This window comes from Rhizobium sp. P1_C7, from assembly GCF_056406295.1.
The window spans coordinates 1-57671 of sequence record NZ_JBFUAL010000020.1 but is presented as its reverse complement, the minus strand read 5'-3'; the positions used below and the strand labels follow the sequence as shown (position 1 = coordinate 57671).

The 57671-nt window shown below is 58.9% G+C and carries 49 protein-coding genes and 6 pseudogenes (1 of these 55 running past the window's edge); 24 read left to right on the top strand and 31 right to left on the bottom strand.

The window, feature by feature from the left end:
* The 4 genes from AC1D2R_RS24930 to AC1D2R_RS24915 all read left to right on the top strand — a co-directional run.
* Nucleotides 1-474, top strand: partial view of a Gfo/Idh/MocA family protein gene (locus tag AC1D2R_RS24930; RefSeq protein WP_477971511.1) — the final stretch only. Its footprint begins 612 nt before the window's first position; 474 of the gene's 1086 nt are visible here — the last part of the coding sequence; its start codon lies beyond the left edge, outside the window; the stop codon is at nucleotides 472-474.
* Nucleotides 475-534: 60 nt separating this feature from the next.
* Nucleotides 535-849, top strand: a complete 315-nt coding sequence (locus tag AC1D2R_RS24925) for a Dabb family protein (RefSeq protein WP_477971509.1) — start codon at nucleotides 535-537, stop codon at nucleotides 847-849.
* Nucleotides 850-870: 21 nt separating this feature from the next.
* A complete protein-coding gene (locus tag AC1D2R_RS24920; RefSeq protein WP_477971507.1) occupies nucleotides 871-1932 on the top strand; it encodes a maleylacetate reductase in 1062 nt (353 codons plus the stop codon).
* Nucleotides 1933-2039: 107 nt separating this feature from the next.
* Nucleotides 2040-2918, top strand: a complete 879-nt coding sequence (locus tag AC1D2R_RS24915; RefSeq protein WP_477971505.1) for an intradiol ring-cleavage dioxygenase — start codon at nucleotides 2040-2042, stop codon at nucleotides 2916-2918.
* A gap of 181 nt (nucleotides 2919-3099) precedes the next feature.
* Here AC1D2R_RS24915 and tet(30) read toward each other — a convergent pair whose 3' ends face one another.
* Nucleotides 3100-4284, bottom strand: a complete 1185-nt coding sequence (gene tet(30), locus AC1D2R_RS24910) for a tetracycline efflux MFS transporter Tet(30) (RefSeq protein ID WP_477971503.1) — start codon at nucleotides 4282-4284, stop codon at nucleotides 3100-3102.
* Between the two features lie 86 nt (nucleotides 4285-4370).
* Here tet(30) and AC1D2R_RS24905 point away from each other — a divergent pair, with 86 nt between their 5' ends.
* Complete coding sequence (locus AC1D2R_RS24905; RefSeq protein WP_477971501.1) at nucleotides 4371-5018, top strand: TetR/AcrR family transcriptional regulator C-terminal domain-containing protein; 648 nt, start codon at nucleotides 4371-4373, stop codon at nucleotides 5016-5018.
* Nucleotides 5019-5224: 206 nt separating this feature from the next.
* Here AC1D2R_RS24905 and AC1D2R_RS24900 read toward each other — a convergent pair whose 3' ends face one another.
* Entirely contained in the window at nucleotides 5225-5491 is a 267-nt protein-coding gene (locus AC1D2R_RS24900) for an aldo/keto reductase (protein WP_477971499.1), read from the bottom strand.
* 151 nt (nucleotides 5492-5642) lie between these two features.
* Between AC1D2R_RS24900 and AC1D2R_RS24895 the strand changes: the two genes are divergently transcribed.
* Complete coding sequence (locus AC1D2R_RS24895) at nucleotides 5643-8549, top strand: ATP-binding protein (RefSeq protein ID WP_477971498.1); 2907 nt, start codon at nucleotides 5643-5645, stop codon at nucleotides 8547-8549.
* Here the strand turns inward: AC1D2R_RS24895 and AC1D2R_RS24890 are convergent.
* Entirely contained in the window at nucleotides 8546-9745 is a 1200-nt protein-coding gene (locus AC1D2R_RS24890) for an MFS transporter (RefSeq protein ID WP_477971496.1), read from the bottom strand. The two genes, AC1D2R_RS24895 and AC1D2R_RS24890, sit on opposite strands and share 4 nt — an antisense overlap.
* A gap of 184 nt (nucleotides 9746-9929) precedes the next feature.
* Between AC1D2R_RS24890 and AC1D2R_RS24885 the strand changes: the two genes are divergently transcribed.
* The 4 genes and pseudogenes from AC1D2R_RS24885 to AC1D2R_RS24870 all read left to right on the top strand — a co-directional run.
* The gene (locus AC1D2R_RS24885) at nucleotides 9930-10784 is read left to right on the top strand and encodes a VOC family protein (RefSeq protein ID WP_477971494.1); all 855 of its coding nucleotides are present in this window, start codon (nucleotides 9930-9932) and stop codon (nucleotides 10782-10784) included.
* A gap of 92 nt (nucleotides 10785-10876) precedes the next feature.
* On the top strand, nucleotides 10877-11305 hold the full coding sequence (locus AC1D2R_RS24880) for a putative quinol monooxygenase (RefSeq protein ID WP_477971492.1): 429 nt from the start codon (nucleotides 10877-10879) through the stop codon (nucleotides 11303-11305).
* Between the two features lie 121 nt (nucleotides 11306-11426).
* On the top strand, nucleotides 11427-12146 hold the full coding sequence (locus AC1D2R_RS24875) for an SDR family NAD(P)-dependent oxidoreductase (protein ID WP_477971490.1): 720 nt from the start codon (nucleotides 11427-11429) through the stop codon (nucleotides 12144-12146).
* A gap of 32 nt (nucleotides 12147-12178) precedes the next feature.
* Nucleotides 12179-12340: pseudogene (locus AC1D2R_RS24870) on the top strand (aldo/keto reductase); the annotation flags it as partial.
* Nucleotides 12341-12366: 26 nt separating this feature from the next.
* Here the strand turns inward: AC1D2R_RS24870 and AC1D2R_RS24865 are convergent.
* Nucleotides 12367-12511 (bottom strand): annotated as a pseudogene (locus AC1D2R_RS24865) (IS256 family transposase); the annotation flags it as partial.
* Between the two features lie 93 nt (nucleotides 12512-12604).
* Here AC1D2R_RS24865 and AC1D2R_RS24860 point away from each other — a divergent pair.
* On the top strand, nucleotides 12605-12844 hold the full coding sequence (locus AC1D2R_RS24860) for a BBE domain-containing protein (RefSeq protein ID WP_477971488.1): 240 nt from the start codon (nucleotides 12605-12607) through the stop codon (nucleotides 12842-12844).
* 385 nt (nucleotides 12845-13229) lie between these two features.
* On the opposite strand, the gene AC1D2R_RS24855 is transcribed toward AC1D2R_RS24860, so the two are convergent.
* The 11 genes and pseudogenes from AC1D2R_RS24855 to AC1D2R_RS24805 form a co-directional block, all read right to left on the bottom strand.
* Complete coding sequence (locus tag AC1D2R_RS24855; protein ID WP_477971640.1) at nucleotides 13230-14882, bottom strand: glycoside hydrolase family 3 protein; 1653 nt, start codon at nucleotides 14880-14882, stop codon at nucleotides 13230-13232.
* 398 nt (nucleotides 14883-15280) lie between these two features.
* The gene (locus AC1D2R_RS24850; RefSeq protein ID WP_477971487.1) at nucleotides 15281-16174 is read right to left on the bottom strand and encodes an intradiol ring-cleavage dioxygenase; all 894 of its coding nucleotides are present in this window, start codon (nucleotides 16172-16174) and stop codon (nucleotides 15281-15283) included.
* Nucleotides 16175-16181: 7 nt separating this feature from the next.
* Complete coding sequence (locus tag AC1D2R_RS24845; protein WP_477971485.1) at nucleotides 16182-17936, bottom strand: FAD-dependent oxidoreductase; 1755 nt, start codon at nucleotides 17934-17936, stop codon at nucleotides 16182-16184.
* Nucleotides 17929-19014, bottom strand: a complete 1086-nt coding sequence (locus tag AC1D2R_RS24840) for a branched-chain amino acid ABC transporter permease (protein WP_477971483.1) — start codon at nucleotides 19012-19014, stop codon at nucleotides 17929-17931. The genes AC1D2R_RS24845 and AC1D2R_RS24840 overlap by 8 nt, the downstream gene beginning before the upstream one ends.
* 9 nt (nucleotides 19015-19023) lie before the next feature.
* Nucleotides 19024-19887: a branched-chain amino acid ABC transporter permease gene (locus AC1D2R_RS24835; RefSeq protein ID WP_477971481.1), complete on the bottom strand. Its 864-nt coding sequence runs from the start codon at nucleotides 19885-19887 to the stop codon at nucleotides 19024-19026.
* The gene (locus tag AC1D2R_RS24830; RefSeq protein WP_477971480.1) at nucleotides 19874-20593 is read right to left on the bottom strand and encodes an ABC transporter ATP-binding protein; all 720 of its coding nucleotides are present in this window, start codon (nucleotides 20591-20593) and stop codon (nucleotides 19874-19876) included. Before AC1D2R_RS24830 ends, AC1D2R_RS24835 begins: the two co-directional genes overlap by 14 nt.
* Nucleotides 20593-21311, bottom strand: a pseudogene (locus AC1D2R_RS24825) (ABC transporter ATP-binding protein). Before AC1D2R_RS24825 ends, AC1D2R_RS24830 begins: the two are co-directional and overlap by 1 nt.
* Before the next feature lie 49 nt (nucleotides 21312-21360).
* A complete protein-coding gene (locus AC1D2R_RS24820) occupies nucleotides 21361-21501 on the bottom strand; it encodes a hypothetical protein (RefSeq protein ID WP_477971648.1) in 141 nt (46 codons plus the stop codon).
* A 167-nt stretch (nucleotides 21502-21668) separates the two neighbouring features.
* Nucleotides 21669-22290, bottom strand: a pseudogene (locus AC1D2R_RS24815) (ATP-dependent Clp protease proteolytic subunit).
* 42 nt (nucleotides 22291-22332) lie between these two features.
* A complete protein-coding gene (locus tag AC1D2R_RS24810; protein ID WP_477971639.1) occupies nucleotides 22333-22695 on the bottom strand; it encodes an SRPBCC family protein in 363 nt (120 codons plus the stop codon).
* A complete protein-coding gene (locus tag AC1D2R_RS24805) occupies nucleotides 22688-23002 on the bottom strand; it encodes an ArsR/SmtB family transcription factor (RefSeq protein ID WP_477971478.1) in 315 nt (104 codons plus the stop codon). The genes AC1D2R_RS24810 and AC1D2R_RS24805 overlap by 8 nt, the downstream gene beginning before the upstream one ends.
* Nucleotides 23003-23756: 754 nt before the next feature.
* Between AC1D2R_RS24805 and AC1D2R_RS24800 the strand changes: the two genes are divergently transcribed.
* Nucleotides 23757-24569, top strand: coding sequence for a transporter (locus AC1D2R_RS24800; protein ID WP_477971476.1), 813 nt, complete (start codon nucleotides 23757-23759; stop codon nucleotides 24567-24569).
* A gap of 17 nt (nucleotides 24570-24586) precedes the next feature.
* On the opposite strand, the gene AC1D2R_RS24795 is transcribed toward AC1D2R_RS24800, so the two are convergent.
* A complete protein-coding gene (locus AC1D2R_RS24795) occupies nucleotides 24587-24796 on the bottom strand; it encodes a hypothetical protein (RefSeq protein ID WP_477971474.1) in 210 nt (69 codons plus the stop codon).
* 112 nt (nucleotides 24797-24908) lie between these two features.
* Entirely contained in the window at nucleotides 24909-25082 is a 174-nt protein-coding gene (locus AC1D2R_RS24790) for a YciI family protein (protein WP_477971472.1), read from the bottom strand.
* Between the two features lie 401 nt (nucleotides 25083-25483).
* On the opposite strand from AC1D2R_RS24790, the gene AC1D2R_RS24785 reads away from it, so the two are divergent.
* From AC1D2R_RS24785 to AC1D2R_RS24775, 3 genes are all read left to right on the top strand, one after another.
* Nucleotides 25484-27325: a peptide ABC transporter substrate-binding protein gene (locus AC1D2R_RS24785; protein WP_477971470.1), complete on the top strand. Its 1842-nt coding sequence runs from the start codon at nucleotides 25484-25486 to the stop codon at nucleotides 27323-27325.
* Between the two features lie 260 nt (nucleotides 27326-27585).
* Nucleotides 27586-29070, top strand: a complete 1485-nt coding sequence (locus AC1D2R_RS24780; protein WP_477971468.1) for a peptide ABC transporter substrate-binding protein — start codon at nucleotides 27586-27588, stop codon at nucleotides 29068-29070.
* A 36-nt stretch (nucleotides 29071-29106) separates the two neighbouring features.
* The gene (locus tag AC1D2R_RS24775; RefSeq protein ID WP_477971466.1) at nucleotides 29107-31785 is read left to right on the top strand and encodes an adenylate/guanylate cyclase domain-containing protein; all 2679 of its coding nucleotides are present in this window, start codon (nucleotides 29107-29109) and stop codon (nucleotides 31783-31785) included.
* Nucleotides 31786-32139: 354 nt separating this feature from the next.
* Here AC1D2R_RS24775 and AC1D2R_RS24770 read toward each other — a convergent pair whose 3' ends face one another.
* Nucleotides 32140-32925, bottom strand: coding sequence for a PhzF family phenazine biosynthesis protein (locus AC1D2R_RS24770; RefSeq protein WP_477971465.1), 786 nt, complete (start codon nucleotides 32923-32925; stop codon nucleotides 32140-32142).
* A 262-nt stretch (nucleotides 32926-33187) separates the two neighbouring features.
* Nucleotides 33188-33818 (bottom strand): annotated as a pseudogene (locus tag AC1D2R_RS24765) (tyrosine-type recombinase/integrase).
* A gap of 325 nt (nucleotides 33819-34143) precedes the next feature.
* Between AC1D2R_RS24765 and AC1D2R_RS24760 the strand changes: the two are divergent.
* Together AC1D2R_RS24760 and AC1D2R_RS24755 are read left to right on the top strand one after the other, a co-directional pair.
* A complete protein-coding gene (locus tag AC1D2R_RS24760; protein WP_477971463.1) occupies nucleotides 34144-35916 on the top strand; it encodes an adenylate/guanylate cyclase domain-containing protein in 1773 nt (590 codons plus the stop codon).
* Nucleotides 35917-36497: 581 nt separating this feature from the next.
* A complete protein-coding gene (locus AC1D2R_RS24755; RefSeq protein ID WP_477971461.1) occupies nucleotides 36498-38096 on the top strand; it encodes a Fic family protein in 1599 nt (532 codons plus the stop codon).
* Between the two features lie 543 nt (nucleotides 38097-38639).
* Here the strand turns inward: AC1D2R_RS24755 and AC1D2R_RS24750 are convergent.
* The 5 genes from AC1D2R_RS24750 to AC1D2R_RS24730 all read right to left on the bottom strand — a co-directional run bounded on the left by AC1D2R_RS24750 (nucleotide 38640) and on the right by AC1D2R_RS24730 (nucleotide 43409).
* A complete protein-coding gene (locus tag AC1D2R_RS24750; protein ID WP_477971459.1) occupies nucleotides 38640-39134 on the bottom strand; it encodes a GNAT family N-acetyltransferase in 495 nt (164 codons plus the stop codon).
* A gap of 19 nt (nucleotides 39135-39153) precedes the next feature.
* Nucleotides 39154-40032: a carbohydrate ABC transporter permease gene (locus AC1D2R_RS24745; RefSeq protein WP_477971457.1), complete on the bottom strand. Its 879-nt coding sequence runs from the start codon at nucleotides 40030-40032 to the stop codon at nucleotides 39154-39156.
* A 3-nt stretch (nucleotides 40033-40035) separates the two neighbouring features.
* Nucleotides 40036-40926, bottom strand: a complete 891-nt coding sequence (locus AC1D2R_RS24740) for a carbohydrate ABC transporter permease (protein WP_477971455.1) — start codon at nucleotides 40924-40926, stop codon at nucleotides 40036-40038.
* Nucleotides 40923-42038 (bottom strand): ABC transporter ATP-binding protein, encoded by a 1116-nt coding sequence (locus AC1D2R_RS24735; protein WP_477971453.1) that lies wholly within the window; start codon nucleotides 42036-42038, stop codon nucleotides 40923-40925. The genes AC1D2R_RS24740 and AC1D2R_RS24735 overlap by 4 nt, the downstream gene beginning before the upstream one ends.
* Before the next feature lie 114 nt (nucleotides 42039-42152).
* Nucleotides 42153-43409: an ABC transporter substrate-binding protein gene (locus tag AC1D2R_RS24730; RefSeq protein ID WP_477971451.1), complete on the bottom strand. Its 1257-nt coding sequence runs from the start codon at nucleotides 43407-43409 to the stop codon at nucleotides 42153-42155.
* A 158-nt stretch (nucleotides 43410-43567) separates the two neighbouring features.
* Between AC1D2R_RS24730 and AC1D2R_RS24725 the strand changes: the two genes are divergently transcribed.
* Nucleotides 43568-44365, top strand: a complete 798-nt coding sequence (locus AC1D2R_RS24725) for a GntR family transcriptional regulator (RefSeq protein WP_477971637.1) — start codon at nucleotides 43568-43570, stop codon at nucleotides 44363-44365.
* 160 nt (nucleotides 44366-44525) lie between these two features.
* Here the strand turns inward: AC1D2R_RS24725 and AC1D2R_RS24720 are convergent, their stop codons facing one another.
* From AC1D2R_RS24720 to AC1D2R_RS24695, 6 genes are all read right to left on the bottom strand, one after another.
* Entirely contained in the window at nucleotides 44526-44903 is a 378-nt protein-coding gene (locus tag AC1D2R_RS24720) for a hypothetical protein (RefSeq protein ID WP_477971449.1), read from the bottom strand.
* A 151-nt stretch (nucleotides 44904-45054) separates the two neighbouring features.
* Complete coding sequence (locus AC1D2R_RS24715; protein ID WP_477971447.1) at nucleotides 45055-46569, bottom strand: ABC transporter substrate-binding protein; 1515 nt, start codon at nucleotides 46567-46569, stop codon at nucleotides 45055-45057.
* 19 nt (nucleotides 46570-46588) lie between these two features.
* On the bottom strand, nucleotides 46589-48286 hold the full coding sequence (locus tag AC1D2R_RS24710; protein WP_477971445.1) for a dipeptide ABC transporter ATP-binding protein: 1698 nt from the start codon (nucleotides 48284-48286) through the stop codon (nucleotides 46589-46591).
* Entirely contained in the window at nucleotides 48283-49131 is an 849-nt protein-coding gene (locus AC1D2R_RS24705) for an ABC transporter permease (protein ID WP_477971444.1), read from the bottom strand. Before AC1D2R_RS24705 ends, AC1D2R_RS24710 begins: the two co-directional genes overlap by 4 nt.
* Nucleotides 49128-50066, bottom strand: a complete 939-nt coding sequence (locus AC1D2R_RS24700; RefSeq protein WP_477971442.1) for an ABC transporter permease — start codon at nucleotides 50064-50066, stop codon at nucleotides 49128-49130. The genes AC1D2R_RS24705 and AC1D2R_RS24700 overlap by 4 nt, the downstream gene beginning before the upstream one ends.
* Before the next feature lie 51 nt (nucleotides 50067-50117).
* Nucleotides 50118-51008, bottom strand: coding sequence for a proline iminopeptidase-family hydrolase (locus tag AC1D2R_RS24695; protein WP_477971440.1), 891 nt, complete (start codon nucleotides 51006-51008; stop codon nucleotides 50118-50120).
* A gap of 125 nt (nucleotides 51009-51133) precedes the next feature.
* Here AC1D2R_RS24695 and AC1D2R_RS24690 point away from each other — a divergent pair, with 125 nt between their 5' ends.
* The 4 genes from AC1D2R_RS24690 to AC1D2R_RS24675 all read left to right on the top strand — a co-directional run bounded on the left by AC1D2R_RS24690 (nucleotide 51134) and on the right by AC1D2R_RS24675 (nucleotide 54889).
* The gene (locus AC1D2R_RS24690; protein ID WP_477971438.1) at nucleotides 51134-51916 is read left to right on the top strand and encodes a LuxR family transcriptional regulator; all 783 of its coding nucleotides are present in this window, start codon (nucleotides 51134-51136) and stop codon (nucleotides 51914-51916) included.
* Between the two features lie 53 nt (nucleotides 51917-51969).
* Nucleotides 51970-52884: a proline iminopeptidase-family hydrolase gene (locus AC1D2R_RS24685; protein ID WP_477971436.1), complete on the top strand. Its 915-nt coding sequence runs from the start codon at nucleotides 51970-51972 to the stop codon at nucleotides 52882-52884.
* Nucleotides 52885-53141: 257 nt separating this feature from the next.
* Complete coding sequence (locus AC1D2R_RS24680; protein WP_477971434.1) at nucleotides 53142-54194, top strand: RNA polymerase subunit sigma-70; 1053 nt, start codon at nucleotides 53142-53144, stop codon at nucleotides 54192-54194.
* 110 nt (nucleotides 54195-54304) lie between these two features.
* Nucleotides 54305-54889 (top strand): dihydrofolate reductase family protein, encoded by a 585-nt coding sequence (locus AC1D2R_RS24675; RefSeq protein ID WP_477971432.1) that lies wholly within the window; start codon nucleotides 54305-54307, stop codon nucleotides 54887-54889.
* Nucleotides 54890-55237: 348 nt separating this feature from the next.
* Here the strand turns inward: AC1D2R_RS24675 and AC1D2R_RS24670 are convergent.
* Nucleotides 55238-55865: pseudogene (locus tag AC1D2R_RS24670) on the bottom strand (tyrosine-type recombinase/integrase).
* A gap of 147 nt (nucleotides 55866-56012) precedes the next feature.
* Here AC1D2R_RS24670 and AC1D2R_RS24665 point away from each other — a divergent pair.
* Both AC1D2R_RS24665 and AC1D2R_RS24660 read left to right on the top strand, forming a co-directional pair.
* Nucleotides 56013-56684 (top strand): DUF938 domain-containing protein, encoded by a 672-nt coding sequence (locus tag AC1D2R_RS24665; RefSeq protein ID WP_477971430.1) that lies wholly within the window; start codon nucleotides 56013-56015, stop codon nucleotides 56682-56684.
* Between the two features lie 208 nt (nucleotides 56685-56892).
* Nucleotides 56893-57671, top strand: a 779-nt coding sequence (locus tag AC1D2R_RS24660; RefSeq protein WP_477971428.1) for a molybdopterin-dependent oxidoreductase, incomplete at its 3' end; no start/stop codon positions are given.

Below are 57671 nucleotides of genomic sequence, written 5' to 3'. Positions count from 1 at the left end.
ATCACCAAGTTCGACGGTGTGATGACGCCGAATGCACGCGAAGATGCCGTTGGTGCCATTCTGAATTACGCCGACAAGCTGATCACAATCGACTTCATGTCGTGGGATCCGCTGCCCTGGACCGAGAGTTGGGACATCACCGCCTACGGGACAGAGGGCGTCATGCACTCGCGTCCTTTGCCCGCCTCCTACAAGCTCTACAGCACCGGAAAAGCGGGACTTCCCGAAGGTTGGACCGAATGGAACGAGACAAGCTTTCCCGAGATTTGGGCCGTTCGTAAGACCGTCTACTCGCCTGAAATCGCAGAGATCGGAAACCCGGTTTATTTCGATCGCGAGGCAGCAGCCTTCGCGAACTCCATGCGGTCTGGGGCTTCATCGAACGTGCCCGTGCACCAGGCCCATAACATCAACCGCATCTTGGAAGCGCTTTTTCAATCGTCGTCGCAGAACGGAACCGAGATCAAGCTCTAATCCTTCGAATGGCATACCGTCATGCCAGCCAAACCTCCTACGCGCTTCCGGAGTAGTACAATGATCAAGCATATCGTGATGTGGAATATGGCGGGCGATACGAAGGAGGATCGCTCCATGGCGGCGAAATTTCTTCAAAGCCGCTTCGAGGAGCTACGGGGTGAAGTTCCGGGCTTGCTTCATCTCGAGGTGGGTCTCGACCATAGCCGCGTCGATTACGCCTGTGATGTCGTCCTCTACACCGAATTCGAGAGCCAGGAGGCTCTCGATGCCTATGCAACACATCCAGCGCACCTGCGGGTCAAGGGTGAACTTGGGCAGATGCGGGTCGCACGTTTTCAGGTCGACTACGCAGTCGCTAGGAACGCTCTTTGAAATCGCTATGGGAGTACAGTCATGAGGGCTTTCATCTATAGTATGCTTCCTTCGAGGGTCGTCTTCGGCGCCGGAAAGGTTTCCACGATCCGTCAGGAGGTAGAGGCGATAGGGTCTACGCGCGCGCTGGTCCTGTGTACTCCGCCACAACGAGCGCAAGCTGAGATGGTGGGGGAGCTACTTGGCTCCCGACTTGCCGGTATTCACGATGGCGCCGAGATGCACGTACCAATCGAGAGTGCGCGAAAAGCACGAACTCTGGCGGCCGAACTCGGGGCTGACTGCGTCGTCGCCGTTGGCGGCGGTTCTACCATAGGTCTCGGCAAGGCGATCGCACTCGAAGCGCCGATCCCGGTCATTGCGATCCCGACCACCTATGCTGGATCGGAGATGACACCAATCTACGGCATCACCGAGGGCGGCTTAAAGCGGACGGGCAAGGATGTGCGTGTCCTCCCGCGCTCGGTGATCTACGACCCCGATCTGACGATGTCCTTACCACTCGGCATGTCGCTCGTAAGCGGCATGAACGCGATCGCCCATGCTGCCGAGGGACTGTACGCACAGGATGGCAACCCTGTGATGTCTCTGATGGGTCAAGACGGAATTCGTGCCCTCGGAGAGGGAATGCCGAGACTGGTCGAAGCGCCTGATGACAAGGAGGCCCGCGCACTGTGCCTCTACGGCGCCTGGCTCTGCGGTATGGTGCTGGGGAATGTCGGTATGTCGCTGCATCACAAGCTTTGCCATACGCTTGGCGGCAGTTTCAACCTGCCACACGCCGAGACGCATACTGTCGTTCTGCCGCATGCTTTGGCTTACAATAGCCTCGCCGCGCCAGAAGCAATGGCGCGGATCGCAACGGCAATTCACGCCCCCGAAGCACCTCTCGGCCTCCATCGAATGGCAGAGAAGCTTGGGATGCCCACGGCACTGCGTGATCTCGGGCTTAAAGAGGCCGACCTCGACCAGGCCTGCGAGATTGCGCTTTCCAATCCTTACTGGAATCCGCGCCCGATCGAGAAAGCATCATTGCGGGCACTCCTTCAGCGAGCCTGGGAAGGAGCCGAGCCACGACCGTGAGGAGAGGGTAAGCGTATTTCGCTGTTACTCCATCATTGGTGGTCGCCTGATGGAGAAGGATGATGGCCGGAGGACGATCAAGGCTGTGCCCCTAGGGAGGGAATGAGATGGACGCATATTTTACCGAAGAAGGCTCTGTCGAGGCGGTCAACGCCCGCGTGAGCCCGGAAGCAAACCCTCGCCTCGCCGCGGTCATGGCTTCAATGGTCAGGCACCTCCACGCCTTTGCTAAGGAGACACAACTCACGCAGGAAGAGTGGGAGATCGGCATCGATTTCCTCACCAAGGCTGGGAAGATGTGTTCGGGAGAAAGACAGGAGTTCATTCTCCTCAGTGACACGCTCGGATTCTCGATGCTGGTTGACGCCATCAACAACCGCCGTCCCGAAGGCGCAACGGAAAATACCGTTTTCGGGCCGTTTCACGTCGCCGGCGCGCCGGAGCGTCCGATGGGAGCGAACATCTCCCTCGACGGAAAGGGCGATAGCTGTCTCTTCGAGGGCCAGGTCATGGATTTTGAGGGCAACCCGATCGCGGGCGCCCGGATAGACGTCTGGTCTGACAACGCAGAGGGCTACTATGATGTGCAACAGCCAGATGTTCAGCCGAAGTGGAACAATCGCGGAATTTTCGTCACTGGCGCAGACGGACGCTACAGCTTCGTCGGCATCAAGCCGGTTTCATACCCCATTCCGGATGACGGACCAGTTGGCCAGATGCTAGGCCTCCTTGGTCGCCATCCTTTCCGGCCTGCCCATATGCACTATCTTGTCACAGCCGCCGGCTTTCAAACGGTCGTGACCCACACGTTCGTAGGAGACGACCCATATCTTGACTCCGACACGGTATTCGGCGTGAAGCGCTCGCTTTTAGCACCGTTTGAGCCTTGCAAAGACGGGACAACGATGTGGCGGTCACCTTTCAATTTCGTTCTCGTTTCGGTCTCCAATACAAGCGGCTCCCCTGCCCCACTCGAGGCAGGATAGCACCATTTGCTTTCGGTGACGAATACGCGAAAAAGCGACTTGCCGAAGTTCGAGCGGTCTAAGCGACGACCGCTCTGGCGTATTGATGCCGCCGAAGCTTAGCTTGATCGGCGTCTGCTCTCGGGAAGACGCCACCCTAGGCCCTACGACCGAAATGAGGTCGCTTTGCCGCCTGGGGCCACTACGCTGCCACGGCCTTCGGGGCCTTTACCGTTGCGAAAAGCGGCGAGGCGAGAAGATAAAGTGCTGCACCCACCAGCCATACGGTGCCGATCCAGATGCTTTTGGTCGAAAAGAACACTGCAGTGGTGAGCACCGGCCCCACTATGCCTGCCAGGCTCATCAGGCTGGCCAGCACACCCTGCAACTGGCCCTGCTGGTCATCGCTCACGCGGCTGGTCACCAGCGATTGCAGCGCCGGCATGGCAACGCCACCCAATGCAAACAGAGGCGCTACCGCGTAACCCATCCAGCTCTGGTTGGCGAAGGCCATCAGCACATACGCCAGCATGTCGAATGCAATGCCGATCATCAACGTGCCCAGGTCACCAAAGCGGCGCGAAAGCGGTCCGACGAGAAAGGCCTGAGCCAGGGCGCCGCTGATGCCGAAAGCGGACAGTGACAGGCCCATGTGCACCGAATCCCATCCGAACCGCTCGGCGCCATAGAGCACCCAGATTGTTCCCGGTATGGCTGCCACCAGACCGAAGACGACAGAGACGGTTACGAGTGGTAGGAGCGGCTTGAAATTCCAAAGCCACACCAATGGCGCCACGGGATTGAGTTCTTTGAACGCGAACTTGCCCGGACTAGCCTTTCGACTTTCCGGCAGGACAAACAGCGCGATGAGCAGATTGAGGCCATTGAACAGGGCTGCCACAAGAAACGGCGAGCGGAGCCACCAAGCGCCCATGACGCCGCCGATGACGGGACCGATGATAAAGCCCAGGCTCATCACGGCGCCAACGGTCCCAAACCGCTGCGCACGCCGCTCGGCTGGGGTGATGTCGGTGATGTAGGCGCTTGCCACCGCCATATTGGCGCTGGTTATCCCCGCCATGGCCCGCCCGACCACGAGCACCCAACCGAGGGGGGAAAGTGCCATGACGAGGTAATCGAGCAAGGTGCCAGCCAAAGAGAGCAGCAACACCGGGCGCCGGCCAAACCGATCACTGAGCGCACCAAGGACCGGCGAGAAGACAAATTGCATGATGGCATAGACCGCCAGCATCATCCCATAGAGCAATCCGATGTCGCCGCCACCCGTCACCTCGGCCAGCAGGTTCGGCAGGATGGGGAAGATCAGGCCCGCGCCAATGGCATCCAGGGCAACGGTTGAAAGAATAACGAAAAGGGCCTTGTTCATACTGGGGCGTCCCGATAAGCTTTATCAGTGATAAATTTATCGGTGATAAGCTCCCTTATCGATGATAAGTCAAGAGGTGTTCTTCCATGGCTATCGGACGTGATCGCATTGTCGATGAGGCCCTGCTGCTGCTGGACGAGGTGGGAATAGACAAGCTTTCCACCCGCAAGCTTGCAGAGCGGCTGGGCGTCCAGCAGCCGGCGCTCTACTGGCACTTCCGCAACAAGTCGGAATTGCTCGACGCCATCAATTCCGAGATGCTGCTGCGCTATCACAGTGATCGCCTGCCCAAACCCGGCCAGGATTGGGTGACGTTCACGCTGGCCAATGCCCGCAGCATTCGCAAGACCCTGCTCACCGTGCGCGATGGCGCGCGGCTGACCGCAGGTACACGGCCTTCCGTCGCCGAATTTGCCGATGCGGAAAAGGTCTTGCAGCTCTATGTCGATACTGGATTTTCCGCAGAGGAGGCGTTTGGAATCGCCATTTGCGTGACGCGCTATGTGGTCGGCTATGTTCTTGAAGAACAAGGGGAGCGCGAGCGGGAACAGATAGACCAAAACTCACCCAATCCCGACTTCGCGGCGGAAGTGGAGCCGTTCCCCCTGCTCGCAAAAGCTCTTGAGACCTTCCACAGGGTCGGAACGGTCAACACTGAAGCCGTGTTCGAGAGTGGGCTAAGTTACCTGCTGGCAGGCATGCAGGAGAAATTGCGGGCGAAACAGGCAGGATGACCTGGAAACGCTCAGACTAGTGTTCCACCGCGTCCACCGCATGACACTATAGTCCGCCGCTACGTTTCACGGGAATGGCCGCTTTCCTGCGTCACTGCGATCACCCCGAACGTCTGAAATGACGGCGCCAAGCGGAAATCATTTCCGTTGTCGGCCCAAACGAACTCATCGGCTAGACGCTTCACCGCCACCGTGGACGATCAAAGTCACAAGGAGCAATCGATAGAAAGCATGTGGTCCCTGCCCATGCGGTCGCCATAGACCGGGAATTTGGACAGCAACGTATCAATGGCCTGAACGTCTGCAGCATTCAGTTTGACGTTTTGGGCACCAAGATTTTCCAGCAGATGCGCTTCGTTGCCGGGGATCGGCACGATGATGGGGCTTTTTGCCATCAGCCATGCGAGGGCGATTTGGGGTGGGGTCGCCCCCTTCGTTGCTGCATAGTCCTCGAGCCAATCGATGATCGGCATGAATTCCGTTGAGAACCCAGGAATACCTGTCGATCGATCTGCGATGTATTTCACATGTGATAGTGGTTATTGTCCTGGGGCCGTGAGCGGTTTCATGAAGCAATCGCTCACCTATCAAGAGGTTTGTACGTTTGCGTCTGGAGCTTCGATCGTGCTTTCCTACTCATTTGGGCCGTACGTACTTGTACCAGAGCGGCAGTCGCTGACGCGCGAACAGACGGCCGTTCGTATTGGTAGCCGCGCACTGGAAATTTTGGCGGCGCTGATCGAGCGTCCCGGCGAACTGGTGGGCAAGGCTGAGCTTGTGTCGCGCGTCTGGCCGAATACCTTCGTCGAGGACAGCAATCTCAAGGTGAATGTTGCCGCTCTTCGTCGGGCGCTGGGCGATGCTCCAGACGGCACGCAATACATAGCGACGGTGAGCGGCAGGGGCTATCGCTTCGTCTTTCCCGTGCGTATTTCGGGTCAGAGTGACACCTCCGTCACGGCGAAGTCTCAGGATGAGCGCACGCACAATCTGCCTGTTTCAACGACCCGTTTGGTGGGAAGAAGCGATGCTGTTGATGCAATCCGGTGTGCACTTGAAGTATCGCGCCTCTTCACGATCGTTGGCCCGGGTGGCGTTGGCAAGACGAGGTTGGCTCTCGCAATCGCTGATCAACTGAGTGCAGCCTACGACCATGGCATCTGGTTCGTTGATCTGGCGACCGTCACCGATGCAGCTCTCGTACCGACGTCGATCGCCACGGCGATGGGGTTGAGGGTCCACTCGGCGAATATCAAGGCTGCGGTCGCCGCTTTCGCAGCCGACCGGGAATTCATGCTTGTGCTCGACAATTGTGAGCACCTCATCGAAGCGGTGGCCTCCTGCGCAGAAACGCTTCTAGCCGCCGCCGCAAGGGTACGGATTCTCGCCACGAGCCGAGAACCGATGCGAGTTCTCGGCGAGCAGGTCTATCGCCTGCCACCTCTCGAAACACCACCCGAGGTGTCCGGACTTTCCGCAGCCAAGGCTTTGGCGTTTCCGGCCGTCGAGCTCTTCGTCGAGCGCGCCGCCGGAAGTCGCGGCGAGTTCAAGCTCAGCAACGTGAACGCGCCGGTTGTGGCTGAGATCTGCCGCAGGCTCGACGGGCTGGCACTCGCGATCGAACTCGCCGCGCCGCGATTGGATGCGTTCAGTACACGGGAACTCCTCGACCTTCTCGCCGATCAATCTCATGTGTCGAGTGATAGGCGGAGCGGCGACCCTCGCCACCACACCTTGGCTGCAATGCTGGACTGGAGCTATGGGCTGCTCCCCGAGCCTGAGCGCATCCTGCTTCGACGCCTCTCGGTCTTTGCAGGCGCCTTCAGTCTCGAATCGGCATGCGCCGTTGCAGTCGACAAGGGTCGTGACCGCTCCGAATACATTCACGGTGTCGCGAACCTCGTTGCGAAGTCGCTTATATCGACGGAGAGAGGAGAGCTAGGGACGCACTACAGATTGCTCGACACAACCCGTAGACATGTGCTGCAGAAACTTGACGAAAGCGGCGAAAGTAACGGCCTGCGCCAGCGCCACGCCGAACATCTCCTCGAACTCGCAAAACGCGCCGAGGCCGAATGGAGAATCCGGCCGACGGCCCACTGGCTCGCCGAGTACGGGCGAAAAATGGACGATATCCGTAGTGCTTTGGGCTGGGCCTTTTCCGAGAACCGCAACATTGCAATCGGCGTAGCGCTCACGGTGGCCGCCCTCCCGTTTTGGGAACATCTATCTCTCGTGGAAGAGTGCCGCACAGGGTCAGAAGTCGCCCTCAGCAGTTGCTTTGCCAATTTCCGTAGCGCGAGCGACGACATGAAGCTGCAGTTTGCCTATGGAACGGCGCTGCTTCATACTCACGGCCCTCTTCAGGAGGTCAAGGAAGCCTGGACCACAGCGCTCGATTGTGCCGAGTTGCTCAACGACACCGACTACCGGCTCAGATGCTTTTGGGGATTGTGCGACTATTTCACATGGACGGGCGACCATCATGCAGCCCTCGTGATGGCGGAAGAGATCAGAAAGCTGGCAACCGATCGCGGCGATCGCGACGCACTCATTAATGTCGACAGGCAGTCGGGAACCGCTCTGCGCTACTTGGGAGAGCTTGCCGAGGCACGGCGTCACCTCGAACGTATGATCGCCCGATATATTCCTCCCGTGGCTCGCTCGGACATTGCGCGCTTCCAGTTGGACCCACGATCTGCGGCAAAGGGAACCCTTGCGAACGTCACCTGGCTGCAGGGGCATCCTGACAAGGCAGTTGCCATGGCGCAGCGTCAATTGGAAGGGGCACGGGCCGCCCGGCACGCCCTCGCAATCTGCAATGCTATAGTCCACACGACTTGCCCCATTGCGCTGTTGACGGGAGACCTTGCTGCCGCGGAGAACCTCCTTGTGGGCATCGAAGTTCATGTCGCGGAGCACGCGATGACGATTTGGAGTGCCATGAGCCGCTGCCTGCGCGCAGAGTGGCTGCTGCAGAGCGGCGATGCGTGTGGACTGGCGATGTTGAGAGGCGCGCTCGATGAGCTTCTTGCGGTAGGTTTCCGCATGCGTTGCCCTTTCTATATGGGCGTTTACGCTGCGGGCCTGGGGGATCACGGGGACGTTGAAGCGGGACAGATCGCGATCGGCGAGGCCATCGCGCTTTCGGCATCGACCGGTGAAATCTGGTGCATGCCGGAATTGTTGCGCATAAAGGCGGTTTTGTTAGGCAAGGAAAACGCCAACCGGACGGCGGAAGCCGCAGAAGTCCTTTATTTTCAGTCGCTCGACCTCGCACACCGCCAAGGTGCATTGTCATGGGAGCTGCGCACCGCAACGGCTCTCTCCGAGCATTGGGCTCAGTCGGGTCAAAGCGAAAGGGTTGGCGGACTTCTGGCACCGATTTATCGACGCTTCGGCGAAGGGTTCACCACCCGCGATCTGGCGAGGGCGCGCGCAGTCCTCGACGCTGTGGAGGATGCTGGCGAGAGGAGCACAAGCACTGCTCGTCAGGCTCGTCGCGAAGGGCATACACATCCGAATTCCTAGCGCACTAACGATCGCGTGCGGCGATCCAACATGAGCAGGATCGGAGCGACCGCGGCGATGCCCGCGAAGGTTGAGAAGGCCTCGACGTAGCGCGTACCCCCCGCGGCCATGATGTGCAGCGATGCCGGGCCAAGTCCTGCGCCCATGGTCAAAGCCATGTAGTTGATGCCGAAGAGCTTGCCGAAGCTTCGAACTCCGAATCGTTTCGACAGCAGGTAACCGATCGCGTCGCCCTCTGCTCCGGTGGCAAGGCCGAAGAAGACGGCGCTGACATAGACCGGGATCTGACCTTCGGAATTCAACAGAATGAAATGACCGACAACGGGCGACAGAAAGGCCAAGCTGGTTAATGGGACCGGGGGTAGTCTGTCAAGCAATGCCCCGAAGCCGAGGCGTATGACAATGAAGGACAATCCCACAAGGCTCATGACCAAGGCCGCCGTTGCTGTATCCGCTCCACGATCCGCCAGTACGACAGGGAGAGAAATAGAGCCGGCTGCAGCGGCGAAGTAGTTGAGAAAGAATGCGCCCAGCATCAGCCAGAAGCTCGCCGTCTCCACCGCCTGGTGGACAGTGTGGCCCTCGCCTGCGCGGTCGAGTCGCTGAAGCACGGGTGGATCACGAATAACAAAAAGGGCGACGGGAAGCGTGACCGTCATCGATATCAGACCGGCTGCCATGAATGCAAAGCGCCAGCCCGACTCGGAGATCAGGAATGCAAGGAAGGGAGGAACCGTTGCGATCCCAAGCCCCACAAAGGAAAGCATTACACCCAGTGCGAGACCGCGTCGCCCCGAGAACCATCCGACCACCACATGCGTGTAGGGCACGCCGGTCTGCGCGGCGCCCATGAGACTTGCCACGGCGACAGCCACGATGAATGTGGGCAAGCTCTGCGACGCAATCCCAACCCCGATCAGACCAATCGCCATCGACACGGACGAGACGGCAAGCACTCGGCGTGGGCCGAAGCGGTCCGTCAACGCGCCCACTACAGGCGACATAAGACCGTTTACGATGGCTATCGGTGCGACGACGGCGGCCACTACCGTCCGATCCCACCCGGTATCCTTGGTGATTGGCACGATAAAAACGCTAAAGCCATAGATCAGCACGATCCCGATGCTGAAATACATTCCCGCGCCTGCACCTAGCACGATTGCAATCAGTCTGGCCCGCCCCGCTGTCGTGTCCATATCTCAAGTGAGCCTTTGTTGGCGCCGGTCGAGGCCGCAGTCCGCTCGCAGGAAGACACCCGGTTGTCGGTTTCCTGCTTACCGGATCGCTGCTCGGTTCACCAAATTTCCCAGATCTTAACCAACCTCGCAAGCGTGGACTTGTTAGTATTTGCCCAGTCCCCGCGAACAACAGGAGGCAACAATGTCTCGCGAGCAAAGGCCAGCTACCCAACCAGACGACCCGGAGCGCCGCGCCATCCTTCGCGCCGCCGGAGGAGTTGCAATCGGCGGCATTGCCGGCGCCCTCTCGGTCAACGCAACTGCATCCGCGAAAGAAACGCCTGTCGCAACCCGCGATACAAATTCGCTCGGTGCCCGGCTCCAGGGCGTACAGCATTTCGGCCTGACCGTGCAGAACATGGAACGCGCGTACGAGTTCTATACCGCCGTGCTCGGTGGCACCGAAGTCTTCCGTCATGGTGACTTTCAAGGCGACGCCGTGCAGAACACACTGCTTGCCGACCAGGAGATCCTGGCCAATCAGCTCGGCGTCAATCCGCGGTCGATCGGCGTACCTGACCTCAGGGACGGCGCCCAACGCCTCGATGTGCGGTTCATCCAGTTCGACAACGTCGTCATTGAGCTCTTGCAATATCGCGATGCGGACCAACCTATGGGCGGTCCCAAGGCATTCGCCGAACCTTTGGAGCACATGAGCCCGGCTTTTCCGCGAATGATGCACATCTGCTTCTATGTACGGGATGATGTCGACTTCAATCAGTTCATCGCCGATCTCGAGGCGGAGTCCGCGCGTCGCGGTATGACACAGGTACGAGCAAATCGCATCATACGTGTTTCGACTGAAGACGAACGAAAGGCGGCCCCCAAGAGCGCCAACACCAACAAGGTGACCGTTGCGCCATCAGACGGCTGGGAACTGATTTATTGCAAGGGGCCTGAAGGAGAACAACTGGAGTTCGTGAAGGCGCTTGGACCGGTGAAGAAGCGGTTCACAGATGCATTGGACGCCCATTTGCGCATGGCAAGTGCGAATTGATCCCAACAGGCATCAGCAACAATTTTACAAGCCGGCTGCCAGAATTGGCGATCAGGCCATCTATCTACACGTGGCGAGATAAGGAGAAGGACATGAACATAATGCCGTCGCTGCAGACCTCCGCAATTCTGCTCGCGGGCCTGATCGGAGGGGAGGTTCTCCAAACTCACGCGCTCGCGCAAGAAGGGCCGGGCCAGGGCTACGCCAGAATTGCCAGCGGAGCCTATTCGGTGGTTGCCGAGGTCCGTGCCAAACCTGGCAAGCAGGCCGAACTACGGGCCATCACGCTTCCCCTTATAGACCTTGTCCGCAGCGATCCCGCGAACCTTGTCTATTTTCTACAGGAAAACCGAGAGACACCCGGGCACTTCATCTTTTACGAAATCTTTGCCAACGAAGCCGACTTCGAGGCTCATAACACCATGCCCTACGTGCAGGATTGGTTTGCCAAGCTGCCGGACCTCGCTGAGGGCGGAGTAAAAGTGACGCGAATGCAGATCCTCGCACCGGCCGGCAACTAGCAAGCCTCCCACGAAACCAGACGGCGAACAAAGACCATCGCCGATTGCCGGGCAGAACATGCTCGTGCGGCGGGCGAGCGGCTCTCGCATACGACACCGTCAGACCAGGAAGAGCTGCGATATGAGACTAAAAGGCAAAGTCGCATTGGTCACAGGAGCCGCAGGCGGTATCGGCCTTGCCGTCGCGGACCTGTTCGACAGCGAGGGCGCCGTCGTCGTTGCCGGAGATGTCAAGCCGCCCGAAAAACCCTATCCTGGGGCCATCGAAGCGATGACGCTTGATGTAACCAGCGAAGAGCAATGGGCAAGGGTCGTTGCTGCGATCGTCAGGAAGCATGGCCGTCTTGACGTTCTTGTAAACAATGCCGGCATTATCGCCTACGAGCCGCTCGACAAGCTGGAGATGAAGGCGTGGCTAAAGATCATCGCCGTAGACCAGACCGGCGTTTTCCTCGGCATGCGGGAGGCAGTTCACGTCATGCGCAAACAGCAGGCCGGCTCGATCGTCAACATCTCCTCGATCTGGGCAAGTGCGGCGGTTGCGGGTGCACACGCCTACCATGCCGCCAAAGGTGCTATTCGCAGCATGTCGAAAAACGCGGCGATGACCTACGTATCCGACGGAATCCGGGTCAATTCCCTACATCCGGGCTTCATACATACACCGTTGACTGATGCGCAGGCACCCGATCTGAATCAAACTATCATCGCCATGACGCCGATGAAACGCGGCGGCACTCCGATCGAGATCGCCTACGGCTGCCTGTATCTGGCTTCCGAGGAGGCAAGCTACGTGACCGGCGTCGAATTGAACATCGATGGCGGTTATCTCGCCCAGTAGCGCAAGAGACATGCGGGTCATCAGCTTAACGGTTGGCCGATAGGACACACGGCGCCACCGCCGCCCAGATCGCCATCGCCTGGCTTCAGGCTCAGGAAAGCGTCATCACGATTCCCAAAGCCGTTCGCCCCTCGAGCCGGCGAGCCAATCTCGATGCGCGCGACATTCGCCTCGACGACGAGGACCGCGCGGCCATCGCGGCTCTGTCGAACATGGGGTCCTTCTCGCCGAAGTCAGCACCGGTAGCTGAGCCGACCCTCCAGCTCCATCAGCCGCTCGGCGGCAAAGCCGATCATCTCACGCAATAAATCTGCATCGGCGCTCTTCTCAACAAGCGAACGCACGTTCATCATATCATTGGTCATCGGTGGTCTTTCCGTCAGGTTGGTCTTCAACAACCCGATCCTAGCGGAAAACACTGATGGGCGCCCGCAAACCCAATCACCCGCTACAGCGCTATGAAAAGCGCGCGGGTGCTCGGCTTTGCTACCTCCCGCCACCTACACCACGCGGCGGGGCACGATCTTTCATCGTTCTCAATGGCTGGGAACTACGTCAATGAGCAGGCTGATGCCGGCACGGTCGTAGCTTTAGATGCATATGGCCCGGAGAAGTACCAGCGTCTTGCGCGCCTGAAGACGCGGCTCGATCCGCACAATATGTTCCGTCTCAATCAGAACATCACGCCGCTGGCTTGAGTCCTATTCGCAAGATGCGAGGTCGGTCCCGGCTGCCGACGTTGAGGATTTTTCAACAGAACAAATTTGTGGCAGTTTGCCGAACAGCACATTTTCCCCGTCGGAAGGAGGGTGCTCCAATCCGCTATAAAGAGTCACGTTGAGCCTGGTCCTGATGAATTGGCAGACCATGCAAACTACCTTCGAAGCAGGAAGCTCTCATGTGAAATGTTGAGAAAATGAGGTTTTCGGCGCAAGGAGGACCTTGACGGAGTCAAGCCGTCGACCTTTGCGTTCGACGCACCATAACGATGATTTATGGAACCAGCACCCTAACAGGCGTCAGATTGTAGCCGAAGGGCACCGTTGCTGGAACGGATCCCCCAATCTTGGCTCCGCACGGCAATCAGTACTTCGCATCCGGCAGTCCACAGAACGGGTCCACTGGGTTGTTCCGGTTGAATGGCACTTTGCCGAGCAAGGCTCTTACGACGGCCAGCTGCATGCTGTCTGTCGTCGAATAGGCATTAACGTACGCCGGCATCCGGGGGGCGTCGTAAAGCATATAGGGATAGCCCAGGGAAATCATCACCGTCGGGATCTCATGCCACGACCGTCGCATCGCTTTCCCGAAATCTCCCATGAGCCCAAGCCAGTCGAGAAATATCCGCCCCCGCGTGAGCAGCGTTTCTTCCCCAAACAGGTAGATGACAAGGTCGAAACTATCCCTGCTGATAACGGTAGCTGATGTGTATTGCGTGACCTCAAACCCTTCGGCCGCTAGCAAATCAGGGATTATGAAGGGCTGAGGTTCCGGGACGAACGGAAAGATGATCCCCCTAGATACGACCAGCACCCGTCGGTGCTTTGCGGGTGAAACCGGCATCAGACCTTGGACGTCTTTGACAAGGGTCGGCACCCGATCGTTGAGCGCCCTTATGAAATCTTCATCCTCTGCCCTGTTGCGCTCGCTGGTGGGTCGTTGCTCGCCGTGGAGGCCGAGGGCGGCCTTCAAAGCCAACTGCCGTTTGACAGCATCGTCTATGCGCGCCCAAGTCAGCCGCCCATCGACAAGCGCTGCTCGCAGGTGACCTATGTCTTGGTCTACATCGTTAGAAAACAAAATGACGTCACAACCGGAAGCGATGATTTCAGGCAGATGCTCCGAACGGGGCGACCACGATCCGAGCCCTGCCATTGCTGTGGCATCCGACACGATCAGGCCGTTGAAACCCAGTTGCTCCCGCAAAAGCGTCTGGTTCAGGTAATGACTGATCGAGGCAGGCCGGTAGGCTTCAATCTCCGCGCTATCAGCCGCCACCCCTCTTACATAGGATGGCAAAGCGATGTGCCCGGACATCACCGACATGACGCCCGCATCGATAGCATTGCGATAGAGACGTCCGAAGTTCTCCTGCCATTCTTCCATGCTGAGTGGGTTGATGGTGGTCAACAGGTGTTGGTCCCTGTCGTCAAACCCCTCCCCCGGCCAGTGTTTGACCGTGGCTGCGACACCCTCAGCCTGAAACGAGGCGATTTGTGTCAATGCATGGCGTTCGATGGTATCGATGTTTGAGCCAAATCCACGCGTCGCGACAATGGCGCTTCTAAACGCCGCGTTGATGTCGACGACGGGGGTGAAGGACCAGTTGATCCCATAGGCGCGGGCTTCGGCTGCCATGATATCGCTGACACGCGCTGTTGCCGCGATGTCATCCACTGCGGCCAGCGCCAGCGGGTTGGGCACTTCGATCCCGCCGGGCAAACTCATGCGGCTGCCTTCAAGGTCGGCAGAGACCAGTAGAGGCACCGGGGCAGCAGCGTTGAAGGCAGAGATCAGAGCACGTTCGGTTTCGGGATCGGCAGCCGGAACGCGGGTGATCGATCCAGGCTGAAATGCCTGTTGGGCGGCAAGACGTTCGGGGTCCAATCCAGCACAGCGCAGATTGAACAGTTGCGCGAGTTTCTGATCCGGCGTCAATTTGGCAAAGGACGCGTCCACCCATGCGAGCGCAGTCGCGTCGAGATGAAATGGTGCGACTGAGTATGGGTGCGACATGGAGGACCCCGGTACCATTTTGAACAAACGGGTGAAATGGTTTGACCTAAATCGATCGGGCCTCACGGTAGCCACTATCGACAGTTCAGGCAAGCTGACGACACCGCGCCACCGGCATTCGACGCTGTTCGGAATGATTTTTTGGCAGGATAACCCGCTACGTCGTAAACACGCTGGATCTGGTGTACTCAAACGCGCTCTACGGCTCGAACCTAATCGAACTCATTTTCACAGCAGCCGAAAGCCTCGGCCGCGAAAGAACGGCCGGGGCGTGAAAAGTAGGCATTCGAAACATCGTCACTCCTAACGCGCGAACTTGTAATTTCTCAACAGTATGCCCAGAAGATCAAACAAATCACCCGAAATGCTGGCCGCGCGCAGGTCTTTTAAGTGCTGCCTTAGCTCCGCTTCTCGCCGTCGCGCGCAAGAACGAAATCGTGTTCGACCTCCCAGAACTCGCCGGCGAAATCGTAACTTTTGGCGCGTTCCGGGTCATGTGTGCGCTTGAACTGTGCGAGCAGGCTTTCCTTAACGCCAAAGACCGCGTCCGAATTTATGTAGGGATCGTCGGGATCGAAAATGTGAGTGATCAGGGTCTCGAAGCCATCGGCCTTGATGATGTAATGCAGATGGGCCGGACGGTTCGGGTGGCGACCCAGATGCTCGAGCATCTGTCCCACTGGACCGTCGTTCGGGATCGGGTAGTATTTTGGCTTTACCGCCCGAAACCAGTATCGACCGTCCGAGTCTGTGCGGAACACCCCGCGCAGATTGAAGTCCGGCTGGATGCCCTGCTGCTGTACGTCGTAGAAGCCCTCGTCATTGGCCTGCCAGACGTCCAACACCGCATCGTTGATCGGTTTTCCCGCCGTATCAAGAATCCGCCCACCGATCACCATGTCCTCGCCCTTCTGGTCCAGGCAAATATTGGCACCCATCGGCAGTTCCGGGGCGTCGGCGACATGAAACGGCCCCAGCACAGTACTTTCCGACGCCCCCGACGGCTTGCGGTTGTTGATTGCGTCCACCAGCATCGACACGCCGAGCGTGTCTGACAGCAGGATAAACTCCTGCCGCCATTCGTTACACATCTGACCGGTGCGGGTCAGGAACATAACCGCCTGCATCCATTCGTCCTGCGTCGGCTCGATCTCCTTGACCGCCTCGTGCAGTTTGCGGGTAACGATCTCCATGATCTGCTTCAGCCGTTCGTCCTTGGCGTTCTTGTTGCGGCCAGTGACGACCTCGACGGAATTTTCTTCGGTGAAGAAGCCCTTTTCGTGCGCGTCCATCACGACCTCACTTTCCAAGAATGGCGGGTAGAACGCGGCGCAGTTCCGCCGCGGGATCGTCTGCGATCGTTTCCCGCCGCCAGGCGACGTGATGGTCCGGACGCACCAGCAGGACGCCGCTATCGCGGATCTCCCGGATACTTGCCCAGTCGCCGTTGAAATCCTGCCAATGCTGCCGCGGCCCGATGACATGGGCGGCGAGTTCGATACCGAGTTCCTTGGCGAGATCCCGCGCTGCGTCGATCCAGCCCTGCCCGCCAATGCCGGTCAGCACCGTGAACTTTCCATGGCCGACGAGATCGAGTGTCGATACCTTTTTACCTGCCTCGGAGAACACCCAGGCATGCGGCAGACGCGCACCCGGCCAGCTCGTCTGCTGGCAATAAAGTTCGGAATCCTTGGCGAAGCCAGGCTCCTCCTGGCCGTCGGTGACCGCAGCACCGGACCGATACCGCTGGTTCATTTCGACGCCGTGGCAATCGAACTCGTAGACCTTGTCGGCGATCGCCTTGCGGATGGCGGCGCGCTGCTCTTCAGCGGCCTCTGTGTTGTTGCAGCGCGCGTCCATGTTCTGCTGCATCTTGACTGGATCGATGGAGTCGAGAAGGCCCAGCGCCTTGAAGATCGGGCCGAATTCCTCGATCGACTTGTTGGCCCGAGTGACGATCTGCTTGGCGATCGGCGCACGCTCGGCCTGATAGCTGTCGAGCAGCTTCGATCCTGCCGCGCCCTTCAGAACGTAAGCGAGCTTCCAAGCAAGATTGAATGCGTCCTGGATCGAGGTGTTGGAGCCAAGGCCGTTCGATGGCGGGTGGCGGTGGGTCGCGTCACCCATGCAGAAAACGCGGCCGTTCGACATGGTCGTCGCGTACATGTTGTTGACGGTCCAGGTCGACACCGACTTGATGGTCATTTCGAGATTGGGATCGCCTATGAGATCGCGCACCACCTTCTTGGCGTGAGCTTCGTCCACGGAAGGCGTCGGCTGATTGATGTCGTAACCCCATACGATCAACCACTCGTTCCAAGGACGCACCATGCGCACCAGCCCCATGCCAATGCCTCCGACGTCGGCGCCCGGCTGCAGCACCCAGTAAAGAACCGACGGGCGATGTGCGACGAGGCGCGACAGGTCGGCCTTGAACAGGATGTTCATGGAACCGGCGACGCCCATCTTGCCTTCGAACGCCAGACCAGCATGTTCCGCGACCTTCGAATTGCCGCCGTCGGCCCCGATGAGATATTTGGACCGAACCGTGAACTCCTTTTTCGTCAGACGGTCGAGACAGGTCGTCGTGACGCCGTCGTCGTCCTGCACATGGCGGAGATACTCGGTCGACATGCGGGACTGTGTGCCGCGAGAACATGCCGTCTTGAACAGCAGCGGCTCCATGAAGGTCTGCGGAAGATCGTTCATTTTCGTCGGAGACGATAGCTGATGCTCGGCACGGGACAGTGGATGCGTTCCCCAGCTCTTCATGCGCCCGATTTCCTCGCCGGTGAGGGACGTGCAAAACACATTCTCTCCCAACAGATCCTGTTCGGCTGCGAACATATAGGCCTCCTCCTCGACATCGCTGCCAAGATCGCGCAGCACCTCCATGGTGCGCTGGTTTGTGATGTGGGCTCTTGGCGTGCTGGCCAGCCAGCGGTAGCGGTTGATGACCAGGTTCTCCACGCCGTAGCTGGACAGAAGTGCAGCGGTGGCGGACCCGGCCGGTCCAGTCCCAATGATGAGTACGTCGGTGGTGATGTCAGCCATGAGGCCCTCCCATATGCGTGTCACTAAGCGGCCCGCCTTTAAGGACGCGGCGAACCGGGAAAAGTTGGATGCCCGTACGGTCTGAGAACAATCCCCACAGACCGCGTGGCGCAAAAAGCATTACGACAATGCTGAGAATGCCGAGCATCAGCAGATACCAGGAGCCGAAATCGGCAAGCAGGTTCTGCAAGAGGAAGAAGACGACGATCCCGAGAACGGGTCCTTCGATTGTGCCGATGCCGCCGATCACGACGATGAAGATGACGTAGGCCGTCCAGTCGGTGACCGAGAAGGCGGCGTCGGGCGAGATGCGGGCCTTCTGAACGTAGATCAGCGCTCCACAGGCCCCGGTGATGAAGGCCGTCGACAGGTAGACAAGGGCCTTGATCCTTTTTGCATCGACGCCGACGGCTCTTGCCGCCTGCTCGTTATCGCGCACTGCCGCCAGGCCGAGGCCCTGCTTGCTGCGCAGCAGACGATAGACGAAGCCGACCGTGGCGACGACGAGAACGAGTGCGAGCCAGTATGTCACCGCATCCCCGGCCTGCGAGGCCTTCATCCCGAAAGCGTCGCGCAGGAGGCCGACGCCGGCCATGTCGCGAGTAGTTTCCCGCGGAAGCGAGGTGCCGGTACCGCCCCCCAGCACTTTCCATTGAGCAAGCAGAAGCCGCATCACTTCGGCCACGACCCATGTTCCGATCGCGAAATATGGACCGTAGAGTCGGAAGGTAAAAAAGGCCGTGGGAATGGCGAGCGCCACCGAGAACACCCCAGCGATCAGGATCGCCAGCATCGGATCGATCCCGAACAGAATGACTGCGCCGAACATCGTGTAGGCACCAAATCCGACGAAGACCTGCTGGCCGACCGAGATCAGACCGGCGTAGCCGGCGAGCAGGTTCCAGCATTGGGCGAGAACCAGCATGGTGATGATGAAGAACAGATCCTGGATCACGCCGCGGGAGACGAACAGCGGAGCTGCGAACGCCACCAACAAAACTGCAACAACAGCCGCCGCTGTGAACGTGGACGCCTTCGTCCGCGTCTCGACCTGCCAGGTGGGAAGAACAATCGTCATCGTGGCGCCTTAATCGACCGCGCGCGGGAACAGTCCGCGCGGCTTGAACAGGAGAACGCAGAGGAAGGCGAGATGGCCTGCCAGGATCTGCCATTCCGGGTTGATGGCTGCGCCCACCGTCTGGGCGACACCGAGAATGACTCCGCCAGCCAGAGTGCCCCATAGCGATCCGATCCCGCCGATGATGACGGCCTCGAACGCGTAGATCAGTCTCGACGGTCCAGAGGTCGGATCGAAATTGGCACGCGTGCCGAGGTAAAGCGCGGCGATCGTGACGACCACCATCGCGAGGCCTGTGGCCATTGCAAAAATTCTGTCTGTCCGAATGCCCATCAGGCCAGCGGTCACGCCATCGTCGGAGGTCGCCCTGAACGCCCTTCCGAGCGACGTGCGATAGATCAGTTGGTTCAGCGCGACGATGACAACCATGGCCGACAGGAAGGTCATGAGCGGCATGACGCCCGCCGTCGCTACTCCGAGATCGACCGACGCGCTTTCGAGGCTCCCCGAAAAGATGCGACGGCTGTCGGCCGAAAAGCCCTCCAGAAGTCCATTCTGGATAACGATCGAAAGGCCGAAGGTCACGAGCAACGGAGGCAGGATATCCTTGCCGAGAAGACGATTGAAAAGACCGTATTGCAGCACCCAGCCGATCGCGAACATCAGCGGCGCCGCGACCAGCGTTGCCAAAAACGGATTGAGACCGAGGCTAGAGACAAGGAACAGGATCAGGAAAGCCGCCAGGACGATCAGATCGCCATGGGCCAGGTTCACCAGCCGCATGATGCCGAAGACAAGGCTCAGCCCGGCCGCGAAAAGCGCATATAGGCCGCCCAGAAGCACGCCCTGAAGGATGGTATCAAGCCAGTTCATGAGTGCCAGCTCCAAAATACGCTTTGTGAATGTCTTCTCGACTGAGTTCTCCGGATCGACCGGTCAGCGTGATCCGGCCTTCCATCATGCAGTAGACGCGGTCGGCCACCTTGAGAGCCTGCCCGATGTCCTGCTCGACGATCACGATCGAGGCGCCTGTTTCACGAATTTTTGGAAAGGCGGCGTAGATGTCCCGGACGACCACAGGTGCCAGGCCCAGGCTGATCTCGTCACAGAGCAGCACCTTGGGATTGGACATCAATGCACGACCGATCGCGACCATCTGCTGCTGACCGCCGGAAAGCGCGGTCGAAGCATTATCGCGACGCTCCTTCAGGATCGGGAATAACGCATAGACGCTCTCAAGATGCCAGGGACCGTCGATCTTCCGTCCGTACATTCCGATCAACAGGTTCTCCTCGGCGGTCAACGACGGGAAAAGCTTTCTGCCTTCCGGTACCATGGCTATGCCGCGGCGGACGATGTCCGGGGCGGGCTTGCTTCCGATGGCTTCTCCGGCAAACGATATCGATTCCGCCTGGTTGGACAGGACGCCGGCGATCGAGCGCATGAGCGTCGTTTTGCCCGCACCGTTCGCTCCGATTATGGCTATGGTCTCGCCGAGATCGACGGCGACGGTGACGCCGAAAAGCGCTTGGAAATCGCCGTAGAAGGCCTTGAGATCTTTCGTTTCCAGCAGCGCCATCAGATTTCGATCCCCAAGTAGATCTCGCGGACGTCGCGGGATGCCATGATTTCGTCGGGCTTGCCGACGCCGATCACCTTGCCGAAATGCAGGACGAGCAGTCGTTCGACGACGGAATTCAGCGCGTGCAGAACATGCTCGATCCAGATCACGGCGACGCCCCGGGCGTTGATCGCACGTATGGTCGCGACCAATGACTGGCATTCGCCCTCTGTCAGACCCCCCGCGATCTCGTCGAGCAGAAGCAGACTTGGCTGGGTGGCGAGCGCGCGCGCAAGCTCAAGGCGCTTTCGATCAAGAAGACTGAGGCTGCCCGCAAGCTTGTTCGCCTTGCCGATGAGACCTGTGTCGACCAGGATCTCGGCGCACTGATTGGACACTTCCGCTTCGCTTTGACGTGAGCCGAACGCGCCGGCGACGAGCAGGTTTTCAAAGACCGACATCTTTTCGAACGGCTGCGGGATTTGAAACGTCCGCCCCATTCCGGAGAGGCAGCGCGCCATTGGTGGCGTCTGCGTACAGTCGCTCCCGCGAAAATGGATGCTGCCGCTGTCGGCGACGAGATTGCCGGTGATCAGATTGAACAGCGAGGACTGCCGGCGCCGTTCGGCCCGATGATGCCGAGCGCTTCGCCCTCTCCGACCGTCAAGCTTATCTGATCGGCCACCTTTAACGCGCCGAACGACTTTGAAACCCCATTGAGCTCCAGAATTGCCAAGTCCATCCCTCCCGGATAGTCGGGGCCATTCGCGGCCCCGCTTTGGCGATCAAGCGATCGCTTCCATCTTCCCGCCGAAAGGAATGTTGGGTGCCGTCTTGTTGTCGGTGATGACGAGATCGTAACCGCCGCCGTCCTTCAGCAGGCAGTAGTCTGGGGATCTTGACGACGAATGTCGACCGACGTTCAATGCTCTCCCCAATCGTCGCAACTGCGCTCTTGCCACCAGCGATCACCATGACGTCTCCCGCCGCAGCGCAAGCGCCAATCGGGTCGAACGTCCAGCTGTTCCCTGGAGGCTTGTTTTCAAGCATTCTTCCAACCAATCGGTCCATGAACTGGCCATTTCAAACCGAGCTATGCCCCCGCCGTTGCATGCCGATCCTCTTCACGAACCTCTAGGATGCGATCAACCAAGCCCCATTCCAACGCTTCCTCTGCGGTCATGAAGCGGTCTCGATCCATCGCACTTTCGAATTCCTCATAGGTTCGTCCGCAATGCTCGGCATAAAGGCGCGTCATCCGGTGCTTGGTCCGCCTGATCTCCTCGGCATGGATGAGCATATCGGATGCCTGCCCCTGAAAGCCACCGGACAGCTGATGGACGAGGATGCTCGCATTGGGTAGCATCGCCCGCTGGCCCGGTTCTCCTGCCATCAACAGGAACGATCCCATCGAGCGGGCTGTCCCCATGCAGAGTGTATGCACCGGAGCGCGGATGTAACGCATGGTGTCATACATGGCGAGGCCGCTCGTCACCATGCCGCCGGGGGAATTGATATAGAGGCTGATTGGTTTCTTCGGATTTTCCGCTTCAAGGAACAATAATTGCGCAGACGAGCGCAGACACGGTGTCGTTCACTTCGCCATTGAGAAAGATGATCCTTTCACGAAGAAGTCGAGAGTATATATCAAAGGACCGCTCCCCTCTGCTTGATTGTTCGACGACCATAGGGACGAGTTGCATCGCTTCGCGCATTGGCGAACTCCAATCTTCCAGAATTTAAGGGGGGCTCGCGCGTCAGCCGGCGAGCATGAGGGGCAGGCTGTTGTTGTTCGCGGCTGCGCTACTCATCCGAACGAACCTCACGTCCGTAAGCTCGTGAATGATCCGCAGACTGGTTCCGCCGGTGGCATTGGGCACAATCCGAAAGGTGACTACGCTTTCGAGGAATGGAGGGTCGCTTTCGCGCATCCTGTAGCAGACCTCTTGTCCCGGCGTGAGAGAGGCAGAATCCGGATCGACCAATGCCGCTTTCGGCAGCCAGTTCTCTCGAAACTCCGGAATGCTTAACGCGCGCCAGACCTTATGCGGCGGCTCATCTATTTCATACTCAAGCTCAATGCTTTTGCCCTGATCGTCGGTCTTCTGTCGTTCATTGATCCATATCCTTCAGCAAGGCTTTGAGAGCGTCGATGCGCGCGGGCCAGTAGGCACGATACTTCGCCAGCCATCCGGCTATGAGCGCCAGGCCTTCTGGATCGACCTCGTAGTTCACAAAGCGTCCCTGTCGTTCCTCCCGCACCAGTCTCGCGCTCCGCAGAACCGAGAGGTGTTGGGACATGGCAGGCTGACTGATATTGATGCCATCGCGCAAAGCGCTGGCATTCATGCTGCCGGCCGCTAGCTTCTCGAAGATTGCGCAGCGGGTGGGGTCAGCCAAAGCCTTGAATATGTCGTTCTCTATCATGCCGACACATAAGCATGTACTTATCTTATTCGCAAGCTCGAAAGCGACCCGAATTGATAGAGGCGATGAGCGATCTGTCTAAAGCGATAGAATCGCGTACGCGGTGGACCGCGGTTCAAACGCAAATTCTCCAAGGTGCTGGCGGCTATCATCGTGCGGCGGTCGGCCAGGTTAACTGCTTATAGTAGGAAATGACTACTACCGCTTCGCAACCGCAGTCGGCCCTTTGGGGACTTGCGGCTGGGCAGCCTTATGATTGTCGATAAAGATTCACGCACTTCACCGAAACGGCGGTTTCGCGTAGCTTTCTTAGAAGTATCAAGCGTCATCGTGAACTGGTCCCCTGGCGACACCTAAAACTGGTCCGCCAAGGGTTGTTAGTTACTCTCCAATCCGAGCGTCGTTGTGGCCTTTTGCAAGAGTCCGCTGCGATCGAACTGCAGGTTGAACACTATACCTCCGTATACTTTCCTCCCTACCGCAGCCTAAGCGCGAAACAGAAATTCTAAAAGGTCGGTAGCATTAAAGCAGCGATGCCCCTAGTGGCGCTCTGCGCTGTTGTCGCCTTCCGGCCCCAAACCGGACGCTTAGTCCGACACAGTTGCGACCGTTTCTTTTGCATCGCGTGTTGCTCCCACGCACTTGTGGGAAACCCATCATTTCATCATCATCCTAATCGCTAGCATGCGAATCTGGGGGGATGCATGTGGCATGTGGCCCCCGTCAGTTTTGAAACTGCACACAAGGTCGGAGAATGACTGTGGTATCAGGCTCGCTTAAAATCTTAAGTTTCGCCGTTTCTCTGACGTCCATCGCAGCCTCGGCGTATGCGCAGTCCAGTAGCGAGGAACTGGCGAAGAAACTTTCAAACCCAATTGCCTCGCTGATCAGCGTTCCATTCCAATACAACTACGATCAGGGATACGGACCGCAGGACGGCAGTCATAATCTCCTCAACATCCAGCCGGTTATTCCATTCTCGCTCAATGAAGACTGGAACCTGATTTCCCGAACGATCTTGCCTGTAACATGGCAAGATGACATCGCTGGCCCCTCAGGGGAGCAGTTTGGGCTTGGTGACACAACACAGAGTTTCTTCCTGTCGCCAGCCAAGCCAACCGAAAATGGGATCATCTGGGGCGTCGGCCCTGCATTCCTGCTGCCCACAGGAACCGACGAGCTCCTCGGAACCGGGAAGTGGGGCGCGGGTCCAACTGGCGTTGCTCTCAAGCAAGATGGCCCCTGGACATTCGGGATACTCGCAAACCATATTTGGTCATTTGCCGGACAGAGCGACCGGGCGGATGTCAGCTCGACCTTTCTGCAGCCTTTCATCTCTTACACGACACACGAAGCCTGGACATTTTCATTGAATACCGAGAGTACATACGACTGGGAAGCCAAGGACTGGTCTGTCCCGATCAACTTTCAGATCTCAAAAGTTGTAAAGTTTGGCGAACAGCCCGTGAGCTTTGGCGTAGGCGCGCGTTACTGGGCCCAATCGCCGGAAAACGGACCTGACGGTTGGGGAGTTCGGGCCGTTGTAACGTTCTTGTTTCCGAAATAAAACGCCGCTGCTAGCCTTTATCGAAAGGTTTCCATCGCAAGCAACCACATGCCCACTAGTGATATCAGGAAGGGGCCAGCAACAGACCACGCGGGCAATCCAAGCGCGATCATCCAGACACCGACGCCAGTCCCGCGCACCGTAAACAGGCCAGCCAAAATATCGCGAGCGATAACACTTCCCTCCGCTGCCTGGTGCACTGTCAGGTAGAACTCGCTCGCAGTCAATGCAGGACCGAATGGTCGAAATGGCGCAGCATCCCCGCGCTCGAATCTCGCTGATGACTGCTGTTGGCGCATTCCTGCCTGGGCGGCAGTCGGCCCACGGCTTTGCCAATCATCAACCGCACGACGGCGTATCGTTTAATGGCCAAACCTCGACGACACCATAGGCCACAGCGCACGGCGTCTTCGAAACGATCTCTATCGCCTCCGTCAGGTCAGCCGCTTCGATGACGGCGAAACCTGCGACAGGCAACTCGGACTTCATGAATGCGCCCTGGGAAACAGTCACTTCTTTCGCCTCATGATTTCTAACCTGCACGGCTCGCCCGGCTATGCCCATCTCGACACCGGCTTGTTGAAGCTTTGCATAGTTTGGTGGCACCGGACGTGATGTCAAGGTCTGCTCTTGGCGCGCTCCGGACGAGAGCCATCTTCCGCTGTCAGCCCAGAGCGGACATCTATCAACTTCGAAGGCCCGCACCGTTCGCAATAGTCTTTGCGAATGCCCGGAAGAACGCCTTGAAGGCGGAGCATGCACCGTAACCGCAATCGCCAGTGGATTCCTTGCCGCGGCGAGGATGACGCGAGGTCCTCGCAATGTCGCGACACTAGCCCAGGCTTTCTCGCTCTGCGAGCCCGATATTGCCAACTGACGTTGATGAGATCAACATATGCACCTGCCGGGAATTCATGGAAGAACTCGATGATTTTCTAGTGACGCGCTACGGGGTCCGAGAAGCGCGGTCGGGCAACACCATCGTGGAGGATGCGATGAGGAGGGTAGTTTGCTGTTTGTTGCAACTCGGACGGTTTCCAGGGGCGGCGCGCTTCCTGATTGTTCTGATCCTGTCTATCGCGATTGCCCCGCAATACGCCATTTCGGCAGACAAGACCCTGAAATTGCTGCTGTGGCAGGCCCCGAGCACACTTAATCCGCATATGGCTCCTGGCATCAAGGACCAGACCGCCAGCCGGATCGTCTATGAACCTCTGGCCAGCTTCGACAGAGAGGGGCGTCTCGTTCCCTTCCTCGCCGCAGAAATTCCGACACTCGAGAATGGCGGTGTGAGCGCTGACGGCCGTTCGGTCGTGTGGAGGCTCAAGCACGGTGTCAAATGGTCCGACGGCCAGCCCTTCACGGCGACGGACGTGCTCTTCACCTACAATTATATCACCAATCCAGATGTAGGCTCGGCGAGCGTTGGTCCCTATAGGACGATCGACAAGGTCGTCGCTATCGACGACTATACCGTGCGGATCACGTTCAAGGACGTCAATCCGGCGTGGGCGCTGCCCTTCGTCGGCGTTCAGGGCATGATCCTGCCCGAACATGTGTTTGCCCCCTATAACAACAAGGACGCGGCGACGGCACCCGTGAACCTTGCCCCCGTCGGCACGGGTCCGTATCGCATGAAGGAATTTCAGACAGAGGATGTGCTTGTTATCGGCGAGGATGTCGTCAACACGGTGAAGGTCATCTTCGAGCGCAATCCGCATTATCGCGATGCTGGGAAGCTGAGCTTCGACGTCGTGACACTTCAGGGCGGCGGCGATGCCTCGGTCGCGGCCAAGGCTGTGCTGAAGGAAGGCGTCGTAGACTACGCCTGGAACCTTCAGGTCGACGATTCCGTGCTCAAGACGCTCGAATCAGACGGCGCTGGAAAGGCAAGGGTATCCTGGGGCTCCTATGTCGAGCGCATCATGCTCAACTTTACCGACCCCAGTCGCGAGACCGTCGAGGGGGAACGGTCGAGCGTACAATATCCACATCCCCTATTGTCGGACAGGAACGTGCGTGCCGCACTCGCACTTGCCATCGATCGGCAAAAGATCGCTGCGCTCTATGGCCGTACGGGCCGTGCTACCAGCAACATTCTGGTAGCCCCGGCAATCTTCAATTCGCCGAATAGTGAATGGGCCTTTGATCCCGACCAGGCCAAGTCGATCCTCGACAAGGCAGGGTGGAAGGACAGTGACGACGATGGCGTGCGCGACAAGAACGGCGTGCCGCTCAGTTTCCTGTTTCAAACGACCGTCAATTCCGTTCGCCAGCAAACTCAGGAGATCGTCAAGGCAAACCTGGAGGCGATTGGGGTCAAGGTCGAAAACAAGATGATCGACTCCAGTATCTTTCTCGGTTCCGGGCCGGACAGCACCAACTCCCGGCGGCATTTCTACGCCGATATGGAAGAATACGCCTACGGCAACAAGAGTCCCGATCCCGGCAGCTACATGATAGGCTGGACCTGCCCTGAAGCGGCGCAAAAGGCCAACAACTGGTCCGGATCAAACTGGGCGCGCTACTGCAACAAGGACTACGACGCCCTCTACCGCGCTTCGACCATAGAAGTCGATCCGGCCAGACGCCGCCAGATTTTAGTGAAGATGGACGATCTGCTCGTCGCGGATTCGGCGGCAATTCCACTGGTTCACTGGGCCGATGTCAGTGGAATAAGCAACGCCCTCGAAGGATTCGACCCGACCCCTTGGGATTCAGAGACATGGAACATCGCCGATTGGCATCGCAAGTGACGACGCCGCGCACGAATATGCGCGCAGTGCAACGCTTTGCCACCCTGGCAGCGTTCATGTTGCTTACGGTTGCTGCGGAGCCGGCCCATTCCTCTGATCGGACGCTCAGGCTGCTGTTCTGGCAGGCCCCCAGCATTCTCAATCCACATTTGGCCCCTGGCGTAAAGGATCAGACGGCCAGCCGCATCGCATATGAACCATTGGCGAGTTTTGACAGCGAAGGTCATCTGGTCCCGTTTTTGGCTCAGGAGATTCCATCCTTGAGCAACGGCCAAGTGGCAAGCGACGGGAAATCCGTCACCTGGAAGCTTAAACGAGATATCAAGTGGTCGGACGGCGTTCCCTTCACCGCAAACGACGTTGTCTTTACTTATTCTTATATTACCAATCCAGATGTGGGCTCGTCGAGCGTCGGGACCTATAAGTCCGTCGACAAGGTCGAAGCACTGGACGAGCTGACCGTCAAGGTGACGTTCAAAGACGTTGATCCCGCCTGGGCGCTTCCGTTCGTCGGTATACAGGGAATGATCCTGCCGGAGCATATATTCGCCCCGTACAACAACAGGACGGCGGTGGATGCGCCCCCCAACCTCAGTCCCATCGGCACCGGGCCGTATCGCCTCAAGGAGTTCCGCACGGAGGACGTTCTGCTTATCGGAGAAGATGTCGTCAACACGGTCAGGATCATCTACGAGCCCAATCCTGAATACCGCGATAGGGCCCGTCTGGGATTTGACGAGGTGACCTTGCAGGGCGGCGGCGATGCGAAGACGGCGGCCAAGGCGGTGCTCGGCACCGGCGTCGTCGACTACGCCTGGAACCTGCAGGTGGACGATGCCGAGTTGCAGGCACTGGAAGCGGAGCAAATAGGCAAGGTGGCACTTTACTGGAGTTCCTACGTCGAGCGTCTCATGCTGAATTTTACCGATCCCAACCGGGAGGCATCGGATGGCGAGCGGGCGAGCGTGCAGTTCCCCAACCCTTTCCTTGTCGACGGCAAGGTGAGGCTGGCCTTGGCGAAGGCTGTCGATCGCAAGAAGATCGCGGCGCTTTATGGCAGGACAGGCCGGCCAACCGCAAACCTGCTGGTAGCCCCCGTTCTCTACAATTCTCCGAACACGACATGGGAGTTCGATCTCGACAGGGCGCGCGCTCTTTTGGACGACGCGGGCTGGCGCGACACGAACGGCGACGGCATCCGAGACAAAGATGGCGTTCCCTTGACTTTCCTCTTTCAAACGACGGTCAACCCGGTCCGCCAGAAGACGCAGGCGATCATCGACGCCGACCTGGCCCAGATTGGCATCAGGGTCGAGGACAAGCAGATCGATTCAAGCGTCTTCTTCTCGCATTCACCTGACAACCTCAACACGAGTCAGCATTTCTATGCGGACATCGAGGAGTTCGCGACGGGCAACAAAAGCCCCGATCCGGGAAGCTATATGGTGAAGTGGACCTGTGCCGAGGCCGCTCAGAAAAACAACAATTGGTCAGGGCTGAACGAGTCCCGCTATTGCAATGCAAAATATGATGCGCTGTTCCGCGCTTCCGAGGCGGAAATCGACCCGGAGAAGCGGCTTAGCCTCTTCGTTGCGATGAACGACCTTCTCATTGCCGAAGCCGTTGTCATTCCCATTGTCGATTGGGCAAATGTCGCCGGGCTTCGCAATGACATTCTCGGCTTCGATCCCACACCATGGGACTCCGAGACGTGGAACATCGCTGATTGGCGGCGCAAGCAATGATGGGCCGGAGATAGAGGCAGGGAACACGAGGAGCCTGTGGTCGCAAGAAATCGCTTATTCTCTGTCGCTCCATTGCATGCGCTTGTCCGCGCAGCGTCGCCGGTTCTCAGAAATCTGAACATCGGCGGCAAGCTCACGGTCGGATTTAGCATTCTGGCGGCGCTGACGCTGCTTGTGGTCGGTTTGAACTATCTGGGTAGCCTCGACGCGGTCAGAAGCATCAACAGAACAACCAACCTGAGTGCCCCGAGCGCGGTAGCTTCGGCGCAGGCGCAGGCTGACTTGCTAAGGATGCTGAGCGCCGTTCGTGGCTACCTTGCGCTCGGCGAGGAGACATACCGCGACAACTACGCATCGGCGAAAGCCGCGTTTGTCGGGGACATGCAGTCGCTCGAACGTCTGCTCCAGGAGAGAAACGGTCCGCAGCCCGGTCCGGCAGTCGACGTAGCACAGCGGATGCAGGAGCTCCACGAAAAGCTCGCCTCCTGGCAGCCGCTGACCGATCAGCTTTTCGAATTACGCAACGATCAGCTTCGGCGCGAACCGGCCCTCAAACTGCTGGTGACGGATGCCAACCCAATGATCGCCACGATTGTCGGAACGGCGAAAGCGCTAATCCTGGCGCAGCAGAAGCGGGACGCGACGCCCGAGAACATGGCGTATCTGGCGGACCTCGCGTCTTTTCAGAGCTCGTTTTATGCCATCGTCGCAGGGCTGCGGGGCTATGTGACGACCAAACGCGACGGCTTCAAGTACGAATACGAGGCGAACCTTACGATCAACGACGCGGCCTGGAAGAACATAACGGATGCGAACGCCGCGCTGACGCCGAACCAGGAAAGGCTGATCGACAAGCTGTCGAAGACGCGGGCGGCTTTTCTGCAATTCCCCGCTCAGATGTTTACCGCGGTCGAAGGCGAGCATGCACGGGAGGATCTCTATGTCTTCCGCACACAGGCGGTCCCACTTGCCGAAGGTATGCTCGGAATTCTCGACGAGATCGCCAATGAGGAGCAACAACGCTTGCAGGCGGATCTCGGCAGCGGCCGCGACCAACTCGAGAGGGCGCAGCGCATTATCCTGCTCGGCGGTTTCGCCGCCGCTTTTCTCGGCCTGATCCTGGGGCTGATCTTCCGGGAAAGCATTGCAGGGCCGATCCAGCGTTTGACGGGCGTTGCCGACCGGGTTCGCCAAGGCGATCTCGCGGCACGCGCCCAGGTCGAATCTGGCGATGAGATCGGCACGCTGGCGACAACGTTCAACGATATGACCGCGCAGTTGGGCTCCAATCTCGGTGATCTCGAAAACCGCCGCATGGAACAGGAGCAGCTCGCGCTGCGATTTCGCCGTCAGAGCGAATATCTGGCTGCCCTGCACGATACCTCGCTTGGCCTGATCGCGAGATTGAATCTGACTGAACTGTTGTCGGATCTGACGACGCGCGCGGCGAGCTTGCTCGGCACGGAACACGGCTATGTCTATCTTATCGACGAAGCCGGAGAGGTCCTCCGGCGCATGGTCGGTGTCGGGGTCTACGCGGGACAGGCCGCCGGCCAGCAGCTCGAACGCAGGGAAGGCGTCGCGGGTATGGTCTGGCACACGGGTGAGGCGCTCGTCATCAACGAATACCCCACCTGGTCGGGGCGGGCGGCGGCCGCTGCCCAGCTCGACGTGACGATCAGAGCTATCATGGCCGTGCCGCTCAAATCCGATGACACGGTCATCGGGGTCCTCGGCATTGCCTACGGGGGCGCCTCGGCGCTCGAGTTTGGCAGCGAAGAGATCGAGCTTCTCAAGCGTTTCGGGCAGCTCGCCTCGATCGCTCTGGAAAACGCGCGGCTGCATACCGCCACGGAAACCGCCAAGAGCGAAGCGGAGGAAGCCAGCGGGCGGATCAGTGAGCAGAATCGGACGCTGGAGGCGGTCTCGAGCAAGCTGTCGAAATACCTCTCGCCACAGGTCTTCGCCTCGATCTTCTCCGGTCGGCAAAACGTCGAGATTTCGTCCAGCCGAAAAAAGCTGACGGTCTTCTTCTCTGACATCGCCGACTTCACGGCGACGACCGACAAGCTCGAGTCCGAAGAGCTTACGGACCTGCTCAATCACTATCTGACCGAGATGGCGAAGCTCGCGCTGGAATGTGGCGCGACGATCGACAAATTCATCGGCGATGCGATCTTGGTGTTCTTCGGCGATCCCGAGACCAAGGGCATTAGGGAAGACGCACTCGCCTGCGTCAGAATGGCGATCGCCATGCAAGCCAGGATGCAGGAGTTGCGTGCGGAATGGGCCGAAGCCGGCTTTGCCCTGCCGTTCCATCTTCGGATCGGCATCAATACGGGCTATTGCACAGTGGGAAACTTCGGCAGCGAGGATCGGATGGACTATACGATCATCGGCGGCGAGGTGAACCTCGCGTCGAGATTGCAGAACCATGCCGACCTCGGCGGCATACTGCTGGCTGACGAGACCTACGCACTGGTCAAGGACGAAATCGAAGCCGACGAGCTTCCTCCGCTGACCGTTAAAGGCTTTGCCTATCCCATCAAGACCTACCGGGTGATCGGCCCCCGCAGAGCCCAAGAAGCGATGAAGGATATGCCTTCGAGCAGTGAGAATGACCTACAGTTGGATATAGATTCTGCTCTGAAAGGGACTGATCGCGAGAAGGCGATAAAGGCGCTCGAGCACTATCTGGCGACGCTGCGAAAATAGGGGTGCGCGTGACCGGCTATGCCCGGCGCTTCCAAACTGCGTCTCTCCAGAATTCACGTATGCGCCTGGCTCTGCGCGTTTGCGAACGCTGTGGGAAACCTGCGTGACCGCTATCGGCGCATCCCGCCGATGTTGTCTCCTGTCGGTCCATAGCGGTCTGTTGCGAAGCAAGCCGTTTGCGTTCTCATTTATCGTAGAAAAAACTCTCCGCTCTCGCGTCGGATGCGTTTTTGATGAAATGGAATTGCGGCAGCCGGTGGGGATTACGTTTCTGTATGGTCTTGCCGACATCCCTCGGCGAGCATTCCTCGGAATGTTCAACAAAATCGGCGCATAGCAGACGACCTTCCAACTTCAAATCTCGGCTTGGCCGTCCAGATAAAAGACACAGCTCCCTTCCAGAGTCACCCGGTCCCCTAGAAGGTGGCAATCAATCTCGCCACCGCGTCGGGACGCTTGATATGCGTGGAACGTCGTTTTGTTGAGTTTGTCAGCCCAGTACGGCACCAGCATGCAGTGCGCTGCGCCCGTAACAGGGTCTTCCGGAATGCCTTTGGCGGGTGCAAAGTAGCGACTTACAAAATCATAGTGGCGGTCCCCTGTTGCTGTGACAATCACACCTGGGCGGTCAAGACGCGCTATCGCGGCAAAGTCGGGTGCAAGTTGGCGGACCTTTAAAGGACTATCCAGAACTGCAAGATAGTTGAATTGGTTGCTGAAGACTTCCACGGGAACAACACCCAATGCTTCGACCAAGCCAGAAGGAAGCGAAACCCTCTCCGACGGTCTGGAGGGAAAATTCATCACGTAGCCGTTCTGTGATCGGATCACAGGTAGCGGGCCGCTTGCTGTCTGGAAGACTACCTTGTCAAGGCTCGGTTCCAAGCGTTCCATAACCACCGCCGCACTCGCCAGTGTCGCATGGCCGCAAAGCGGAACTTCCACGGCCGGTGTAAACCAGCGCAAATGATGCCCGTCAGATTGCAGAACCAAGAATGCTGTCTCAGCCAAGTTGTTTTCAGCAGATATTGCCTGCATCGTCGCGTCGTGTGGGAACTCTGGCAGCACCATCACCGCGGCGGGGTTTCCCTTGAAGCGCTCACTGGTAAATGCATCGATCTGATAAATCGGGACGCGCACTCTAAGGCTTCTCCTAAATCTGATGTCTAAATTATTGTGCAGCGACCATAGCAGAACAGACGTCATGGCGACTGCGGTCTAAGCCGCCGCAAGTTACGATGCTCCGCAGAAACTGCAATGGAAGAAATTGGCGCACTGCCGACATGGACGGGCATCGAGCGGACTGACAGCTTTTGGGAATTCGCAGGAAATTTCGGAATGACTGGAATGTGCGCATAGCCGCTCGATCGCAATGTTCGGAAAGGAGACATTCGTGCCGCAGTCAAATGTCGGTATGCTCCGCTAATTCCAGCGCGTCCTCAATGTCCACACCCAGATACCTGACCGTGTTTTCGATCTTGGTGTGGCCCAACAGGATTTGGATCGCGCGAAGATTGCCTGTCGCCTTGTAAATCATGGCGGCATTAGTACGCCGAAGCGAGTGCGTGCCGTAGTCTTCGGGGCGTAGCCCAATTGCGGTAACCCATTCAATTACCAGCCGGCGTACTGACGGGTGCTCAGATGATCGGCATGATCAACTCGACTGGGAAAGGCATAGTCGTCGATTGTTCCACCACCGCGTTCAAGCCATGCAAGTAGACTTGCCCTTACATCTGCCGTGATTTCGAACTGAACCGGACGTCCGGTCTTTTGTCGGGACCATCGCCCGGTTTCGGATTTCCGTCCCTGTAACAAGACTTCCGATCTTTAATTTCACGAGATTCGCAGCCGCGAAGCTTGCTGTCGATCGCGAGATCAAACAACGCAAGACCTCTCATACGACCTTCCCTATCAAGGAAGAACCGCATCGCCCAAATCTGGCGTTGTTTCAACGGCTTCTTGACGCCGACCTTTCGGCCGGCGTTCCAAGCGGGTCGTCCCAGTGCGTTAAGATCATACTGTGCAGTACCCATTTTAGTTCTCCTTTGGCCAACATTGGCCGCGAGAAGAACCGATGAGAACAGTGATGGGGGCTGGAAGCGGACTGGCAACTTCAGGCTGCGGATCTTCAAAGAGCGGGCATTCGGGTGGGCGCGGACATAGTCGTGACCTGACCCTGAGTGGGCTTTCGGAACGACCGCGTTGGACGGCCGGGAGCATGACAGAGCAGTCATTGCGTGGGGCTACAACGTCGGCTGCCTCCACATGAGCCATGGCCAACTCGATCTCAACCAAGCGGCTAAAAGTTCTTTCTTGCCCTCTGTCCCCCTGCTATCGTGGAAGTTAGGAGACAGCGCCATGAGCGAGAACCGAAAGCTGGCTGCAATCCTGGCCGCGGACGTGGTTGGGTACAGCCGGCTTGCCGGCGCCGATGAGGACCTCACCCTGGCGAGGTTGCGGACACTGCGCAGCGATCTCATCGATCCGACGATCGCCGTCCACCATGGCCGGGTGGTGAAGCGCACCGGCGATGGTGCGCTGGTCGAATTCCGCAGCGTGGTGGACGCCGTGCGCTGCGCCATCGAGGTGCAGAACGGTATGGTGGAGCGCAATCACGGCGTCCCGCAGGACCGTCGCATTGAGTTCCGGATCGGTATCCATTTGGGCGACGTCGTCGAGGAAAGCGACGGCGATCTGATGGGCGACGGCGTCAACATCGCCTCGCGATTGGAGGGCGTCGCCGCGGCGGGCGCGATCTGCCTGTCCGAGGATGCCTATCGCCAAGTCAAGGCGAGGCTCGACCTCTCGGTCAGCGATCTCGGCAGCACGCAGCTTAAGAACATCGCCGAGCCGATCCGGGTCTATTCGCTGCAAGTCGGCAGCGCAGGGACCAAGTTAGCCGCGACCTCGGAAACCGCGACGAGCCAACCGGCGGCGGCAGCGTCGCCGAAGCTGTCGATCGCCGTCCTGCCCTTCACCAACATGAGCGGTGACGCCGAACAGGACTACTTCGCCGACGGCATCTCGGAAGACATCATCACCGCGCTATCGAAGCTGTCGCAGCTCTTCGTCATCGCTCGCAATTCGTCGTTCACTTTCAAGGGCAAGAACGTCCATGTACAGGAGGTGGGCACGAAGCTCGGCGTGCGGCATGTACTTGAGGGCAGCGTCCGCAAATCGGGAAACAGGGTACGCATCACCGCGCAGCTCATTGACGCGACCACAGGCGGGCATCTATGGGCGGAGCGGTTCGATCGCGACCTCACCGACATATTCGCGGTTCAGGACGATGTCACGCAGCAGATCGTCGGCGCGCTGGCGGTCAACCTGACAGAGGGCGATCGGCAAAGACTTGCGCCGGGGCAGACCCGGCACCCCGAGGCGTATGACTGCTTCTTGCGTGGCCGGGAGCTGTGGCACCGGCTGACGAAGCAAACGAACAGCGACGCCCGCGACCTTTTGCAACGTGCCGTCGAACTGGACCCGAACTTCGCTTCGGCGCACGCCTTCCTCGCCCTTACCCACGGGCTCGACTACCTGAACCGGTGGAGCGCGTTGCCGCAGCGCTCGATCGAGCAAGCCGAAGAGGCTGCGACGCTGGCGGTAGCGCGGGATGATAGCGATCCCGTGGCGCACTGGTCGCTGAGTCTGGTCAACCTTTACTCGCGACAGCACGATGGAGCCATCAGCGAGGCCGAGCGTGCGATAGTCCTCAATCCGAACTTCGCCGAAGGGCAGGTCAGCCTCGGCGAGGCACTTGTCTATTCAGGCAGATCCGAGGAGGCACTCGCCTATTTCGATCGGGCGAGGGTCCTGAACCCGTACTTTCCGGATATCGTTCTTCACTTTCAGGCCTGGGCCTTGTTTCAACTGGGAAGGTACGAAGAGGCCGTCGAACTGTTGCTGCAGCGCGTGAGCCGCAACCCCGTCACCGATGTCTCGCGCGCGCTTCTGGCCGCCTGTTACGGGCACCTCGGCCGTTTCGAAGAGGCTCGCGCGACATGGCAAGAGGTGCTGCGCGTCAATCCCGACTACTCCTTGGAATACCGTCGCAAAGTCTTGCCCTTCAAGAACCCCGCCGATTTCGAGCTCGTCATGGAGGGGCTACGCAAGGCCGGTGTCGTACAATGACGGTGATTAATGTCCGATCTTGAACCTGTTGCCGCCATTTGCACAGAGGATGAGCAATAGCCAGTGCCGGCGCAGCGACGACCTCCAGCGTGATCGCTAGCAAGATCTGCTTTCAGGAAGCTGCGAAGCCGCCCTCTATGGCCGACATGGGGGCGCTTTCCGGTCGCCGTCGCGGCCAGAGCGTCCCGACGATAAATCGGGAGGAACCATCTCCGCGCCTAGAAACCTTTACGGATGCATCCAGAGCTTCATCGCTGTGTTCCGATTGTGAAGATTGCCATCGCCGCGCCCCCTGTAATCCAGGCCCGTTCGGTTTCCAGATACGTTGCCGCCAATGAAAGTTCGTCGGGATCCAATTGCTCGTGCTCAATAATCGCTGGGGACAAGAGTCATAAATTATAAGCCAATCGGGACGAGAATAATCCTTTCACGACATCACACATTGATTTTTCGAATAATTATGTCGCTGCAATGACAGACGATTTTAAGCAAATTGGGACGTAATTAATTGTATGGCGACCTTGACCACCGCATATAAGTGACGCGATACCATAATAATCGATCCGCGACAGAGATGACCCATGGCAAGCAATCCGGCAAATCCGAAGGTGTTTCAAAATCGTATCGTTCCTGCCAACACGGTTCTAGCGGGCTACGCAGCTTTGATCGCGAAATACGATCTTGACGCACCTATCCGTACCCCGTGCGCCGTCGCGAATGCCTCAATCAGAGGAGGAAGGAGACATCAAGATGGTTGGACGGTTTTTGACAAAAGGTTTGCCCTCAATGACACGTTGGGGGGGCAGCTCACTTTTGCCCTAAGGCAGGAGCGGATCGATCTATTAGTAATGAAGAAGCTGTTCCAGGCAGTTCCGGCGACAGAAATTGCGGCTATCGTCGAAGCGGAGCCGACAGGTGGAACTGCGCGCAGGATCTGGTTTTTCTACGAGTGGCTCACGAACGAGCGGGTCCCAATACCAGACTTGGATCGAGGCAACTACATCGAAGCACTCGATCCAGCGGACTACTTCACGTCGACGCCTATGAACTCTCCACGTCATAGGGTACGCGACAATCTCCTAGGCACGCCGTTATTCTGCCCGACGCTGCGACGAACCGATTTTCTGGCGGAAACCGTTGAGCATCGCTGGAGTGCGGCTGCCAAGGAGTTGGTTGGAAAGATAGACAGGCGGGTTATCGCGCGGGCGGCAAACTTCCTGCTGCTGGCGGATAGTCAAGCCTCCTACCAAATTGAAGGGGAGAGGCCGCCGCGCAACCGTCTCGAGTTGTGGATGCGCGCCGTCGCGCAGGCTGGCCGGCATCCAATATCTATCGATGAGTTCGTGCGACTCCAGCACGTTGTCATCGAGGAAGATCGATTCATCAAGCGTGGCTTACGGGACGCCGGCGGTTTTATCGGTGGGCGGGATTGGAACAATGATCCCAGTCCTGAGCACGTCAGTGCCCGTCATGAAGATATTGCGAATCTTCTGGAAGGAGTGATTGCCTGCGGCGAGCGCATGGCGAGAAGCGATGTCGATGCAGTCTTACAGGCATCGGTAATGGCATTCGCCTTTGTGTTTATCCATCCTTTTGAAGATGGTAACGGCCGACTGCACCGTTACCTGGTTCACCACGTGCTAGCCGAGCGAGGCTACACTCCGACTGGAATAATATTCCCGGTATCGTCGGTTCTTCTCCAGCGACAGGACCAGTATGGAGAGGAGCTGCGGGCCTTCACAGCTCCAATGCTTCAGTTCATCGAGTGGGTTCCGACCGACAAACAGAACGTTCGCGTGATAAACGAGACGGCGGATCTATACAGATTCGGAGACTATACCCAGATCACCGAATTTCTTTACGATTGCGTCGTGACGACAATCCAGCATGATCTGCCCAACGAGATCGAGTACCTCGCCCGCTTCGATGAAGCTAAAGGAAGGATACAGGACTTTATCGAAATGCCCGACGGCATGATCTCGTCGCTTGTGAACTTCATTCGGCAGAACAATGGTACACTAGCAAAAAAGCGACGCGAAAAGGAATTCGGGAAGATGACCGATTTGGAGGTCGAGGCGGCGGAGGCCGTGGTACGCGACGTGTTCGACATTGATGTTCTAACCGACATCGAAACTTCGACTGAAGAAGACGACCCGACCTCCGGCCTATCGCCGCGTTGAAGCGTCAATCGTTAAAGCCCCTCGCAGATCAGCATCGGAAACTTCGAGACGGGACGCGGCACCCGTGCACTCAACATGCAGATCAGAGAATATCCAGGGGCACCCGACCTTTGACTGTCGACGACGCTTTCGTCATCGCCGATATTCAATTCATGGCGGCGAACAACCACACAGGAGTGTTGGACGGGGTGGGACTGCGATGGAAGCCGCAGCACCCACATCAAGGCATCAAGATTATCTGAACTCGTGGCTCCTAATCTCGATATGCTATCACCGGCGCGTCAGGTACCGAGTATCTGATCCGCAGCATTCGAACAAATCAATACAGATATTTTTCGTGAAGACACCGTGACGACTCGCCACAAAAATTGGGATGAGCGTCTAAGGGGGCGGCGAACATCGCTCGGGCTTCAAAATTCTGTTTTTGCTTCGTAAATTAATTGGTTGCGGGGGCACGATTGCACGGAGACTTGCCATTGGTGCTCTTGAAGGGATCTGAACGGCCTGCCTCGCATTCGTCTGGCTGCTGATTGCTCTGGCACCTCAGTCTGACACCTCACTCGGCTGCGCCAGCGGCAGCATGCCGCGATAGATACCGGGAACAGACCCTTCGATCGGGATGGCGCCAACGCTTCGGCGATAGAACTCCACCGGCCCTGCCCCGCCGATCACGCCATAGGCGTAGCCTTGAGCCTGCATGTCCAGCAGCGCTTCCAATAGCAGAGCATGGCCGACACCCTTGCCGCGCGCAGCCTGATCGACGCCCGTCGGGCCAAAGAAACCCTTCGCGGTTGCCTCATGGCAGGCAAAGCCGATCAGTTGCTCCTCCTTTATCGCGATAAAGCAGGTGGTCGGCTGGCGCATCGTCGCGACGGTCGCTTCCGCCGCCCAGCCCGCCCCGAAACGCGGCTCGATCCACGATGTCAGCGCCGGCAGTTCCGGCGCCAGCACGCGCCGGATGACGACGCCCTGGCTTACCATGCGGCCGTCCAGTGCCGGGTCGCGCTTCAACTCGTAGAGTTTCACAAGCATGTCCATGCTCTTGTCCTTTTATCTTTCAGCCCTTGACCGCGCCCGCCGTGAGGCCGGCCACGATCCGCCTCTGGAAGAGAAGCACCACGGCGATAAGGGGTAAGGTTACGGTGACGGAGGCCGCCATGATCTGCCCGAAGGGGTATTCGTAGCGACTGGTGCCGGCAATCAGGCCGATCGCCACCGGCACGGTGCGGTTTTCGTCGGTGAGGGTGAAGGTCAGTGCGAACAGGAACTCGTTCCAGGCCAGAATGAAGGCGAGAATGCCGGTGCTCGCAAGCGATGGCCCCATCAGCGGCAGGAGGATCTTCATGAGAATACGGAAATGCGAGCAGCCGTCGATGATCGCAGCCTCTTCCAGTTCGCGCGGAAACTCGCGGATGAAGGTGGTCAGGATCCAGGTCGTGAACGGCACGGTCGACAGGAGATAGGTGAGGATCAGGGCGCTCGGGCGGTTGAACAGCCCCAGCCAGTTGATCAGCTCGAACATGCCCGACAGAACCACGACCTGCGGGAAGATCGAGATCATCAGGACGATCATCAGCACGGCCCGGCGCTGCGGAAACTCGATCCGGCCGAGTGCATAAGCGGCTGACAGACCGATAATCAGCGACAGCAAGGTGGTCGAGACCGCGACATAGGCGGAATTCAGAAGCGAGATCATGAAAACGGGATTGTCGATCAGCTGCCGGTAGTAGGTGAAATCCAGCGCCGGAAGCAGTGCCGAGCGATAGAGCGCCGCCCCTTGTTTTGTGGAGGAGACGAACGCCCAGTAGTACGGAAACAGCGTGTAGACGAGCACCAGAAGCAGCGCGAAAATCTGCAGTCCGCGAATAACGCGTCGCTTCATCCTGTAGAAGGACGCAGGCTTGCGTATCGAACTTTGAGCGATTGCATTTGCCATTGGTCAGGTCCCCGCAGCCTTGTCGAGGCGAAGGACCCCGATGATGATGATCGCAACGAGTGCGACGAGCAGGAAGACCCAGGTCGATGCCGCAGAGCCGATCCCGAGTTCCTGGAAGCTGATTAGTCTGTCGCGTGCGTAGATCGACACTGTCATGACGTTTTCGTTGCTGGCTGCCAGCACGTAGGCTAGGTCGAACATCCTGAGCGCGTCGAGCACACGGAAGAGAACGGCGACGCCGATGGCCGGCCGCAGCATCGGCAGGGTGATCGACCAGAAGCGCTTCCACGCCGGAATGCCGTCCACCTCGGCTGCTTCGAAGATCTCCGGCGAGATCAGCTGCAGGCCGGCGAGGATCAGAAGCACCATGAAGGGTGTCGTCATCCACACATCGATGAAGATCACTACGCCCATGATCAGCGAACTGCTGGCGGTCCAGGCGATCCCGTGTTCGACCAGACCGAGCCCTGAAAGGATCTTGTTGATGACGCCGAACTGGTCGTTGAGCATCCATTCCCAGATCTTGGTGGCAACAACGACAGGAATTGCCCACGGCACCAGAATGGCTGCGCGCGCCAGACCGCGACCCGGAATCGCTTCGTTGAGGAGCAGCGCGATCGCCAGGCCGAGCGCCGTCTCGATGGCGACCGAGATCCCCGTGAAAACCAGCGTGTTTTTAACCGCGACCCACCAGCTGTGATCGTTAATGACTTCCATGAAATTATCGAAGCCGACCATGGAATAGACTGAGGGATCATCGAGATAGGCGTCGGTGAACGAAAAGAAGAAGGTCCGGCTCAGCGGCCAGACCGCGACCAGAAGGATGACCGCTATGACAGGCAGAAGAAAGTGCCACGCGGCCCGGTGATCGCGGCGGGCGAGTTTGGCGCTCATGGTTCACGGACCTCCGCAGGCCCTCTCGACGATCTGCTGAGCAGCACACGCTTGCCATCGGCTGCAAAGGCGAAGATGGCCGAATCTGCGAAGTCCAGCCCGACGGGCCCGCCGATCTGGTCCGGCGAAGGGGCGCTCGGCAGCCGGATGACCCAGACGGTGTCGTCGGTGATCCGGCAATAGCCGAAATGTTCGTGTCCCAGGTCCTCGACACGCTCCAGCGTACAGGCGATGCGACCATCGGCTTCCGCCACCAGGCGCAGACCCTCCGGGCGGACGCCGATCTCGGCGATCGGTCCCGCGGGGTTGCTGGCGACCATCGCGAGGGACAGATTTCCGGGCCCGGCAATCCTCCCGGCATTTGCTCCCGTTTGTGGTGACACGGCCAGGAAATTCATCCGCGGGCTGCCTATGAAGCCTGCTACAAATCGATTGTCCGGTGTGTGGTAGAGTTGCTGCGGTGTCCCGACCTGCTCGATGCGACCATGGTTGAGAACGACAATCCGGTCCGCGAGCGTCATCGCCTCCGACTGATCATGCGTCACATAGATCATCGTCGTCTTCAAGTCGTCATGGAGCTTGGCGATCTCCATGCGCATTTCCATCCTCAAGTCGGAATCAAGGTTGGACAGCGGCTCGTCGAACAGGAATATCTCCGGCTGGCGAACCAGCGCCCGGCCGATCGCCACACGCTGCCGCTGGCCACCGGACAGTTCGCGTGGCCGGCGATCCATGAGGTGATCGACCTTGAGCATGCGCGCGACAGTCGAAACCTTCTGGCTGATCGCATCCTTGGCCATGCCAAGGGTTTCCAGGGCAAAGCCGATGTTTCGAGCCACGCTCATGTGCGGATAGAGCGCATAGGACTGAAAGACGAACGCAACGCCTCTCTTTGACGCCGGAACGTCGGTCACGTCTTCTCCGCCGATCGTCACGGCCCCCTTCGAGGCCGCCACCAGGCCGGCGACGATGCGCAGAAGTGTCGACTTGCCGCAGCCGGACGGGCCGACGAAGACGACGAATTCGCCGTCGTTGATCTGCAGGTCGACGCCTTGAATGACGGTGTGAGTACCAAAATTCTTCGAGACGGATTCAAGAGAAACCGATGCCATTTATCACCCGGACTTATCACAATGAAAGGCTCGCCCCATGCCGGCGGCGATTGGCGGCGTGCGCAAAAAGGGCAGGACCACGACGGGACCTGCCCATGTGCATTCAGGCCAGGATCAACGACTTTCCTTGAGTTTTTCCAGCCGTCCCGCCAATGACGTCAGGCCCGACTTGATATCGCCGCCACCGGACAGCATGTCGTGAACCGAGCGGTAGAAGGCCTGCGACACGCGGTTGTAACTGGTGCCAGTGTAGCCGGAAGGACGCACGGCGCTATCGGCAAAGGCCTGCTGGTTGTCCTTGAGGAAGGGGATCTTCGCTAGCACGTCAGGATCACTGTAGAGATCCGGGATCGACGGGTTGACTGCGTCCTGAAGCGCCCGCTTCTTCTGCATGTCGGGACCGGTGATGAAGTTCACGAAGTCGGCCGCCACATCAGGCTTGGCACTGTACTTCGAGACGCCATAGTACATCGGGCCGAGGCAACCGCTCGACTTCTGGCCTTCCATGCCGACGGGCAGCGGCATCACGCCCACCTTGTCGACGATCGCGCTGCCTTCCTTGTGCGACGTGCCCCAGACATAAGGCCAGTTGCGGTGGAAGACGGCATTGCCGGATTCAAAGACGGCGCGCGATGCTTCCTCGTCGTAGTTCAGCGTTCCCTCGGGGCTGATCGAGCCGATCCAGCCCTTGGCCTTCTCGATTGCCTCGGCGGCCTTGGGATTATCGATCGTCACCTTGCCGTCGTCGGAAATGATAGTGCCGCCACCGTTCGAGGCAACCAGCTCGATCGCATCGCATGTGAGGCCTTCATAGCTCTTTGCCTGCCAGGCATAGCCCCACATCTCGCCATTGCCGGCGGTGCGTTCCTTGTCCTGGATTTCCTTTGCGGTCGCGGCCAGTTCATCCCAGGTCTTCGGCGGCTGTTTGCCGTACTTCTCCAGAAGATCCTTGCGGTAGAACATCAGCCCGACGTCCATATAGGCTGGCATCGCGATCAGGTGTTCGTCGAGCTTGGCGGCGTTGAGCGTGGAGGCGAAATGCTTGTCCTGGTCCGCCTGCGGGATCACCGTTTTCAGGTCGAGCAGGCCATTCTTGAACATGCCGAGCCAGATGACGTCGAGGAACAGGACATCGATATCGGTCGACTTGGCCGCAAGCAGCTGCTGATAGATCGGGATGGCGTCATCCAGCAGCGCGGGCATCTTGTTGATCTTCGCTTCGTTACCTGTCTTCTCCTTCCAGGCATTGGCGACGTTGGTGCAGAGTTCGAACTCCGTCGGTGCGCAGAAGACGGAAATCGTCTCTGCGTGGGCCGTTCCGCTCCAGAGGGCGGCGGAGAACGCTAGGGCGGCAAGGCTCTTGTTAAACATGAATAGTTCCCTTGATTGTTATAGAGCTTGGCATCGTCGGAACTCTTCGGCTCCTTGCGACAATAGGACTGGTTATGACCAGTTATGTCAACATGGACTTTTCAGAGAATTGCGCGGAAGATGGCAGCGCCGAGGTGCCGGCCAAAGGAAAATGGAATTTGAAGACGCTTGAGACCGAAGACGCATTGATTGCGACACAAGGCGTGGTCGATCGTGGCGACCCGCGTCCGCTGCACAAGCAGGTATATGAGGCGTTGCTGGCGGCGATCGGAGATGGCAGACTGCCACCGCGGGGCAAGCTCCCCTCCGAGCGCGAACTCGTTGAGCTCTACGCGGTCAGCCGTATCACCATACGCCACGCGATCCGGGAACTGATCCAGCAGGGCGTTGTGCATAGCCAGCCGGGCAAAGGGCTCTACGTCACGGAGCGCGGCGGCGGCTTTGAACTTCAGGTGCTCAAGAGCTTTACCAGCATTGCGCTGGCCAATGGTCGCAATCCCGGCCACCAGCTGATCGAAGCCGGTCTGGTGCGCGCACCGCTCGAGATCAGTCGTCCACTGTTTCTGGCGCCCGGCGCCGAGGTCGTGGTGCTGTCGAGGCTGCGCTTGCTCGATAACATACCGGCGGTCATACAGACCGACTGGATCCCTGCTGCACGCGTGCCGGGCCTGCTCGACCTCGATTGGGGTGTTGCAAACCGCTCTCTTTATGAGGAGTTGCGCGAACGCTACCGGATTTTTCCCAAGCGCGGACAGACGACACTGAGTGCGCGGCTCGCAGGCGACGATGAAGCCCGGCTACTGCAACTGCCGCCGCCGGCAGCCGTGCTGACCGTCGACCAGATCGCCTTCGACGACAGAACCCGGCCGGTCAACATGACGGCTCTCGTGCATCACCCGACGCGCTACCCACTCACTCTGCTGCAGTCGGAGACTGGTGATTTCACACAGTACTGATGCCGCTTCACGCCGCAACGAATGAAGACTCGGCGCTTGGTGACACCGAGACAAGTAACGATGAGCGAACGCGACCTGCAGCGCCTTGCCGGCTCGCCCCTCAACCGTTCACCACCCCTGTTTTCCTCGGGATTTTCGTTCAGGAAAATTGGAGCCAAGATCACGCAAACTGGAAATCCGCCGACTGAAGGCTTGATAGGAGCATGTTCTGCAGCGTGATCGTGTTGTTCGCATCGGCTGTAATGAGCGTATCACCGCCAGACTGGTTGGATGCGGCAAGAAGCGCCGCCCAATCGGCAAAGACGGTCTGATCGATCCTGATCGTGTCGTGCGCCGAGCCGGTTGCCACGAAGTTTGTGATTGTATCGTGCGCCCAATTTGGCGAATAAACGAAGAAGTCCGCCGCCGCTCCACCAGTGAGAGTGTCGTTGCCCGCACCGCCCGTTAGCGTGTTTTGGCCTCTGCCGCCGACGATCACATAGGGGCCGGTCGTGGAGTAAAGGATACCGATTTTCAGGGCGTCGTTATCATAGCCCAAAATACGAAACCCCCATGACGCTAAATCCCGCTCATCCGCGGGGCGTCATGGGGCGAAGCTGCCCAGCGACATTTGTGGAGGCCGAAACGGTCTGCCTAGCCGCCCACCCCGGTGATCCAGCCAGGCGCCAAGGCGCCTGGCTGCTGCTGCATCAGTTCTTCACCGTGTCTTCGAGGAAGAAGCGGCCGAGCGGGTTCTGGTAGAAGTTCTCGACGTTCTTGCGCGAGACGTTGATGTACGGGCTGTAATAGAGATCGATCCAGTGGACATCGTCTTTGGCCGTCTTCTGGATTTCGACATACATGGCCTCGCGCTTCTTCGGATCGAGTTCCAGGCGGGCTGCGGCCACCAGGTCCTTCACCTTGTCGCTCTTGTAACGGGTCATGTAGTTCATGTTGGTGTCGTGACCGAGCACGAAGGTCGTCTTCTGGTCGGGGTCCAGGATGTCGTTAGTCCAGTACATGACCGAAATGTCGTAATCCCCAGAAACGAGCATGTCCCAGCTCTGGCTCGGGTCTACCTTCTGCAGGTTGACGGTAACGCCAGCCTTGGAAAGCTGCTGCTGCAGAAGAACGGCAATCTGCTCGTCGACTTCGTTGCCGGCATTCACCACATAGTTCAGCGCTAGGTCGGACGCGCCCGCCTCGGCCAGCATCGCCTTGGCCTTTTCCGGATCATAGGGATACTGGTAGTTGTCGTCATAGTGATAGAGCGACCCCTTCGGGATATAGGAGTTGGCCACGGTTCCGATGCCGAAGGTAACGGTATCGACGATCGCCTTCTTGTCGATCGCCATGTCGAGTGCTTGACGCACCTCCTTCTTGGCGAGCGCACCGTGTTCGTGGTTGATCAACAAGTGGTCCTCACGTGTCGACGTGTCGATCAGTACGTTGAGACTTGCATCCTTCTTCAGCTCCTCAACGCGCGAGAAGGGCACGAAAATCGCAGTGTCGAGCTGTCCGGCCTGCACGTTCAGCATACGGGTATTGTCATCAGGCACCGAGATCCACTCGACGCCGTCGAGCTTCACGCGGTCCGCCTGCCAAAAGTTCGGGTTCCTTTCGAGAATGACTCGGTCGCCACGTCGCCATTCCTTGACGGTAAACGCACCCGACGATGCGGTCGGCAGTTCGGCAAAGGCGTCCTCACCAGCCTCGACAGCCTTCTTCGACAGCACCGAAACGTTTGGAAGTGCCAGCGTTGAAAGGAACGGCGCGGAGGGCGTCTTCAGCTTGACAGTGAGCGTCTTCGCATCGGTCGCCTCAGCGGTCTCGACGATCTTGTAGCTGTCGCTCCACAGCGAGGCTTTGTTGTCGCGGATACGCAGGAGGCTGAAAGCTGCGTCCTCGGCCGTGATCGGCGAACCGTCGGAGAATTTCGCATCGCGGATCTTGAATGTGTAAGTCAGTCCGTCGTCCGAGACGGTCCAGCTCTCGGCCAAACCCGGCTCTAGCTTGGTGCCGGTCTTGTCGACGCGGATGAGTACGTCGAAAACGTTCGAGAACACCCAGTTGTCGACGTTCTGAGCCGACTTGATCGGATCGAACGTGGTCGAGTCCTCGCGGCGGCCGATGCTCAACACGCCGGCAGCTTCGGCGAAGCTGGCGCTGAGACTGAGAGCGGCGGCGAAGGCCGCCAGTCCGATGGATTTCCACTTCCTGTTCATGATGTCGTTCCCTTCGTTATTATGGCATGCGCTTGATGGATAGAATGTTGTCAGAGCCAGTTGGAGCATCGCCAAACAGCGGCCTATCCGGGTTGATGTCCGGGATCGCGGCCACCAGCTGAGCGGTGTAAGCGTGCTTCGGACGCGTGAAGACCTCCTCGGACGGACCGTCCTCGACGACCTCGCCGCGAAACATGACGACGGTGCGCGCGCAGAGGTTACGGACGATGGCGAGGTCGTGGGCGATGAACAGCAATGTCAGGTTCATCTTCGCTGCCAGTTCGCGGAAAAGGTCGATAATCTGCGCTTGAATTGTCACATCCAGCGCGGCGACGCATTCGTCGGCGATGATCAGCTTTGGATCTACGGCGAGTGCGCGGGCAATCCCGGCACGCTGGCACTGGCCGCCGCTCATAGAGCGCGGCCTTCGCTTTGCGAACTCGCGCTCAAGCCCAACGAGATCGAGCAATTCATCGACCCGCGCGGGGATGTCCGCCTTGGATAGCTTGCCCTGCACCGCAAGCACCTCGCTAATGGTCTGGCCGATGGTCATCCGTGGGTTCAAGGCGTTGAACGGATCCTGGAAGACCATGGCCGCCTCGCGCCTGAGCGTCGCCAGACTCGCGCCTTTGCGCACGGCGAGATCGGCACCCTCGAAACTGATGTGACCGGAGGAGATCGGCGTCAGACCCAGTATCGCGCGGGCGAGCGTGCTCTTGCCGCTGCCCGATTCCCCGACAATACCGACCGTCTCACCCGGCATGATCTGCAGGCTAATGCCGGAAACGGCACTGACGGTCTTTGCCGCACTGCCCTTGAACAGACTGCCGCCGATCGGGAAGCGCACATACAGGTCGTCAATCTGCAGGATCGGCTTCACCGCCGCCGTCGTCGGCAGTGCGCCGCTTGCTACAGGCGAGCCATCCGGCATCGATGGATGGCTGTGAATGAGCTGGATCGTGTAGGGGTTCTGCGGATGCGCCAGGATCTGCCGTTTCGGACCGTGTTCCAGAAGCCTGCCGTTGCGCATGACCGCTATCCGGTCGCAGGTTTGCGCTACGATGCCGAGATCGTGGGTGATAAGAATGATCGACAGGCCGCGCTTGTCGCGAAGTTCGATCAGCAACTGCAGGATCTGCGCCTGGATGGTCACGTCCAGCGCGGTCGTCGGCTCGTCGGCGATCAGGATTTTCGGATTGCAGGATAGCGCCACACCGATCATGGCGCGCTGGCGCATGCCACCGGAAAACTCGTGCGGATAGCTGTCATATTGGCGAAGCGGGTCGGGAAAGCCGACTTGCGACAGGATCTCGATCGCTGCGGAACGCGCGGCCCTCCCGTCAAGGCCCTGATGGTAGCGGATGCCCTCGGCAATCTGATCGCCTATCCGCATCACCGGATCGAGATGGCTCGTCGGGTTTTGGAAGATCATGCCGATTTCGCTACCGCGGATGCCGAGCATCTCCGCATCGCTGATGGCGGTCAGGTCTCGCCCTTCGAGGAGGATTGAGCCGTCTTCGATCCTCAACCGCGAGGATGGAAGCAAACGGATCAGCGAGCAGCAGAACAGGCTCTTGCCGGAACCGCTTTCGCCGACCAGCCCGAGTATCTCACCCTTTGCGAGATCGAGCGATACGGCATCGAGCAGCGTGCGCGTTTCATCATCAAGATGCGCCTTGACCGTGAGACCGCGGACAGAAAGGACGGAGACGCTCATTCGTGCACTCCAAGCAACTCGCCGAGCGCATCACCGAAAATGCTGAAACCAAATGCGAGGAAGACGATGGAAAGGCCGGGAAACAACGTGATCCACCAGGCTGTGGTGATGAAGCTCTGGCCCTCCGCGACCATGACGCCCCATTCGGCAACCGGCGGCTGGACGCCGAGCCCAAGATAGCTGACAGCGGCGCCGCTGAGCAGGACGAGCACGGCATCGGACATCGAAAACACGATCGATCCGGCGATGGCGTTCGGCAGCAGATGGCGAAACATGATCCGCATACGCCCGAAGCCGAGGCTGACCGCTGCCACGGCGTAGTCGCTATTTTTCAGAACAAGGATCTGCGCTCGGATCAACCGTGCATAAGAGACCCAACCGACCAGAGCCATGGCAATGTAGAAGCTGCCAAGACCGGGTCCGAGGATGGTGATGATCGATAGCATGAGCACGAGAAAGGGAAAGGCAAGGATGATATCGACGATCCGCATGAAGATCGCATCGACGATGCCGCCGAAGAAGCCCGCGACGGTACCGACGACCGTGCCGATCAGGAACGGAAAAGCGACGCCGATCACCGCGATCTGCAGGTCGATCCGCGCACCCCAGATGATACGGGAGAGAATATCGCGACCGAAATTGTCGGTACCGAGGGGATGCAGGAGAGACGGCAATTGAAGACGCGCATTGCCGTCCTGAAGGACCGGATCGTAGGGCGCAATCAGCGGTGCTGCGATCGCCACGAGAATGAAGAACAGCAAAATCGAGGCGCCGACGGCCAGCATGGTGCGCCTGCCCAGGAACGTTCTCCAGCCCGTAGGGAATGAGACGGCCGTCGTACTCATAGCCTCACCCGCGGATCGGCAGCGACGGTGGCGATGTCGGCGAGGAAGTTGACGAGCACTGTTGCACAGGCAAAGACCATGGCGACGCCCTGCACCACCATGTAGTCGCGCGAGAATATGGCGCGCACCAGCAACTGTCCCATGCCGGGCAGCGCAAAGACACTCTCGATGACGACGGTTCCGCCGATCAGCCAGCCGGTGTTGACGGCGAGCAGGTTGATGGTCGGAACCAGCGAGTTCGGCACCACATGACGCCAGAACACGATGCGTTCGGGCATGCCGCGAGCGCGGGCTGCCCGAGCCACATCCGATTTCAGAGCCTCGATCATTGCGGTCCTGAGGCTGCGCGTCAGCACGGTCGATAGCGACAATGCGATGGTGAGGCTTGGAAGAATGAGATGGGAGAGCTTGTCGCCGATCGTCGATCCGTAGCCGGAGACCGGCAGCAGGTCGAGCTTGACGCTGAACAGGATGATCAGCATCAGGCCGAGCCAAAAGGGCGGAAATCCGATGCCGAAAGTGGAGATGATGCGCACGGCATGATCCGGCGCCCTCCCCGCATTGCGCGCAGCAATCGCCGCCATCGGCACGGCGATCGCGACCGACAGCACGATGCTCGAAATGACGAGTGCGATCGTCGGCTCGATGCGCGTCGCGATCAGCTTGAGAACATCGATCTTGTAGAGGATCGACTTTCCCATCTCGCCGTTGGCGAGGTTTCTGAGGAAATAGAGGTACTGCAGCCAGATCGGTTCGTCGAGACCATATTGGGCGCGGATATTGGCGATCGCCGTCGGCGTGGCGCGTGTACCGAGCAGCACGCGCGCCGGATCGCCGGGGATTAGCCTCACCAGCACGAAGGTGATGATGCTGATACCGGCAATGACCGGCAAGAACTGGAAAGGCCTTCTGAAAACGAAGCTATAGCGATGCATGGCGATCCCGGTGCCTCCGTCGTCCGATGCTGTCCTCTACAAGCTTATGCATCAGTTCGGCCCGTTGCGTGCCAAGAAATCGAGAAGTGCAGGATAATAGTCCGCCGGATTTTCGTAGAATGGCATGTGGCTCGCATTGGCGAACACCTTCAACTCGGCGTTCGGGATCGCGAGTTTCATCTTCAGCGCGCAGGCCGGCGTCAATTCGTCGTGCTCACCGCAGGTGATCAACGTCGGGACCGTCATGGACGGCAGATCCGAGCGGCGGTTCCAGTCCTTCAGGTTGCCGATATAGAGAAATTCGTTCGGTCCTTGCATGGTGCCGTAAGGCCCCATGTTCCAGTCGCCCAGCGACCGCTGCACCGGCGCCGGCCATTCCGGAAGGCGGCACACATGGCGATAGTTCAGAATGGTGACGGCCGCCAGATATTCGGGATGGTCGTAAGTGCCCTGTGCCTCATGTTTCTGCATCATCGAAACCGTTTCAGGTCCAAGCGCTCCTCGCAATCGCTCAAGTTCCGAGATCAGATGCGGCATGTCCGCAACGGTATCTTCGAGGATCAGCGTCCGCAGGTTTCCAGGATAGGTGAGCGAGTAATCGATCGCCAGCCAACCACCCCAGGAATGGCCGAGCATGTGCACCTTGCCGAGCCCGAGCGCCTTGCGCACCGTCTCGGTCTCCTCGACATAGCGACCGATCGTCCAGAGCGATGAATCGGTCGGACGGTCCGAGGAGCCGGTCCCGAGCTGGTCGAAAGCAACGACGCGGTACCCCCTGTCGACCAGACAGGAGTGCGCCTCGCGCAGATAGTCGCAAGGCAGTCCCGGCCCGCCATTGAGGCAGAAAACCGTCTCCGCACCATCCCCGAAACTGTATGCGACCACCTTGTGGCCATCGACATCGATCTCATGTCGAGCATCGGGCTCGATCTCACGCCACATTGGCCACTCCGACGAAGAAACTGCTTGCTTAATATTTGGGCACGGCTAATTTTTACCTCAAAACCTGTCGAGCACTAGCTATAAGAAGTGATAGGATTGGTGCTCACGGGCTTCTGGAGCAGGCAATGATTGACGAGATCGGCACGATCAGACGGCAGTTCACAGATCACAAAACGCTGGACGGTCGCATCGACCAGATTTTTGAGGCGATGAAGACCATCGGCTTCGAGGCGCTGATCTACGATTATACGCCGGTGCCCTACGATCTCGACGGCGAAATCATGATCCCGTCGCTCCTGAAGCTCCGCAACATTTCCGACGACATGCACGATTACTGGTTCAATCGCGGTTATTTCCGCATCGACCCGGTCCAGCAGGTGGCGCTAAGGACATCCACGCCATTCTTCTGGAACTATGACGCGAATGCGGACACGCTGATCCGCCGGTTCATGACAGAGGACACAGCCCCTGTCGCGCGCTATCTGAGCGAGCGAGACATGTCGACGGGCGTTACCGTGCCCGTGCACATGCCGCGTGGAGACTATGCAACCGTAACCGGCGTGCGCTTTGGCGGCGACCAGGAATTCGAGAGGCACGCGCTGCGCTACATCGCCGACTTCAACCTCCTCGCGCACGTCTTCCACGAAGCGGCCTACTCGCTCTTCGATACGAAGACGTTCAGCACGGGCAAGGCAAGGCTGACGGAGCGGGAACGAGAGTGCCTGCGCTATTCCGCCGAGGGCCTTTCGGCCAAGGAAATCTCCCGGGTCATCGACCGCTCCGTCCCCACCGTCGTCATGCACCTCAACGCTGCGACCAAGAAACTCGGCGCCAAGAACCGCACCCAAGCGGTCGTGCGCGCCACCCATTACCGGCTGCTCGAGGACCGTCCATCCTATAACTTGTGATAGCTGCCGCGCCCATTTCCGCCACGCTATGCTTTTCCATCGATCGCCACGACATGGAGAAGCACGTGAACGCAATTGCGTCGAAGGAAGCCTTCCTGCCCTTTCGCGAATACCGAACCTGGTATCGCGTCACCGGGTCGCTCGAAAGTGGCAAGCTGCCTCTTGTCGTCGCCCATGGCGGTCCCGGCTGTACGCATGACTACGTAGACAGCTTCAAGGGCATCACCGAGATCGACGGACGACCGGTCATTCACTACGACCAGCTCGGCAACGGCAATTCCACTCGCCTGCCGGAAAAAGGGCCCGAGTTCTGGACCCCTGCGCTTTTCCTTGAAGAATTGGACGCCCTATTGAACCACCTGGGCATTCAAGAACGCTACGCCTTCCTAGGCCAATCCTGGGGCGGAATGCTCGGCGCCGAGCACGCCGTCCGCCAGCCGAAGGGGCTGCAGGCGCTCGTGATTGCCAATTCGCCGGCCAACATGCACACTTGGGTTGCCGAAGCAAACCGTCTGCGCGAAGAGCTTCCACAGGAGGTGCAGGACACGCTTCTAAAGCATGAGAGTGCCGGCACAATCGCCGATCCCGCTTACATCGCGGCGTCGCGCGTCTTCTATGACCGCCATGTCTGCCGCGTCACGCCATGGCCGCCGGAAGTGGCGCGCACCTTCTCCATTATGGAGGAGGACAATACGGTCTACCGAAACATGAACGGCCCGACCGAATTCCACGTCATCGGAACGATGAAGGACTGGACGATCGAAGACCGCCTGCATCTGATAGAAGTTCCTACGCTTCTGATTTCAGGCAAATACGACGAAGCCACACCGCTCGTTGTCAGGCCCTATGTCGATAGGGTCAAAGGATGCGAATGGGTGCTATTCGACGAATCGAGCCATATGCCGCATGTCGAAGAAAAGGCGCTCTGCCTGGAGAAGGCGTCTAGTTTCCTCTCGCGCTTCGATTGAGGCGCGGAGAGCGTTTACGGATGATATGGACGGACTTTTTGCTGTGTCAGGCTTTGCGCCAGCGTCCTTATCATCAACGCAAAAAGCCCGCGGTGGCGGCTCCTGGCGTGCAAATAGCGACAAGCGGACGTCATGTGCCGGTCGGGGAAGCCGGCAGCGGTGAGATACGTGCCTTCTCGGAAGCGAACGTCCAGATTAAGGTACCCTTCAGAGAGCGGACATTCTGGCCATAGCGAGCCCAACTCACGGTTTTCGACATGTCACAACACACGGTGCGACTAAAGAAACCTGCCGATCCAACTGAAAGCAAGTGGCTGCATCAAGCAAGAGCTGGTGACACATCGGCATTCGACCAGCTCATGAAGCCCTATCGCAAGCCGCTACACACGCATTGCTATCGCATGCTCGGCTCGCCCTTTGATGCCGACGATGCTCTGCAGGAGACACTGCTCGGTGCATGGCGTGGCCTAGGGTCTTTCGAGGCACGCAGTTCGCTCGGCACGTGGCTCAACAGCATCGCCACCCGCATTTGCCTGCGCATGATTTCGAGACGCCCTCGGCGTCTAGCTTCAGGCGATCTCGCCCCGCCGCTTAGATCCACAGCTGAACTGGGCGAGCCGGTGCAGGGGCCCGTGTGGCTGGAACCAATGCCGGATAGCGAACTGCTGTACGGCGGTGCGGCCAACGATGATCCAGCAGCGATACTGTTGCGTCGCGAATACATAGGACTTGCATTCGTTGCCATGTTACAGCACCTGCCCGGCACGCAGCGCGCCGTCCTCCTGCTACGCGAGGTGCTTGGGTACTCGGCCACCGAAACCGCCGATATCCTTGGAACCACCGTGGCCTCGGTCAACAGTGCGTTGCAGCGCTCTCGACAAAGGGTGAGGGCGAAGACACCCGCAACCGTGCAGTCTAGCGAGTTGCTGCAAGTTGATGCGCGGGGGTTCGAACTCCTGCTGCAAGCCTTCGTATCCGCTTGGGAAAGTCGCGACGTCACGGCAATGGTGAACCTACTAGCCGACGATGTCCGCTTCACGATGCCGCCGCTGCCTGCATGGTTCAGTGGCCGCGAGTTTGTCGGAAAATTCTTCGAAGAACGCGTGTTCGAGACTCCCTGGCGGCTCCACTCTTTACGCGGCAACGGCCAGCCCGGATTCGCCTGCTATCTGAAGAAAGCTGGTGACGACCGATTCCGGCCGGGTGGCGTCGTGCTGCTGAGCGTGTACGACGGCCACATTGCCGCCATCGACAGCTTTCTTGACCCTGCAGTCTGCCGCCGGTTCGGAATGCTCGACGAGTTTCACTAGGGATTTTTCGCCGCAGAGCGATGAGTTTCCGCATCGCCGTGTCTCTAAGGGGAAGACAGGCCCGGAAGGTTCGGGACTGCATCCATTCGTTCAGCAGAAGGACATTTGCGATGGCCAAGCTCGTCGTCAGTATTCTGAGTTCCCTCGACAACTACTGCGCCGGCCCGGATGGCCGGCTTGATACGCTGCCAATGGGGCAGGCGTTTGACGCCCACAACCTTGAACTCTTGCGCAGCGCCGGCACGCTGCTCTTCGGTGCCGTCACGTTCCCCATGTTCGAGGCCTATTGGCCGAATGTCGATCACAGTCCGACCAACGACCCGGTGCAACGCGAGATCGCCGAGCGTGTCGACGCTGCACGCAAGCTCGTCGCCAGCGACACGCTGGTTCTGGCGAAAACGTCTCCTTGGGCCGGCACCGAGGTGGTGAGCAGGACACGCGTGCATACGCGGATCGCTGAACTTAAGGGTCAGGCCGGTGACGACCTGCTGATCTTTGGCAGCCGCGTTCTTTTCAATGACTTGCTTGCGCATGGCTTTGTCGACGAGTTTCACCTTCTGGTGGGCAATGTCGTGTTGGGTGGGGGCGTGCGTACATTCGAGCCTGGCCTGAGTGCACCGTTCAAGCTGCTGGGCCAGCGCCAACTCGCAGGCTCAGATATAGCAGCCTTGCACTACGACTGTCGGGCGCACTGACGCGTTGCTGGATCACCTCGCATTGCGGTTGTTTGCGGACGCCGATTCAAATAGGCCGAGGTGCTTTCTGCGAATTCGATCGTTTGGCGCTACCGACCGCAATTGCGGCGCAACACCACCATGGCCTGTCTTGCGAGGAGTGTTCCGGGCGCAGGAGAGGTTTGCCTTTACGACCAAATGGGGCGCAACCACGGCCAACTGATCCCGCACTGCGTGTCCGCTCTCAGCAACGGCAAAGCCCGACGCTATGGCCGGCATGTGAGGCGCATAGCCGCTCGACCTAGCTGCTAAACCCGGAAACATTTTGCCCAGTAGCTGCGGCCCCGCTGGGTGCGGGGCTGCACTCGCTCAAATCTCTGTATGCTCCGCTAGTTCTAGCGCATCCTCGATGTCCACACCAAGGTACCTGACTGTGTTCTCGATCTTGGTGTGCCCGAGCAGGATCTGGATTGCACGAAGATTGCCCGTCGCTTTGTAGATCATCGCGGCCTTTCTTGCGTCGAAGCGAGTGTGTGCCATGGTCTTCGCGTCTTAGCCCGATTGCAGTCACCCACTCATCGACCAATCGGGCATACTGGCGAGTGCTGAGATGATCGGCATGATCGACTCGAGTGGGAAAGGCGTAGTCGTCAATTGTTCCGCCTCTCCGTTCAAGCCAAGCAAGCAGGCTTGCCCTGACTTCGCTCGTGATCTCGAACTGTACCGGACGCCGGTCCTTTGCTGGACGACCATGGCACGGGTTCGAATTTCCTGACCTGTGACCAGGGTTCCGATTTTGATCTTAACAAGATCGCAGCCTCGGAGCTTACTGTCGATTGCGAGATCAAACAGCGCGCGATCTCTCATGCGCCCCCTCCCGGTCTAAGAGGAAGCGGATCGCCCGAATCTGGCGCTGTTTTAGGGGTTTCTTGACACCGACCTTCCTGCCGGCGTTCCATGCTGGTCGGCCCAATGCGGCAGGATCATATTGTGCAATACGTGATCTGACGCGAAGTGGACGTTCGGTCGCCCTCGGCCGAACGCATGCGCCGACGACCCCCTTCGTAAGTCCGAAATCCTTGGTTTCAGTCCCATCATTTCAGCTATAAGGTGGGAGACATCGCCCAAAGGGGATTCAAGGCCAATGCCCCCAGAGAAGAAGGACCCTTCGCCTGTTGCGCTGGAACAGCGCGACATAAGCGCCGACCAGCGCATGTTCTCACCTTCCGTTGCGCGAAATTCGGCGCCGATCCTCGCGGTCCTAAAACGTATCCTTCCAACACATGGCGCCGTGCTGGAGATTGGATGCGGGACCGGAGAGCACGCCGTGTGCTTTGCGGGAGCAATGCCCAACCTCACCTGGCAGCCGAGCGATCCGGATGCCGACGCCCGCACCAGCACGTCTGGCTGGATCAAATTCGCAGGGCTGAAGAATGCGCTGGCACCGCGGGATATTGATGTGTGCTCAGGACAATGGGGCGTCGAACAAAAGGGGGCATTTGACGCCATCGTGTCGATCAATATGATTCATATCGCGCCATGGGCGGCAAGCTTGGGATTGTTCGCAGGAGCTGGCCGTCTGCTTCACGCTGGTGGGCTTCTTCTTCTCTACGGCCCATTCATGCGCGACGGTGCACACAACGCCCCCTCGAACGCTGCTTTCGACGCGGCTCTAAAGGAGCGCAACCCATCCTGGGGTGTGCGTGATATCGCTGATCTTGAACAAGTGGGTGCGGCCGCTGGACTTAATCTCCGCGAGACGATCGAGATGCCTACCAACAATATGTTGCTGGTCTTCTCCAGCGGTAGTGCCTGAACGACAAGCGGGCGCGAAAGAGACGTGGGCCTATAGCAGCATTCGGGCCCTTTGCTGCCGTTCGAGGTCGATCCGAGGAACGTGCGGTATGTGCTAGAATGCGGCCGAAGGCGGAACGCGACAGACGCACTGCGAGGGGCGGTGTGATGAGCCGGAATTCGAGCGACCGAGTGCCAACGTCGTGCTCTTGGAAGGGGAGACGAGGACTATGCCGACACCAGAGCAGCGCAGTCTAATAGTTCGACAGAAATCCCCACAGAACACCGAGTTTCCGTTTGCGTCGCTCTCCGATTGGCTGATCCCAACCGAGCTGTTCTTCGTGCGAAACCATTTCCCCTCGCCGGACCTCGATGCGCGAGACTGGAGATTGCGCGTTGGCGGGGCGGTGGAGCGGCCGATCGAACTTGACCTCGACAGCATCAAGGCGATGCGGAGCACGACTTTCACYGCCGTCGTCGAGTGYGCAGGRAACGGCCGCGTCTACTATGTGCCASCGAAGGAGGGGTTGCAGTGGCAGAACGGAGCCGTCGGCAATGCTGCGTGGACAGGTGTTYYTCWGCGAGAGATTTTAGACATGGCGGGCGTCAAGCGCACCGCACGTGAGGTTCTGCTCGTAGGCGCAGACAGCGGCGTCGTCGACACGAACAGGAAAACGGCTTCTCCCGGCCCCATCGCTTTTGCGCGCAGTTTACCGCTTGAGAAGGCCATCGCTGACAGCACGATCCTTGCCTATTCGATGAACGAGGAGCCGTTGACGCGCGATCACGGCTACCCGCTACGCGCGGTCGTGGGTGGCTGGTTCGGCATGGCTTGGGTCAAGTGGATCACGCATATCACGGTCGTGGAACAACCGTTCCTTGGCTACTGGCAGGCGCGCGACTATTTCCGTTGGGAGCGCAGCCTCGGGGAACCCCGGCTTGTCCCGCTCGCGGAGATGGAGGTCAAAGCGCAGATCGCGCGTCCCGTGCAGGGGGCGCGTCTCATCAT

Bases quoted from the DNA above. Each gene is read 5' to 3' on its own strand.
- AC1D2R_RS24925 (WP_477971509.1), top strand. From the start codon at position 535: ATGATCAAGCATATCGTGATGTGGAATATGGCGGGCGATACGAAGGAG.
- AC1D2R_RS24920 (WP_477971507.1), top strand. From the start codon at position 871: ATGAGGGCTTTCATCTATAGTATGCTTCCTTCGAGGGTCGTCTTCGGC.
- AC1D2R_RS24915 (WP_477971505.1), top strand. From the start codon at position 2,040: ATGGACGCATATTTTACCGAAGAAGGCTCTGTCGAGGCGGTCAACGCC.
- AC1D2R_RS24905 (WP_477971501.1), top strand. From the start codon at position 4,371: ATGGCTATCGGACGTGATCGCATTGTCGATGAGGCCCTGCTGCTGCTG.
- AC1D2R_RS24900 (WP_477971499.1), bottom strand. From the start codon at position 5,491: ATGCCGATCATCGATTGGCTCGAGGACTATGCAGCAACGAAGGGGGCG.
- AC1D2R_RS24890 (WP_477971496.1), bottom strand. From the start codon at position 9,745: ATGGACACGACAGCGGGGCGGGCCAGACTGATTGCAATCGTGCTAGGT.
- AC1D2R_RS24885 (WP_477971494.1), top strand. From the start codon at position 9,930: ATGTCTCGCGAGCAAAGGCCAGCTACCCAACCAGACGACCCGGAGCGC.
- AC1D2R_RS24880 (WP_477971492.1), top strand. From the start codon at position 10,877: ATGAACATAATGCCGTCGCTGCAGACCTCCGCAATTCTGCTCGCGGGC.
- AC1D2R_RS24875 (WP_477971490.1), top strand. From the start codon at position 11,427: ATGAGACTAAAAGGCAAAGTCGCATTGGTCACAGGAGCCGCAGGCGGT.
- AC1D2R_RS24860 (WP_477971488.1), top strand. From the start codon at position 12,605: ATGAAAAGCGCGCGGGTGCTCGGCTTTGCTACCTCCCGCCACCTACAC.
- AC1D2R_RS24855 (WP_477971640.1), bottom strand. From the start codon at position 14,882: ATGTCGCACCCATACTCAGTCGCACCATTTCATCTCGACGCGACTGCG.
- AC1D2R_RS24850 (WP_477971487.1), bottom strand. From the start codon at position 16,174: ATGGACGCGCACGAAAAGGGCTTCTTCACCGAAGAAAATTCCGTCGAG.
- AC1D2R_RS24845 (WP_477971485.1), bottom strand. From the start codon at position 17,936: ATGGCTGACATCACCACCGACGTACTCATCATTGGGACTGGACCGGCC.
- AC1D2R_RS24840 (WP_477971483.1), bottom strand. From the start codon at position 19,014: ATGACGATTGTTCTTCCCACCTGGCAGGTCGAGACGCGGACGAAGGCG.
- AC1D2R_RS24835 (WP_477971481.1), bottom strand. From the start codon at position 19,887: ATGAACTGGCTTGATACCATCCTTCAGGGCGTGCTTCTGGGCGGCCTA.
- AC1D2R_RS24830 (WP_477971480.1), bottom strand. From the start codon at position 20,593: ATGGCGCTGCTGGAAACGAAAGATCTCAAGGCCTTCTACGGCGATTTC.
- AC1D2R_RS24805 (WP_477971478.1), bottom strand. From the start codon at position 23,002: ATGATAGAGAACGACATATTCAAGGCTTTGGCTGACCCCACCCGCTGC.
- AC1D2R_RS24800 (WP_477971476.1), top strand. From the start codon at position 23,757: ATGACTGTGGTATCAGGCTCGCTTAAAATCTTAAGTTTCGCCGTTTCT.
- AC1D2R_RS24785 (WP_477971470.1), top strand. From the start codon at position 25,484: ATGGAAGAACTCGATGATTTTCTAGTGACGCGCTACGGGGTCCGAGAA.
- AC1D2R_RS24760 (WP_477971463.1), top strand. From the start codon at position 34,144: ATGAGCGAGAACCGAAAGCTGGCTGCAATCCTGGCCGCGGACGTGGTT.
- AC1D2R_RS24755 (WP_477971461.1), top strand. From the start codon at position 36,498: ATGGCAAGCAATCCGGCAAATCCGAAGGTGTTTCAAAATCGTATCGTT.
- AC1D2R_RS24750 (WP_477971459.1), bottom strand. From the start codon at position 39,134: ATGGACATGCTTGTGAAACTCTACGAGTTGAAGCGCGACCCGGCACTG.
- AC1D2R_RS24745 (WP_477971457.1), bottom strand. From the start codon at position 40,032: ATGGCAAATGCAATCGCTCAAAGTTCGATACGCAAGCCTGCGTCCTTC.
- AC1D2R_RS24740 (WP_477971455.1), bottom strand. From the start codon at position 40,926: ATGAGCGCCAAACTCGCCCGCCGCGATCACCGGGCCGCGTGGCACTTT.
- AC1D2R_RS24735 (WP_477971453.1), bottom strand. From the start codon at position 42,038: ATGGCATCGGTTTCTCTTGAATCCGTCTCGAAGAATTTTGGTACTCAC.
- AC1D2R_RS24730 (WP_477971451.1), bottom strand. From the start codon at position 43,409: ATGTTTAACAAGAGCCTTGCCGCCCTAGCGTTCTCCGCCGCCCTCTGG.
- AC1D2R_RS24715 (WP_477971447.1), bottom strand. From the start codon at position 46,569: ATGAACAGGAAGTGGAAATCCATCGGACTGGCGGCCTTCGCCGCCGCT.
- AC1D2R_RS24710 (WP_477971445.1), bottom strand. From the start codon at position 48,286: ATGAGCGTCTCCGTCCTTTCTGTCCGCGGTCTCACGGTCAAGGCGCAT.
- AC1D2R_RS24705 (WP_477971444.1), bottom strand. From the start codon at position 49,131: ATGAGTACGACGGCCGTCTCATTCCCTACGGGCTGGAGAACGTTCCTG.
- AC1D2R_RS24700 (WP_477971442.1), bottom strand. From the start codon at position 50,066: ATGCATCGCTATAGCTTCGTTTTCAGAAGGCCTTTCCAGTTCTTGCCG.
- AC1D2R_RS24695 (WP_477971440.1), bottom strand. From the start codon at position 51,008: ATGTGGCGTGAGATCGAGCCCGATGCTCGACATGAGATCGATGTCGAT.
- AC1D2R_RS24690 (WP_477971438.1), top strand. From the start codon at position 51,134: ATGATTGACGAGATCGGCACGATCAGACGGCAGTTCACAGATCACAAA.
- AC1D2R_RS24685 (WP_477971436.1), top strand. From the start codon at position 51,970: ATGGAGAAGCACGTGAACGCAATTGCGTCGAAGGAAGCCTTCCTGCCC.
- AC1D2R_RS24680 (WP_477971434.1), top strand. From the start codon at position 53,142: ATGTCACAACACACGGTGCGACTAAAGAAACCTGCCGATCCAACTGAA.
- AC1D2R_RS24675 (WP_477971432.1), top strand. From the start codon at position 54,305: ATGGCCAAGCTCGTCGTCAGTATTCTGAGTTCCCTCGACAACTACTGC.
- AC1D2R_RS24665 (WP_477971430.1), top strand. From the start codon at position 56,013: ATGCCCCCAGAGAAGAAGGACCCTTCGCCTGTTGCGCTGGAACAGCGC.